Consider the following 51,259-nt stretch of genomic DNA (forward strand, 5'->3'; position numbering starts at 1 on the left):
GGTGGCGATGCGCCTGTTGACCAAGTACATGAATAACGAGAATGTCGAAGAGCATGTCGTGCTGCTGCCACATCGAATTGAGTATCGGGAGAGCACAAAACCTGAGCAAGCTTGAGCGAAAAGGGACGTAGGCCATTGACAGCAAGAGGGGGATGGGAAATGCGTTACGGAATTATCGGCGCGATGGATGAAGAAATCGCGCTTTACTTGGAAGCGATGCAAGATACGTCTACTGTGACCAAAGCAGGCATTACCTATTACATAGGGAAAATGGAAGGCAAGGATGTCGTTCTGTGCAAATCAGGTGTCGGCAAGGTGAATGCTGCCGTGACGACGCAAATCCTAATCGATTCATTCCAAGTAGAACGTGTCATTTTCACAGGTGTGGCAGGAGCCGTTCAACCTGAATTAAATATTGGTGATATTGTGGTTTCGACGGATTGCATCCAACATGATATCGATGTGACACCGCTTGGCTTTGAGCCAGGACAAATTCCGTTTACAGAGCAATGGACTTGGCAAGCGGATGCTGGGCTGATGCAGCAAGCGATCGATGCGGGCAAGGAGCTAGAAGCGGGAGTTCAAGTAGTGAGCGGGCGTATCTTGTCCGGCGACCAGTTCGTTGCCAGTCGGGAAAAGGTTCAATGGCTATATGAGCAATTTGGAGCACACTGCACCGAAATGGAAGGGGCATCTGTCGGACAAGTATGTGCGATGAATGGCGTGCCGTTTGTCGTGGTTCGCTCGATGTCTGATAAAGCAGACGGCTCCGCGCATGTAAACTTCGTGGAATTTACCAAGCTGGCTTCCCAACGCTCTTACGCAATTGTCCGTAACATGCTGATAGCTTCTCAAGCATCGACAGCTGCGGGAGTAATCGTCTACTCGACGAAAAACTGTGTGGATTGCGACATGGTTAAAAATTGGCTGACAGCAAAAGGGGTTTCCTTTGAAGTACGCGATGTCATGACGAGTCGTGCCTATCAAGAGGAAGTGGAGCGCTTTGGCTTCATGGGTGTGCCTGTAACAGTCGTAGGCGATAAAGCGGTAAAAGGCTTTGCACCTTCTGAGCTGGAAGAGCTAGTGAAATAGAGTTTGGCATAGAAAAAGCGTGCTGACCAGTATCCAAGGGTACGAGGGCAGCACGCTTTTTTTATTTCTCTGATCCAATAGGTGCGTACAGCATCGCACGTTCTAACGTAAGCCGATTTTTTTCCGTAATCTCTGTTCGTCGTGGGATTGTTGGGAATGGTTCGTCAAAAAGCCGAGGTGGCAAGGGCAAATCTGTCTCAGGCTGCCAGCGCTTGAGCCAGGCTTCGGGAAGTTCACCGTCTGAAAGAGGCTGATCGCTCATCTCACTCCATACCAGCGTCCACGCCCGTGGTACCACCCGCCAAATATCGTAGCCCCCGCCGCCTACCGCAATCCAACGACCGTCACAATATTCATGAGCGAGACGGTGAGCAAGACGAGGAATCGCTTGATAAATCTTCATCGAGCAGGACAAATGGGTGAGGGGATCGTACGCATGAGCGTCACAACCATTTTGGGTCAGGATGACATCGGGCTTGAAGCCAGCTGCTAGCTTTGACACCAGCTCTTCATACACTTCCAGGAAAGAATCGTCTTCCGTGAAGGCATCGAGCGGAACGTTGACAGAATAACCGTAACCACTTCCATCTCCCCGTTCAGACAAATTGCCTGTTCCCGGGAAGAGATACTTTCCCGTTTCGTGAATGGATACAGTCAGTACATGAGGGTCATCATAAAACGCCCACTGGACCCCATCTCCATGATGGGCGTCTGTGTCGATGTACAGCACACGCGCATTCCAGTTTTTTCGCAAATAAGCGATCGCGACGGAGCAATCGTTGTAGATACAAAATCCAGAGGCGCGTCCACGAAAGGCATGATGCAGTCCACCAGCGGGATTGAAGGCGTGTTCTGCCTGTCCACTCATAACCGCGTCTACTGCGTTTAACGTACCTCCGACGATCAGCGAGGACGCTTCATGCATGTTCGAAAAACAGGGAACATCCTCTGTTCCCAAGCCATAACTGGCTGCCTGAGGAAGCTCGTGTTCACTATGGCCCTGATCGCGAACAAATTGGATATAACGTGGGTCATGCACCAGGGCGAGCTCTTCATCTGTCGCCGGACGGGGAGTCAGGATGTCTGAGTCTTTGAGTAATCCGTAACTGCTCATCAGATCGTGTGTGAGGAGCAGACGACGCTGGTTGAACGGATGATCATCATGAAAATAATATTGCGTGTAGTCTGGAGAGTAGATCAGACGAGCATTTCGGCTCACTGGGGTATCCCTCCTTCCGTAGGTCCGATTACGGAAAAGCCTTTTTCAAGGAGCAATTGCGTCACGATACGCGGATCAATGGTCTGTACCCGAAAAACAAGGTTCTTTTTCGCGGGCTTTTTCCCAGGAAAGACTACGATGCTCGTGACATTTACTTGTGCATCGCGAAAGACTTGACTGACTTCTGCCAGCATGCCGACGCGGTCATCTACTTCGACTTCGATATGGGAGCTAGGTTTGTTAACGCCGAATAATTCAATCAGGCTAGAGAAAAGATCCGATTCCGTGATCAATCCCACGAGCCGATTCCCTTCGACGATGGGTAGAGAGCCGATTTTGTGCTCGTATAGTTGGAGGGCTGCGTCTTCGATGAAATCCAGTGGGTGGGCAGTGATGACTTGTTGATTCATGATATCGGCTACAGGCTTGTGCAGGACGGTGTCGTCATCGTCATGTGTGAGCAGCCGAGAGGGGAGAGCGTCTCGCAGGTCACGGTCCGAGACAATGCCGACGAGTGAGTCGTTTTCAATGACAGGTAAATGCCTGATTCTGTTTGCACGGAGGAGAAGAAGCGCTTCTCCGATTGTAGTGGATGGCTGGATCGTGACTATTTTTTTCCGCATAATCTCTTCAATACGCATAAGAGTGACCTCCTGGAATCAAAAGGCGTCCAAACTAGTAAAGAAAACGATTTTGAAACCGCATAGCATCAAAAGCAACGACTGTTTCTGGGGGTACACGCTTGCCGATTTTGGCCATGAGACAGTTGGCGGGATGTGAGCATATTTCCGGGTCGTCTGTCGCCATCCAGCTTAGGCCTGCGCTGCCCATGACCTTTTCCATGACCTTTCTGTATTGCCACACATCGAGTCCTGTCCCTTTCAGATCCCAATGCCAGTAATACTCCGTTGTAAGAATGACGTAGTCTTCCATGGCGTCGTCCAGGAAGGCGACTTCCAGCAGCTTTTTGCCTACGCCACCCGCTCTCACTTTATGACTGATTTCAATCGCGCCCAGCTCCAACAAATCGGGCAGTTGCGCTTGTGACCATCGCTCCAATGGATCGGGGTGCAGAAAGGTCACGTAGCCGAGGACGAGGTCTCCTTCGCGTGCAATGATAATGCGCCCTTCAGGCAAATCAGCGATTTCAATGAGAGCTTCATGCTGCTGTTCAGGGATACGAAAAGCTTTCAGTCCCTCATCAAAGCGTAATGAGGCTAGATAACTTCCTGTAATCGGTCCTTCGACGAGCAGCTCCTTGTTGTTCACCATTAGGCTCAATGAATGATAGCGTTTGACGTGCTCCATCAGTTCCCCCCCTTACGATTGTAGAAAAACAGAGATGGCGTCTAACCATCTCTGTCAGTTGTCATTCCAGTTTATTCTGTGGTGTTGGCAGTTACGATGTTAGAATGTGGCGATTCTCCGTAACTGTTGACTGCGGTAATGTAATAGTTACTGCCATTCGGTACTTCTGCTGCGTGTGTAAAGCTTGTGCTAGAGACAGTACCGAGTAGCAAATAGCCGCTTGCTAAGTCTGGGCTAAAATATACGTTGTACATCTGCTCAGACGAGCTGCTTCCTTTCCACTTTAGCTGCCAACCGTTAGGCGTATTTTTGATAGACAAGGATTTCGGAGCAGCAGGTGGTAAAGCGGAATCTGTGCTTGTATTCGTGCCTCCTGATCCATCTGGAGGGTTAGTCCCAATTCCATCTGGATCTGTCTGACCATTCCCGTTATTGTCCATCGGATTCGGGATGCCTGTTCCCGTACCTTGATTTGGATCAGGCAACTGCCATGTCTGTGTAGAACCGACAGAAGAGATTGCGGACGGCTGCGATTCATGGCCAGCGATATCCACAGAAGTGACATAATAGCCTAAATCTCCGTGGGTTGCAGTCGTATCGGCAAAAGTCAATTCGGATGGATCTTTCACAGTCGCTACTTTGACAAAGCCGTTCTGCACATCAGCGCGGTAGATACGATAACCGACCAAGTCAGCTTCTTTGGCTGATTGCCAGGTAAGCGTAACTTGCTTGCCTGAGCCTGTGGCTGTTACACCGCTTGGCGAAGATGGCACTCCACCCTCCTCAGTACGAGGGTCTTCCTTGTCAGGTAGGCGCTGCTCCCAATCTGGTGGTTGGCTGGCGACCCGACTGTTTTTCGCTTGAATTTGCTCCTTGGTAGGTAGCGGATCAGGTGAGCGGTAGAAGACGCCTTCGGTAACAAAATCTTCAGGTGTTCCTTCCTTCGCCAAATACCGTTCGCCATTATACGTAATGACGCGTGCTTTTTGGTGGGTATCGTCCACCTTCGTCGGAACGAACTTGCTGTTGAACAAATCAGTGATCAAATGGCCAGCTTCTTTCGAGAGCTCACTTGGCAAAAGACCTGATTTCGAGTCAACAGTCGCGCTGACAATTCCCGCTGGCTTTTTAAAGGTGGAGTCAGAAGGTGAAAGGTTCGGATGCTTTGCAATGACATCCTTCATGACCTTACCCCATATGACCATCGGAACATATTTGTCTGCGTCTGGCATTGGATATGGCTCGTCAAAGCCAACCCATACCCCCATGGACAGCTCTGGCGTGTAACCGACGAACCAAAGGTCGTTGCTGTTGTTCGTTGTTCCGGTTTTACCAGCCACATCGACTTTGCGCGGCACGTATTTGCGGATGTGTGTACCTGTACCGTTATTGACAACGGTACGCATCATATCAGTGATCAAGTATGCTGTTTGCTCGCTGTATACTTGCACAGGTTTGTTTTCATGGTGGTAAATTACTTTTCCGGTGTTATCTTCAATTCGGTCAATCAGATAGGCATCCACGAAAGAACCGTGATTCGCGAATGTCGCATAGGCGTTTGTAATTTCCTCGGCAGTTGTTCCGTAGGTAAGACCGCCAATTACACCAGTGGCTGCATAGTTGTCAGCATCGACCAATGTTGTGATTCCCATTTTCTTCACATATTCGAGAGCCGTTCGAATGTCAACTTTTAAATACGTCTTGATCGCCGGGATGTTCCAGGACATCCGCAGTGCTTCGCGGGCACTCATAATCCCTTGCCATTTGTTGTTCCAGTTCTTAGGTAAATGGGAACCGTTCTGGCCGTCAGCGAGTAGCACCGGGGCGTCATCGATTGGGGATGCTGGCTGGAGCAATCCCAGTTCAAAAGCAGGAGCATAAGCTGCAAGTGGCTTCATGGCCGAACCAGGCTGGCGTGGTACGGTGGCGTGGTTCGTCTGTTCCACCTTGAAGTCACGTCCCCCGATCATGCCGAGGATGGCTCCTGTTTTGTTGTGAATCAGCATTGCGCCGACTTCTTCCAGAGCATTTTCGATTTTCTCTGTTTTGCCGTTCGAGCGACGAATCGTATAGGTGCGATTCTTACCGAAGTTTTTCGGATCGGCTGCAATAGCTTGCATGATGTCATATACGTTCTTGTCGATTGTGGTATGTATCTTGTACCCTTTTCGCAGTATGTCACGACGTTTCTCTTCAACCAGCTGTCGGTATTCGTTGCGGCCGATGGTTGACTTATCTCGCCCTTTTTCCAAGAGGTCTGCATCCACAAGTTGACGTGCGGCACGATCTTCAATTTCCATCATCAAGAAAGGTACTTCTCGATAGGCCTGCTGCGTCGGTTTTGCTAGCTGTGCCTTCAAATCACCTGTGAGAGCTCCATCGTATTGGGTTCGTGTGATGTAGCCATTTTCCAGCATGCGATCCAGCACCATTTTTTGGCGTTCCTTCCCGCGCTGATAGCTTTCTGCACGGAATGGAGAGTAGGCACCTGGGTTTTGAATCATTCCCGCAAGATAGGAGCCCTCAGCGAGCCCGAGCTCTTTTACATCTTTGCCAAAAATCCCTTTTGCAGCAGCCTGTACGCCGTATACGTTTGATCCGTTGGCGTTTTTTCCGAAGTAAATTTCGTTCATGTAGGCTTCTAGAATCTGATCTTTGGAAAACATGCGCTCAATCCGAATCGCGGTAAAGATTTCACGGGCCTTACGGGTGTGGCTAACTTCAGCAGAGAGGATTGTATTTTTTACAAGCTGCTGTGTAATCGTACTACCACCTGTTACGACAGGTTGGTTGGTAATTTCCTGAATCGCTCCGCGCATGGTAGATTGAAGCGAAACTCCGGAGTGGTGGTAGTAGGTTTTGTCTTCAGTTGCGATGATGGCATTAATTAAATAGGGAGAAACGTCTGCTTTCTTCACCAAACGTCGATCGCCTTCTTCGGCCCGCAATTGACCGATCAGAGAGCCGTCGTTGTAGTAGGCGAATCCAGTCAGATAGTTGGTGAAGATTTTATTCTCCAGTTCCTCCTTGCTGCGCACAGGCTCGTCCTTCACGAGTGCGGCAACATAACCTGTCACGATTCCTCCCGCGACTGCAGCTCCCATTAGCCCAAGTACGAAAACGATTTGGAAGATGATCCAGAACGTTCTACTACGGCTTCTGCGTCGCTTTTTCTTCGTCGGTTCAGAGGAAGATGTGTGGTTATTCGACATAGTCTACGACCCCCTAGCATACCACCTGATTATACCATACGAGGAACCTAGAGGATAGAATATGCGTAGGAGATAGCAAAATGTGTCAAAAACCGTTGAAAGTTGTCGGTGAATGAAAGCAATAAAAAAAAGAGCAGGCCGACAAGCGGCACTACTCTTTTTCTTTTTATCCTCAGACGATTAACGGCTGTAGAACTCAACGATCAGAACTTCGTTGATTTCAGCTGGCATTTCTTCACGGTCTGGCAGACGAGTGAAGGTACCTTCAGCAGCAGCATCGTTGAATGTAACGTAGTTCGGCAGGAAAGTGCGACCTTCCAGAGCGTCCTTGATCAGTTGCAGACCACGGGACTTTTCACGAATGGAGATTACATCACCCGGTTGTACGCGGTAGGATGGGATGTTTACTTTTTTGCCGTTTACCAGGAAGTGACCATGGTTTACCAACTGACGAGCAGCTGGGCGAGTTGGAGCAAAGCCCATGCGGTATACCACGTTATCCAGACGGGATTCCAGCAATTTCATGAAGTTTTCGCCCACTACGCCAGCCATTTTGCTAGCATTGTCGAAAGTGCGGCGGAATTGTTTTTCGTTAAGGCCAAACATGTGGCGCAGTTTTTGCTTTTCTTGCAACTGGATTCCGTACTCGCTCAGTTTACGACGGTTGTTGTGACCGTGTTGACCTGGAGGGAAGTTGCGTTTGATGTCTTTTCCTGTACCATCGAGGGAGATACCCAGACGACGAGCAAGTTTGTGACGAGGTCCTGTGTAACGTGACATGTATTCATTCTCCTTTAATATGGATTCGCAGGTGTTTACTTCCGGCAGGTTAGTTCCTACTTTATCTACACGAACTTCGGACGGTAGCGTTTCCGCATCGTGCTCCTCACAGATGATCAGCCGCCGTCTGTAAAGGGAGGGAACTAAGAGGGTACATCCTTCCGTTTTTACCTACAATCAATGCTACCCTGTACACATACATTCAATAATACTAGGCGATATATAGTAAAGTCAAGGGAAAAGAAGCACGCCATCCGCCACAAGAAGTGGGATGGATGGCGCTTTTTGGGTTTTATTTTTGCAACAAAGTGACCGAACCGTCTGAAGTGTCCCGTTTTTCGAGGAAACGGGTAAAGGTAATGGCTGCATCGGCGCGAGGGACGAGGCTTTGCGGCTGGAACTTCTGCTTATCGGTTGGTACGATACCGAGTGTAGTCGCGATAATGATCGAACCGCGGTACTTCGAATTGGCAATGTCTGAGAGCTGGGACTGGAACATGCCAGGGAAGTCCGTCAGTTTTTTGTAACCGAGTGCACGAACAATCATATCAGAGAGCTCTTCACGTGTAATCGTCTCATTTGGGTTCAGCTTGGAAGCATTTTTATCGAGAAGTCCGCGATCAACAGCACCTTCCACGGCTGAGAAGAAGCGCGTACCATTTGCCACATCGCTATAGGTGGCCTTTCGTTCCAGAGAGTACTGTGGATAGTGTCTGCCTTGGTTGAGACTGATCATGAGCATCTCAATCATTTCACCACGTGTGATCGGTTTTTGCGGCATAATATTACCGTTTTCAAGTGTTAGTGCGTCGTATTCATACATCAGCGAGAGTTCCTTCTCTGCTGGATGCCCCTTCAAATCGGCAGGAGCGGGACGATGCAGCACAAGCGTTTTGCCAGTAGAGCTGGAGCTCCACTCGCCTGTTACAGCGTCTAGATAATACGGCTGCTCAAATGGCGTAATGGTCGCCCGATAAACGATCTTGGCGGTTCGTTTCGGTGTGTAAGATGGCTGCTCTTTTACGCGTTTGGCATCCTCAGGAGTAAGAGGGACGAGGGCGTATACTGCCTCCGCTTTTGTCTCGGTCCACCACTTCTCGCTCGCTTCGGCAGCAGGCAGGTGCTTGGGAACTTGTATCGGGTATGTTTCGCTGCCCAATTCAGTACTGTAACTCATTAGCTCGCCCGTTTCTGTGTCAAACGTGAAGAAGGCAGAGCCGCTAGCTGCTGCTATTCCATTGATAAAACGCTCAAATCGGATCTGCGTCCGCTCGGAATCAACGGGTTGGTATTTGATTTCCTCTTCAAAACGCTCTGTCCAGTAAAGCTGGTGGGCCATGGTTGGCGCCAATTCGCGTATCGTTTCCATCGCTTTTGCCTTGAATTTTTCCATGTCTGGTTTTTTAGAAGCGGTTGTTTTTTCTTTATGGTTGCGAAAGTCCTTGTTCAACCGGTAGATGTCCCCGGATACAGCATCCACAGAAACATACGCAAACCCTTCTTCGCTGTTTCCTTTTTCGCCGAATTCGAGATCCCAGACAGGACGATTGCCACGGTAGTCTTTTTCATTGTAATTGGCAGAACGAAGCTCGTAGTTGGACAGCTTCAACGCTTTCAATGCCCATTGTACAGCTTCCTCTTGGGAGAGCGGTTGTCCGCTGCGGCGTGCAGGAAGGACTTTGCTGCTTACAGGCTCAGGGTCTTTCGCTGGTTGATACCGGGTCAACGATTGTGTCAATGCTTTGCCAGTCTCCGCATCAATGTAGAAAGGGAAGGGATTTATATACCCGAGAGATGGCTTGTTATTTTGTGTCTCCATCTGCTCCCACGGCAGCAGGTAAACTGGTTTTGGATTCGCTTGTTCTTTAAACAGTTTCTCGGCTTCTTCTTCTGAGATTTTCGTATCCGTATCCTCGAAAGTCACGTCGTTCCAGGACAGGGAATAGTTGGTCACTTTGCCGGAAGCATCTACAGTGATTTCCGCGCCGTTGTCGGGAAAGAGAATGCCGCCCACGTCACGAATAAAGCGGAAATTATAGTAGACTTCCGAGTCTAGCGGAGTTTTTGGCTCTGGCATGTCGCGCGTATACAGTCTTGTTTCCGCTGCTTTTCCTGCATTGTTTTTCTCCAAAAAGCGCTTCGCCTGCTCCTGTGCCTCCGAATAGGAAATTCGCTTTGCATAGGGAAGCGAGGATGCTTCCTGCTCATGACGCGAATAGGAAGTCAGCTCACCTGTATTGGCGTGGATACTGACGCTATAAGATAGAAGAACTTTGCCGTTTTCTGGATCTTTCTTCACCCAACTAAACGACCATTCTGGAAATGAGCGCCAGCTATCCGCTGAACGGAAGGATACATTTTGAACCGTCATCCCGGCGGTAGGCACTATTTTTGTAGCGAGTGTCAAGGCCGCTTCCTTGGAGAGTTTTGCTTTGGCTTGTGCCACGGAGTCAGCTTGTGAAACAGTAGTCGCCATTTTACTGGTACTCACATGAGGTGATTGTGCATGCGCTTGTGCGACAGGCAGCAACAGACTGGCAGATAGAACAAATGAGCTAGACCGAATGATCCACGGTTTCATAGGAACCCCTCCAACGATGTCATATTCTTCTTATCACCTCTGACGAGGGGAAGTGAAAGTTCGTTTCAGTTCAAACCCACGAAAAATAGTCCTGGGTATTTGCAGAAAGGAGTGAAATATAGGAATTTTGTACCAAATGTTTTTTTATCAATCTAGAATTGTGAACATGCATCTTATATAATAAGAAATACTATCCATAGAATACAGAACGGTAAGGGGATAAATCGTTTTGGAAACCATCATGTATCTCATTCGTCATGGAGAGACGGAGTGGAATCAGATTCGTCGTATACAAGGCCACAGTGACATCGCATTGAACGAGCTCGGGGTACGCCAGGCCGAGCAAGTAGCAGACAGGTTCCGAGGCGAGACAATTCGCGCTTTTTATTCGAGTGATCTTAGTCGCGCGCGTGATACCGCTGCCAAGATTGCTGGTAACTTTCAATCCACTGTTTCTACGCGGACAACATTGCGGGAGCGCTGCTATGGGGAGTGGGAGGGGCTCACCTATGAAGAAATACGTGAGCGATTTGAGAATCAGGATGAAGCCTCCTGTGGAATTGAGACATTCGAAGACATGCAGCGTCGAGCTGTAGCTGTCATGACAGAAATAGCAGAGAGCCATCCAGGTGAGGCGATTGTCGTTGTCTCGCATGGCGGTCTCATTAATAGCTTCTTACATTATGTGACGGTAGGAGAACAAGGAACGGGGATCACACGTATCGATAATACCGGTATTACGACATTTCGGTATGTAGATCGCAGGTGGGAAGTTCTATCCGTTAATGATACAGACCATTTGAAAGCTTGAGAAAATGCTGAGAGAGGGAGTTTCTCGTGTCAAGTAAAATGTTGGGGAAGTTAGAGACGGTCTTTTCCTACACGGCCCATTTTATCTTACAATCTTGGCCGGAAAAGCGCCCAGGCATCCTTTTCTTGACAGATTCCGGGGGCCGCGTAATCAACTTCATGGAAATGCAGGTTGGTCCATCTCAGAACTCTCAAGGGCTTACCCTGCAACACGATGTATCGATTGGCAAAGTCTTTGATTTTATTGTAGAGGCACTTTCTTCCAAAGAAATCGTAGTCCAAACGAGAAGTGAAACGAACAACGTGTGTGGAGCCTTTCCTTTGTGTGAAGAAGATGGAAGGGTTCGAGCTATCATTGGCATGATAGCGCCCAATGACCAAATCCATTTTGATTTGTCATCCTACATGCGCGGGTTAGAGCCGTTGATTCGCATGGGATATGATGCTTATATTCAACACGTAACAAGCCAGATTGTTATGGATTTGACGCTGCATGATACGACCAAAGAACTGCTGCAAAGCTTGACGGGTCAGATCAGCGACATTATCCAAAAAGGTTATTGTTCGGCCGTTAAGCTCACGGACAATGCCACGTTGATCCCGCAGGAGAGCGTAACAACGCAGGAGGCCGAGGGTGGACAAACCCACATTGCCCAACTGGTTTCGAGATTCGGTACGACGCAAATCATGCCTTCCATTTTGGATGACCACAGGCTTGTCGTCGTTCCGGTCTCCTTGAACCAAACTCCGCTCTACGCACTATTTTTGCATCTGCCAGCCGAAGAGACAGATTGCATGTACGATGAACGGGATGTAGCTTTTTTGCAGGAAGTAGGCGCGAAGGCAAGCTGCGCACTTTGGCGTTCGATCATGTCGGACGACCTGCGCCGTGAAGCGAGTAAAAAAGACTTGTTGTATCAGTTGATGTCAAAGATTCAAGCATCGATTGATGTGAATGATGTTTTGCATGAAATCGTGACGAGCATTCCCAGTCTTTATCCATACTTGTCGGCAGAGCTTTTCCTGACGGTTGAACCCAATGCAACCACCCCGGTCAAGCAGCTTTCTTTTCAAGAAGTAGAGCCGTCTACCAGTACCAAGGCCTATTTGGAAGGACGTCTCATTGCCGAAGAAGTGGGAGAAGGGGAGCAACAGGTGACAGTGATCGCAGCGCCACTCTTAGGCAAGCAGGGAATCTACGGAGTCTTGCAAGTGACGTCCGACCAGCGAATCACATTAAATCAGCATGAAAAGGACTACATCTCGATCTTGGCGGATACTGCTGGCACTGCGTTTGAAAATGCACAGCTTTATCAGCAGTCGCGCAATTTAATTCGAGAATTGCGTTTGATTAATGAGATGGCACGTCAGTTGAACAGAAGTCTTGATTTAAAGGAAATTCTCGATTTCGTTACGACGATGATGCGGGCTACCTTTGATGCGGAGTTTTGTGCCATTTTGCGAAAAACGCCAGGAGAGGATCGCTTCGATGTGATCTCTTCCTCCATTCCAGCGTTCAATGGCATGGCTATCGATTCTACAGAAAAGCCATTTCAGCAAATCTTGCAAAACAAACAGGCATTGTTGCTGGCTCAACCAGGGGCAGGACCGCTTCCTTTTTCGCTCTTTTCGTGCTGTTCCTTTATGGGGGTTCCGCTCGTTGTCGAGGGTGAGATTAGTGGAGTCCTTTTAGTCGCAGATTCCCGTTATCATTTTTTTAGTTTTGACGACTATAAACTCCTCGAAATATTTGGCCAGCACGCGAGCTTGGCAATGACCAACGCCGTCCTGCATAATGAAATGGAACGAATGGTCATTACGGATAATTTGACAGGTCTGTACACGAGAAGACACTTGAATGAACGAGTAAGAGGATCATTACAAAAAGACAGCTACGGCTCGTTGATCTTGATTGATATTGATTATTTTAAAACCGTGAATGATACATTTGGCCATCAGGTAGGGGACGAGGTATTGATTCAGGTCTCCAATCTGATTCGACATAGCATTCGAGATAGTGATATCGCAGCAAGATGGGGTGGAGAGGAACTCGCTGTTTATTTGCCGCGTGTGGACAAAGACACGGCGCAATCCGTGGCTGAGCGCATACGGGAATGTGTCGAGCAGGAGACGTCTCCACAGGTCACGATCTCATGCGGGCTAGCGAAATGGAGCAGGGAGATGGATGTAAACCTGAGTGTAGAAGCGCTGTTCCATCAAGCAGATATTGCTTTGTATGAAGCTAAAAATTCAGGTAGAAATCAAGTAGTTCTCGCCTAGAGCCAAAACAATGGCTCTTTTCTCTTTTCGGAAAAAAAGGCAAAAAACTTGAGAGGTAGATAAAAAATGACAGCGAACGATGGCAAGCAAGGGATCGCGACGCAAGTAGCACCTGATATTTTTTGTCTGGAAATACCTACGCCTTTTGATGTGGGGGCAGTAAACGTCTATTTGCTAAAAGGGGAGCGCTTAACCTTAGTTGATGTAGGGCCATTGACCGACGATGCGTGGACGGCCTTAACAGAAGGCTTAGAATCGATTGGAGTAAGCGTGCAAGATATCGACCAAGTCATACTGACGCATCATCATGTGGATCATTGCGGGCAGTTAGAAAAAGTACGGGAACGATCGGGAGCGAAGACGTTTGCCCATCCGCAGGCAACACCTTATGTACAGCAGGATGAGCAGTTTATGACTTTTCATGATGAGTTTTTCGAAGAGCTGTACATCCAGAGCGGTGTACCAGAAGAAATGATGGTCATTATCTCAAAATTTCACAAGCTGATGAAGAAGTTTTCTGCGCCAAGTCAGATTGACTTTCATCTGAAGCATGAGCAAAAGGTACCATACTTGGAGGACTGGCAGGTACTATATACGCCGGGACACAGCCAAAGCCATCTGTCGTTGTATCGGGCAAAGGATCACGTCATGATTGGTGGAGACCATATCATCAAGCGAATTTCATCCAATGCGTTCATCGAACCACCCCGGAATCGCACGAGTACAAGACCACTGACTTTGATTCAATACCGCACAGCGCTGCAAATGTGTGCGGACATGGAGATCGAACAAGTCCTGAGTGGACACGGTGAGCCGGTTTACAATCATCGAGAGCTCATACTCGCTCGTCTGCAAAAGAACTGGGAGAGAACAGACACGCTCCGCAGGCTTCTTGCAGATGGAGAAAAGACAGCTTTTGAACTGAATGCTCTTCTATTTCCAGACTTGTACCAAAAAGAATTGCCATTGACGCTATCGGAGACTTTGGGGCACATTGATTTGTTGGTGATTCTCCATCAGATTGAAGTGAGAGAGCAGGATCGAGTCTTGTATTACCACCTGTAAAACCTGATCGTACAAGAGAGGCTTGCAAGTAGAATAAGCCTATTCCTCCCCGGAAACGCTAAAAGGGACTATTACCCTGGGACCCCACATGAGGCTGACCCAGGGTAGCCTGGGAGGGTAGCATCTATGCAGAAGTATTGGCCCATTTGCGTGATGGCTCTTGTGTGTACAGTTGTTGTAGGTGGCTGTAATCAAATGAATGTGAAGCAGGATGCGAATACAACGTTTGAGCAGGTGCGTGACAAGTTCGATGCGCAGAAATCGTATGCGTTCTACGGGCAAACCAAGCTGTTGACGGCGAACAGTTCCAATGCGAACATGGTTAACTTTTCGGGCAGAAAAGACGGAGAGGCTGTTTACATGAACGTGAAGCTCTCTGTCCCAGAGGAAAACAGAGTGGACGACTTATCCTTGCTCAGCCAAGGGGACAAGCTGTATACCAAGGATGGACAAAACGAAGGCTGGAACCATGTCGCAGGAGATAGTCCGGCGCTGCATCAAGAAATGAACAACTGGAACCCTATTGCTTCCTTTCAGCAAATCGACAATATGAAACGAAACGTCCGGATGCTGCCTGATAAGAATCCAAAAGACGATTTTGAGGCGCTCGGAGTTGTATTGGATTCTGCCAAACTAAAAAGCTGGCTTGTTTCCCAAATGCAAGAACAAACAAAGTCGGGAGCAAAAGTCCAATCGATAGCAGGGCGAGAGAAACCCTACATACCGAAGCTAAAGCTAGCGATGTCACTCTCGGAAGGTAATTGGAGAGGGGCGCCTGCCCATCATTCTGGACCCACGATTCAATCCAAGAAAAAGGTGGACGTCAACGAACTCGTGAACCAGATGGAAGTGGAGGCAGAGTACACCATTCACTACAATAAAAAAACAATGCTCCCCACGAACATGACGATGTCCATTCGATCTTCGTACGATTTGAACGATCAGCGTGTAAAAGAGCATTCACAAGTAGAAACGTATTTGCAGCAATATGGAGCGGTAGCCCCCATCATAGCTCCAGCGGATACAAGCAAATAGGGAGTAAGAGTAATCAAGTGAGACGTTCCTCTTGCAAAACAGACAGGAGCGTCTTTTTTCTGTCAGGGAAAATTGAAAAGATGAGGTAACGTGCTCGCTACTTTTTACGTACTTCTTATGTGAAAGAAAATCTATGCGGTAGCGGTTTTTTTAGATGGAATCCGTATGATGAGAAGGATACCGGAAAACATTGTCGAACATACAACAAGACTATCTTTTTTCGTCGAATAATCTGTACAATGGGAAAGATGCCTGATGGATCAGACGAAAATGCGTATTTTATCCGCAGCAGCGAAGCTTTTTGATGTTCATGGCTACAAAGGAACCTCCGTAAGACAAATTGCCTCTGTTGCTCAAGTAAATTCCGCGCTGATTTCCTATCATTTTGAAGGGAAGCAAGGAGTCCTGGAGACGCTGATTGCTTCTTACTTTGAGACGTTGTTTCGCCTTTTGGAAGAACTGGAAAACGGGCAGGACGACATCCCTGCCTATCAACGATTGGAACAAGTTGTGCAGCTATATTTGCAATTTCAATGTGAGCATGCGCCTATCACGCGTTTGATTCACCGTGAGCTGAGCGTAGAATCCATGCTTGCTCGTGAAGTGATGACGCTATATATGAGCCGATGGAAGCACGGACTTTCACGTGTAATCGAGGGCGGTGTCGTCTCGGGGGAGTTTTTACCCGTCTCTATTGATCGTACAGTGCTGGCTATGACGAGCCAGATGATATATCCATTTTTGCAACCACAAATGGTTCGCCAGGTCTATGATCTGGAGCCATCTTCCGAGGAGTTCGTCCAATGGCTGCAAACCTCGATTATGTGTTATCTGCGAGGTTTTTTGCTGCCTGCTTAGGCGTGGCCTCTCCCAATGAATGATTCTAGTAAGGGGATGTATGATAAGTGAAACGAAAACTATTCATGCTCTGTTTGGCAGGCATGTTGTTATATACGAATCCGGCTTATGCGACGCCGTTTCCAGATAAAAAAGACGAGGTTGTTCAGGACGCTGACAACTATTTGAAAAAGGAAGACAGAACCGCCTTTGCAAAATCATTGAACGGCATACCGGGCAGCTACAAAGTCGTGGTAGTGGAAAGCACGGCACCGGAAGCTGAATCTCCAGATATTTACGCGCAAAAGCTGTTTGACAATTACAATTTGGCCGATGATGCACTGATGATCGTACTTGAAATAAACACCGAGCAGCTGGGGATTTATGCCGGTCCTTCTTTGCAGGCAAAAGGTGCCACGATGACATTGCTGCATGACAAAATCGCGTCTTTTTATGAAGCTTTCCGCACACAAAAGCAGTATTTGAACGGTATACAAACTGTAATCGCGGAAGTAAACAGGGAGCTAAGCCGCATTGAAAGCAAGCAAGTAGCAGCAAAGCCAGATGCGACTGACGCTAGTAAAGCGGGAGAGAGCGAAAGCAGCCTTGCACTCGGTGGCATTCCATGGTGGATTTATCTGGTTGGTGCGGTATTTGCTGGGCTATCGATCGGCTTGATTTACGCAATGATCAGACGCCGTGCTATTTTTGCCCAAGTAGACGATGTGGAGGATTGGAAGGAAGAGCTCGTTGAGAAGATCAATGTCATCGAGGTGGAAAAACCGCTTCGCCGTTCTAGCGGCATGACAGAAGTACGTTATCACCACTTGGCTGACAAAAAAGAAAATCTGTTGCGCATTCGTATCCCTGATGTGGAAATGATGATTCTCGATGCGGAAGAGGCTTGCGATCGCTTCCGTTTTACGTTGGCACTTGGCATGCTGAATGAGGCGAGAGAGGCCATTTCAAAAATTGAGGAAGAACTGAATGAGTTAAAAACAGACACTTCCAAAGTGGCAGTTACCAAGCAAGAAAACAAGGTTGTTGTTCCAGAGATCGGAAAGCAAGTGGAGCAGATAGAACGACGCCTGTCCGATTTGCGTCTGGAGTACGGATTGTCTTTCCATGAATTGAAAGCATCGCTGGATGAAGTAGACACGATGCGAAAACTCGTGAAAACTGCGCGGGCGGCAGGAGACGACATTGCGGTTTACGAAACCACACAAAAAGCGCAGCAAGTACTGGAGCAGGTAGGACAAGCGATGGAGCTCATTCCAAAGCTTGTGCAACGCGTGAAAAAGGAAATGCCGGAAGAATTCAAGCATCTGGAGGAAGGAATTGAGCAGGCCGCTCGTGACGGCTTTGATTTGAAGCAGGATTCCTTGGACAATGCTCTTTTGCAGGCAAAGCAATTGGTTATGTCTGCGAAGGGCGCTTTGGAAGAGGGCAGCCTGGAAAGGGTGTTGACCCATGTCAAAGCGTTCGAAGTGCTCATTGATGCGACGTATCAAGCGATAGAAGATGGCGTTCTTGCTCGTGATGAAGCCGCAGCGACAGCGAATGCAGAAGTTGAACCGCAAGCAGAAGGGAATCAAGGCAAAGATGAAACAGAATTTGCACAGGAAGAAAAGAGAGCAGAAGTAGGAGCGGGAGAACAGGATGATTCGCTACAGCAAGTAGCTGCGGCATCCGCACCTGTGGAGCCGGAGATTCGTACACCTGAGCCGACTCTAGCTAGCGAGACCGAGTATTCAACCAGCGAAGAAGATCTTGTAGCGCAGCAGACGAAAGTGGAAGAAGAGCGAGCAGCGCGAGGAAAATCCTCAGAGCTGAGTGAAGCTGAACGTTCGGTGTTGTTGCAAGCAATTCCTCAGCTTTTCAATAAAAAAGCACAAAAGCCTGCTCCAGCAGTCAAAGCTGAGGAGCCTGTGTACGAAGAAGAGTATGAACTGGTCATGCCGAAGAGTCAGCCTGAACAAGAAGAGATGATTCCGGAAGAAGAGCAAACGTATTTGGTCATCGAAACGGAAGACGATGCGCTGGATGAACTGGAGCGAATTTCCAACACGTTAGTCCGCGTCCGTCAGCAAATCAAGCGCAGCTACTTGCCGGGCATTCCGGATCAATTGAAATACATGTTTGAAGAAGTTGTGCAAACGTTGGGCCGCGTCCAAACGATCATGGAACAGTACCGCTATGATCTGGAAGAGGTAGCCATGCTGGTTCAGGACGCGAGTGATTTGGTCAGCGAAACAGAGCGGATGGCAGAACGTATTATCACAACTTGTCAGATGGCAGAGGGTGCCATTCAGTATACAAACCGTTATCGCCGCCAAAATCGCCAGGTCAATGATTTGTTGACGAAGGCAGAGATATCCTTTCGACAATTGGCTTTCGCGGAAGCCTATCAGCTTGCCGAGGAGGCTCGTCTAGTAATCGAAGGCGTACGAGTGGAAGAGGACAACGGTTGGCTTCTGCGTCGTAAGAAAAAGGGATGAGCCAGATGATGGTCTTTCCTCTCTTCTTACTGGTAGTGGGCATTCTCGTCATGGTACAGCCGCGGACAAAACGTTGGCAATCACGGATGAACGCTTATTTTCAGGGAGACGAAAGGCGCGTCAAGCAGCGTGCCAACACGTTTTTTCTGTTGGGCCTAGCTTTTTTGCTCGCTGGATTTGCGTATTTGTTCCGTCTTGTCGGATAAACGGATAATCAATGATAAAGCACCTGCTAGGAAAAGATGGACGTGCCGTCTTTAGTAGCAGGTGCTTTTTGTTGGGTGAAAAAAAGAAGCATCGCTCACGCAGGCGATGCCCCATCTAGGAAGATAAAGGGAGTAAGGTCTGTTAAACCAGCACATTACAACTAGGGGGGAGTAATGTGCTGGTTTCTCTTTTCATGAAAAGAGAACCTGATTCATAGTTTCCCCAATCCCTCATAATCTAAACGTCATTCTCGTGAAAAAATTCAAATGCTTCCTGCGCACTATGTGTACCCGCAGAATAGCCAGACGAAAAAGCGATGGTGATGTTGTAGCCACCGGTATGGGCGTGGACGTCCATGACCTCTCCAGCGAAATACAACCCATCCATGAGCTTGGATCTCATCGACCGTGGATCGATCTCTTTTACACTCACACCGCCACCTGTAATGAATGCTTCCTCAAGAGAGAGCGTCCCCGTAATGGTGAGTGGAAAAGCTTTGATCAAGCTCGTGAACTTACTCCACTCTTGTTTCTTCATATGACTGTAGGTCGTTTCATCCGAAATTCCTGCTATCGCAAGTAAGACTGGGATAATCCGTTCGGGGAGGAAGCCCTTGATTGCATTTTTTACGGCCTTTTTTGGCTGCTCCTCGATCAACTGCCAGCTTTCCGCCGTGATTTCCTCGGCCGTTTTGTCAGGCATGAGATCGATCGTCAGAGATAGAGGAACCGCTCCGTATTTTCGTTGCGACACAGAGACATAATGTCCCATGCGCAGGGAGGCGGGGCCTGATATTCCGAAATGAGTGAAGATCATATCGCCTTCTTGTGTATTGATCTTTTTCCCGTTCGGCGCATACAAGGTCATCGTAATATCACGCAGAGACAGACCCTGGATCGATTTATCGCGAATAAAAGAGTCATTGGCTGTAAGCGGTACTTCAGTAGGATACAGCTCTGTGATCGTATGCCCGGCTGCTTTCGCCCATGTATAGCCATCGCCTGTAGACCCTGTCTGTGGTACAGAACAGCCCCCGACGGCAATAATCACACAAGGCGCGGTGATTTTCTCACCGGACTGGAGCATGATGCCACCGACTCTGTCTTCCGAATAGAGAACCTCTTTTACAGAGGCATTTAAAAGGACGGTGGCACCTTGGCGCTTCAATAAATCAATCAACGCTTGGGCGACTGTTACCGCCTTATCTGTGACGGGAAACATCCGGCCCCGATCCTCTTCTTTTAACGCGACACCCAACTCCTCAAAAAACTGGATAATCTCTCGGTTGCCGAATTGAGTGAGCGCACTGTACATGAAGCGGCCATTTCCTGGCATTTGTTTGATTAATTCATCTTGTTCCTTAGCATTGGTTACATTGCAACGACCGCCGCCAGATATGATGAGCTTGCGTCCAAGCTTCGAGCCTTTTTCCACGAGACAAACTCTCGCTCCTTGGCCAGAAGCAGCAATAGCAGACATCAGCCCAGAGGGGCCGCCGCCTATGATGATAACGTCATACTTGTATTGTGATCGATTCATTTCATTCTCGTCCTTTGTCGTATAGGGTTGGGCAACCACCATTTTACCACAACCTGCGCACCCGGCGCGCCATTCTAGTTAGGATAGAGAGGACGAGGCACCTAAAATATCAGTCAACGGCTGCTTTTCTAAGACGTAGCGAACAGTGGATTGACCACGAATGATATTCGTGACAACATATCCTTTGGCAAAATAGGCCGTGAACAATTCGCGCGTCATCTCTCGCCACAAGGAAGCGACGGTCATATCAGCTCGTTTAACATCCTGGAAGAAGGCAGGGACAGGCAGCAGCACCACAGGCTCTTCGCGTGACAAATCGATTTCGATCGGATGTGGAATACCATCCTTGATTTCTAGACGCAACAGATCTGGCGCCTGTTCTAAAGAGGGAGTAGAGTTCTTCCCTACCTGACGTGATTCCACACGATCGCTTCCAATCAACCATTCCACGAGGAAACGGTCTGTAGGCAGTCCTCGATTGAAGTCGTCATCAAGGTGTCCGTAGCAGTTTGGTAAATAGGTTCGAACGATTCCACCGAGCTTGGCGATGTTTAGAACGCCGTTTACTGTCTCAAGCGGATCGTACGTCCATGTAATTTTGGAATAGCCTGCTGCTGCCGCTTCTTCTTTTTGCAGCCATTTCATTTGTACACCTAGCCCTTGCTTGCGATACTCTGGCAAAAAGCCGAGCATGTGCGAGCAAAGATGGGATTCTCCGTTGGTGAAGCCCGGGAAGCTGTACAAAAAGCCGATCAATTCCTCGCCATCGAATGCCCCTAAAAACAGGCCCCCAAACTTTTGCATGGTGAGGGTCATGTGATAGGGGATAGCAGTAGAAGGGCCCCAGATTTTCCCCTCTATTTCTTCTAATCGCTCAATCTCACTGGACTCGGCCAACTTTCGTAACGTGATTGCCATCTAGTTTTTCCTCCTCAAACGATTGGTGTTTTTTTCTTCATTCGGGACAAGCGCTTGCATTCCTGCTTGGGAGTAGTTGCGTCTGAATTCTCTCTCGCGGATAATAGAGAAGGACAACAGGCATGAAACTAGGGTCGAGGAGGATTATTGGCGATGGAAAATAAATTTCAAGTTGAACTGTGGAACCGTTTGACGCAGGCACCAGGAGCGCCTGGCTTCGAAGGTCCGGTACGCGAGATTATGCGGGAATACATAAGTAGCTATACAAGTGAACTGATGTACGACAATTTGGGCAGTATTTTTGGCGTTATGCGTGGTGACGAGAACGGTCCGAAAATTATGGTAGCGGGTCACATGGACGAGGTCGGCTTCATGGTCACCCGAATTTCTGATAAAGGATTTATTTCATTTCAGACGTTGGGAGGCTGGTGGGGGCAGGTCTTGCTCGCGCAACGTGTACAAATTATTACGGACAATGGACCAGTCGAGGGCGTAATCAGCTCGATCCCGCCGCATGTCTTGAGCGACGATCAGCGTAATCGCCCGATGGATGTACGCAACATGTACATTGATATCGGCGTGGATTCACGAGAGGAAGCCGAACAGGTAGGAATACGGGCTGGTCAGCAAATTGTACCAGTTTGCCCGTTGCAGGTCATGGCCAATCCGCGCCGCATCATGGCGAAAGCATGGGATAATCGCTATGGTTGCAGTTTGGCAGTGGAACTCGCAAAAGAGCTACACGAAAAACAAAATCATCCAAATGTCGTCTACGTCGGGGCTACTGTACAGGAAGAATTGTCCGGGCAGCGCGGCGCGAAAACGGCCGCTGCGTCCATTGATCCGGATTTGTTCATGGCATTGGATGCGAGTCCAGCCACAGATATACCAGGTGTAAAAGATGACGGCGGCAAACTCGGCGGTGGTCTGTTGATGCGCATCTACGACCCGCTGTACGTCATGCCGGTAGGATTGCGTGAGCTTCTTATCTCCACGTGCGAAGAAGAGAACATTCCGTACCAGATTTATGTGGCAAAAGGCGGGACGGATGCAGGTGTCGTTCAGTACCACGGCAAGGGAGTGCCATCTGCTGTTATTGGAATTCCTTCCCGTTACATTCACAGCCATGCTTCGATCATTGATCGCGAGGATTACGAGGCAGCCAAGCGTCTTTTGTTCAGTGTCATTCGCAAGCTGGACCGTGCGACGTGGGAATCGATTTTGCCTAGATAATGGTAGGGAGAATATCGTTGAGTGAGTAGAAAGCGGAGGAATGCTTTTGAACGCGATCATATTGTATACACGGCATCAGGGCGAAGCTACGTCCTTTGAATTTAATGTGTTTGACAATCAATTTGCTACGGAGAATCTGGCAGTGCGCAAGGTGTTGATGGCAATGCTTGCAGCCGTTTCCAACAAATTGACCGATTTGGAAGTGGAGTACAACGACAGTATACTGGCGGAAAAGGTCGGAGCGAAGCGGGCTGGTGAACTTCTTCGTTTTCTCGGGGCAACAAAAGAGAACATGCGGGAAAATCTGAGCAAGGGTGTAGTCGTCAGCCGGATCTTTCAAGCACCTTTTACACAGGAGCACTATGAATACTTCTATAACCTGACAGACATCGCACAACTGTCACACTATCGCTTAAAAGAAGGCAAAGAAGATCGCATCGTGTTTTATTTCACACGCTATCTCCAACTCATTGCGCCTGATGAAAAGTCTCGCCAAGCATTTTTGAACGGGTTGGAATCATTTTCCTTACCGTACAAGCTCGTACCGATTGCGTAAAGGAAACAAAAAAAGTCATTTTGCCCTTGCATGAAGGCGCAAAATGACTTTTTTTATGGTTGCCTAAGAGTTAGGTGGAAGGACGATTTGGTCCCTCCAGTTTTTTGTCACCATAGCCAGGCGCATCGTTTTGAACGTTTTTGGGTTGTCGATTGCGTTCGTCTGGTCGATTTTGCTGTAGTGAGGAATTCTTGTTTTGCTTAGTCATGTAACTACCCCTTTCTCAGAGTCATGGCTGCCAAGGCGTACTCGCCTAAGCACTTCCATCTGCTTTTCTTGTTGATGCTGTGCGTGTTCCTCTGCGTTCATGTGGCCCCTTCCTCTTTGCGAGTTTTTGTGGGGGAGTCAAGTACAGCATTTTTGTGGCGAGGGATGGCGTATAGGACAAACAGACCAAGAATCGCCGCCAAAAACAGTGTAATCACTCCGTAGCCAATCCACGGATAGATGCTACCGACTCCTCCTAGTTTTTCAACCATTGCTCCACCCAATCCCGTCCCAAGAGCCGTCCCAAGCCCAGAGACGAAATTGGAAAAGCCAAAGTACGCCCCCAACCATTCTTCCTTTGCGAAGTGAGTGACGAGACTATCCAGCATCGGCATAAACAGCATCTCACACAAAATGAAAAGAATCGCAGCCCCGCACAATGTGAGGAAGTGGTTTGCCCATCCCATGAGCGTAAGCCCTGCACCTAACAAGATCGTTCCCATTGTGACAGACAAGTACGGATTGATGCGTTGTAGGATAAAACGTGAGATCACCCCTTGCAAGACGACGACACTGAGCGAGTTGATCGTCCAAATGAGACCAATCATCGTAGCGGAATGTAGGACATGCTCTCCCCGTAGTGGCAGGATCATGGCGAATTGAGCATAAAGCGCCCAGATTAAGAGCGAGATCACAGAGAAAAGCAAAAAGCTGCGATGGGTCAAGATGTGACGATACTCCTTAATCGGTGTTTGCTTGCAATCTGTTCCCACACAGCGATCATCAGGAAGGATGAAGCGAGAAAAGATAGCAAGTGCTCCGTATACAACGGCAGCTACGAGAAACGGCTGTTTCCCACCCGCAGTCATCCACGTAATGATCAAGCCTGCGACAATGATCCCGCTGTGAGCGAGTATCCCTCTCCACGAAAAGGCAGCGGTTCTTTGGCTCTCATCCACTTCATCCGCGATCATGGCTTTAATGGTTGGAGCGAGCAGGCCAAGACCCAAGCCGTTGACAGCCGAGAATAACAAGAAGAAACCATAGGAATGGCTGAAGTGATAGCCTGCCATGGCACATCCTTGAAGGAATGCCCCAAAGGCTAGGATGGAGCGTTTGCCCCAGCGATCTGACATCAAGCCGCCTACCAAGCTTCCGATTTGGTATGTGATGCTTCCCGCTGCCAAAATGATGCCGACTTGGGAGAGAGAAAGAACCCGTACCTTTTGCAAAAAGACTGGGAAGACGGGAATGACCAGATAAGAGGCCATGTGCATGAAAAAGACGACTAGCAGTAACAGCAAGTAAGGCTTGTTGCGTAACAGAGATCCAGTAGAGGCTGTCATGGTTGTCTCCTCTTTGATTCATTCCTCTCTAGTATGAGTGGAAAAGGATTGTCCCTATGCGTCGTTTTTCACAAACACAAAGTAGGCCACCACACAAAATGGGTAGGAAGGCAGGCAAGCGTCCAATCCAACAAGCGTGGAACCACATATACCTATAGGGAAAGGTACCATGGGCGGTAGGGAATGGTGCGAGGAGCGCGGCAGGATGAAGGGGGGATCTAGCGTGAGAGGATTTGGTTTCTTCAACGAGGAAGGTTTCGAAGTGATCATCTGGATCATCGTGATCGTTTTTCTCCTCGTGATATTTTTTGACGAAGGGGTAGATTAAGATGAGTGGATATCGACCGGTTCGGCAATTGAACCACTATTACAAAACAAACGACGCTTTCAAGAAATGGATTCGTGCCAATGAGCAATGGTTCAAGCAAAATCCAGAGGTTTTTAACCAGATGCTGCGCAATCCGAAAATGGTCAACTTGTTTACGGATCTCATGATCATGAACTCGCCGCGCATAGAAAAGAAACTGAAGAAATGGAGAAGGAACCAACGCTGATCGACCCGGCATGCTGCCCAATAGAGCATGCCGTTTTTTATTTGGAACGGTAACGAGTTCTGTTATAAAACCGGGATGACGAGCGTAGGGATAAGCATATGCTGCTTGTTCGAAGAAAGGATGAAGCATAACATGGCACAAGTCATTTTGACGTTTTTCGTGGCTTATGGCATTGTGGTCGGCGGCGCTCTTTCAGGTGGGGTGGGCGCTTTTCTCACAGAAAAGCCTCCGTTGTTATCTATGGCCCAATTGGCTGACCAGCTCAAAATATGGGGATTGGTTGGCGCATTGGGCGGAACTTTCGATTCGTTTTTGCAGATCGAAAAAATACTGATGGGAAATTTGACACCTGTCTTTAAACAGCTTGTGATGATCGTCGTTGCATTTTTGGGTGCCCATATCGGAACAATTTGTGTGCATTGGCTGGTTCAGGTGCGCTCATGAAGGTGATTCTTTGGAAACGTTACCTCGCTCTTTTGCTCATGGGGTGCGTGTTGGGCGGAAGCGTGATTTTATTTACATACGGACGCGAAATGGAACAGATGATGCTGATCAAAAAAAGCTTGGAGCTGCAAAACAAAAAACTGTACGAGGAAAATTTGGAGCTAAAGCAAAATCAGCGGGTCTATCGCAAAAAGCAAGAGACCGTTATCGAAGACGTACGCGCCTCTGTGCTCACTGCGGATCAGAAGCAGCCGCTTCATGCCACAATTGTGGTACAAGTAGTCGATCGTGTGGAAAAGGATCTCGCTTCGTTAAAAGGGAAGAAGGTTGAGCAGGTTGCGGAGGTCCATCAGGTCTTGCATGAAATGCTGCGACGCCGCGAATATATTTTGTCAGATCGAACGACCGTGGAGGTACGAATCAAAACGGTGGTGATTAGTAGAACGCTGCATGTGTTTGTGACAGCGGACATTATACCCGATGATGTTTGGCAAAAGATTGCGCGAAACTTTCTATTTCTTCCACCGTATATTTCAATATAGAATATCTGATAGCCAGATCATGTAGGTCTGGGTCGGGATAAAGGAGAGGCGAACACATGTCCATGTTCAAAAAATTGTTGGCTAGTGTAGGTATTGGCTCCGCGCAAGTAGATGCACGTCTTGAGCAGGATTCACTCATTCCCGGAGATATGGTCAGAGGTGCGGTTCATATCAAGGGAGGAGATGTGGCCCAGGAAATCGACGAAATCTACATGTATGTCGTCACTCACTATGAAAGAGAAATCAACGACTCTAAGACGAAGGAAGAATGCACACTTGTAAAATATCGTCTGTCTGAGCGGGTACAATTGAAACCGAAAGAAGAAACCGTTCTGCCATTCGCTTTTCAATTGCCTTTTGAGACACCATTGACGATGGGGCGTCAACCTGTTTACTTGCGGACAGGTCTCGATATTAAAAATGCGATTGACCCGGGGGATTCCGATTTCATAGAGGTTCGCCCACATCCGTTAATGTCCAAAGTGTTGGATGCTGTTCAACAGGTCGGATTCCAGCTGTATAAGGTAGACTGCGAATATAATCGCCACCTTGGTCGCAATCATCCGTTTGTACAGGAATTTGAATTCCGTCCGACAGGGCCATACCGCAGCCAATTGGAGGAGCTCGAAGTAGTCTTCTTCCTTCGCGATGGCGAATTGGAAGTTTTATTGGAACTGGACAAACGTGCGCGCGGCTTTATGGGAGCGTTTGAAGAAGCGTTTAATCTCGATGAACGCTATATACGTTTCCGCTTAACGAATGCAGACGTGAACAAACATACCCATGTCATTGCCGAAGCGATTGAAGCGCTCATTAAGCAACAGCTTCGCTAGAGTGTGATACAAAAAAGGCCTGACGAGTGAAACGACCACTCTGTCAGCCTTTTTTCTTTATAGAGGTCTTAATAATCGCCCTCGAGGCTTCTACCTAAATTCCTGTACACAACTTTCTTTTTAATTTTTCGATTTGCATGTATAGGGCTGGATTTTTCTGACAATACTGTGAGCATGAAGAATCCAGAGGAGGATATTATTATGAATTTGTTAGAAAAAACGAGAAAAATTAATGTGATGCTTCAAAAAACAATGGGTGGCAGCGGAGTAGGCTTCCAAGATCTCGCAAGGCTTTTATCTGAAGTAATTTCTGCAAATGTTTATATCATTACCGCAGATGGCTCGATCCTGGGAAGTGGAATGAATCAGGAGATTTCCCTGCAAGAAGAAGGACGTTCATCCACGCAGTTGCAGGAAGGTGTACATCAGAAGCTGCTAGAAGTTTCACAAACCTTGGCGAACGAGCCGATTACCAGCCCGTACAGCCTGGTTCCAAAAGAGTTGAATTCGGTCTTCCCGCAAATGATGACGACGATTGTTCCTATCAATGCAGGGGGAAGCCGTCTTGGCACACTCGTCCTGCTGCGTGCTTACGGTCAGTTTGAAACAGAGGATCTGATTTTAGGCGAGATCGGTGCTACCGTGATCGGTATGAAAATTGTTCGTCAGCGCACAGAACAGATTGAAAATGAAGTGCGCGACAAAACGTTTGCCAAAATCGCTCTCTCTTCGTTGTCCTATAGTGAACAGATCGCGATTGAAAAGATTATGGAGCAATTGGATGCACGCGAAGGTTTGCTAGTAGCTAGTCAGCTGGCAGATCAAGCAGGTCTGACACGTTCTGTCATCGTGAACGCTCTTCGCAAGCTAGCAAGCGCGGGTGTGCTGGAATCCCGTTCGTTAGGGATGAAGGGTACCTATATTAAAGTGCTGAATGACAAATTCCCATCTGAATTGGCGAAATGGAAAACCTCATAATAGCATGAGCTATGAAAGAAGCTCTCCCTGTACTGGGAGGGCTTTTGTTTATGAATCAACGAGTATAGTAGAGTCGATAAAACGTTCATGATTTAGCGATTGAATAAATGATTTTCCTCCCTTTATAATGTCCACAAAGGTTGAAACTTCGAAAAAATCAAAATTTTAAAGTTCATACTTCAAAATCGAATGGAGGGTCTAAGAATGAAGGTGATTATTGGTGGGGTTGCGCATGAAACGAACACGTTTTCCAATGTGCCCACGACGCTCGAGATGTTTCAAAGCTACGAGTGGGATTATCATGAAACGATTGTGAATCGCAATCGGGGCGTTCGCAATTTTCCGGGAGGGATGGTGGATCGCGCGGAAGAGCTGGGCATTGAGCTTTTGCCGACCTTTATCACCTTTACGTATCCAGCGGGGACAATTTTGCGAGAAGCGTATGACCGGATTAAAAAGGAGCTTCTTGACACGATTGCTGCGACAGAAGGTGCAGATGCCATTTGTCTGGGGCTTCACGGAGCGGGGGTTGTAGAAGGAATAGATGATCTGGAGGGCGACATTCTGGCATCAGTGCGTCAGTTGGTCGGTTATGACATTCCTTTAATTGTTACGCTCGACCTCCATGCAAACATGACACAAAAAATGGTGGATGAGGCCGATGCTCTCCTGGGAGTTCACCTCTACCCGCATGTGGATTGCTATGAACGCGGAATGGAAGCGATCGACCTGGCGCATAAGATGGTTACGGAAGGTATGAAGCCGACCATGCATTTGACCCGACTGCCACTATTGATTCCGACATCAGCTACTCATCATTCCCCAGCACGCGAAATAAACGAAGCCTGCTGGGCGTGGGAAAAGGAAGATGGCGTCATCGACTGTGCATTTTTCCACGGATTTCCGTATACGGACATTCCTGAGCTAGGCGTCTCTGTTTTAAGCGTTACGAATAACGATCAGGAGCTCGCCAAAAAAGTGAGCGAGGATGTCGCCAGTCTGATTTGGGAAAAGCGGGATGAATTCGAGCTAAACATGCCCACCCCTGCCGAGGGAATTGCGATGGCACTGGAAACGGAAGGCATGCCCATCGTAATCAATGAGACCTCAGATAATCCAGGCGGAGGTACACCCGGAGACGGAACGCATTTGCTGCGGGCGATGCTGGAAGCCAAGTTGACAAATGCATGCTTTGGTTTTATTTACGATCCCGAAGTGGTCCAGATTGCCCATCAGGCTGGAGTGGGCGCTACCATAGAACTATCACTGGGTGGAAAGACAGACTACTTACATGGAGAACCACTTGAAGTAACAGCCTACGTCAAAGCTTTGACAGATGGAAAATTCATTGCGACGACGCCGATGGGTCAAGGAGGTCATGAGAATTTTGGAAAGTCCGTTCGCTTGCAAATTGACGGGGTTGATGTACTGGTTTGCTCCGTGAAATCGCAAGTGCTGGATGAGCAAATTTTTCTGTTGCACGGAATCGACGTGACCAAATACAAAATCGTGGCCTTGAAATCAAGCACACATTTCCGGGCAGCGTTCGAACCGATTAGTGCACGCGTCATTACCGTTGATTCGCCGGGATTGACGACGCTCAACTTCCGATTCTTCAAATACGAGCGCGCCATTCGTCCGATTTATCCGTTAGACCCAGCCACAGAGTGGAACCTACATCAATTGACAAGGAAGTAGATGATCATGGAATCCGTACAGGAGCGCATCCGTAAGCATTACCCGGAATTGACCAACCAACAAAAACTCGCAGCCAAATACATTCTCGCGGAGCCGAAGACCGTTGCACTTCAACCAGCCAAAGCTGTCGGGGCATTGAGCGGTACAAGCGAAACGACAATCATCCGACTATCCTACGCTCTCGCTTACTCCGGGTACAGCGAATTGCAAAACGAGATCCGCAGCTCCTTATTGGAAAAAGTCCCAAAAGCTGATGCCATCCACAGTTTTCGTACAGCGGCTGTGGAGATGAAGGGGAAACAAGACCTGATTTCTTATAACATGGAGCAGGATGTTGCGTATATTCGGCAAACGTTAGGGGAGCTACAAAAGGACCAACTTTTGCAAGCGATTTCACGTATTATGGCAGCCAAACACATTCTCGTCGTAGGGTTTCGCAGCTCCTTTGCTCCGGCCCATTGGCTCGCCTTTACACTGAATGTCGTCAGAGGAAACGCGCATCTGTACAATGGGCCAGTTGATGACGTCAACTATCTGTTGACCCAGATCAATCAGGAGTGGCTCGTGATCGCACTCTCCTTCCCCCGCTATACGACTGAAACGATCCTGTTTGCAAAAGCAGCCAAAGAGAGAGGCGCCAAAATCATCGGGATTACCGACGATGAGCTATCTCCGATTGGACCCGTAGCCGATCAAATTTTGAAAGTCAGCGCACCTGCTCCTACTGCCTTAAAAGGAATGACGGCGATCTTTTCCATGCTGAATATTTTGATCAGTGGTGTGGTTCAGGCTGATGGAGAACAGGTACAACAAAGACTGAAAGAATACGAAGAGACAAGTCGACAAATATACCCGTTTGTGGAAGGGACAGAAGTGTAACGGCAATTGATAAGGGGGACGGGACATGAAAATTCACAAATGGAAGCAAGGGGCCTTGAGTGTATTTGTGGCAACGGCGTTGATTGCAGGCTGTTCCTCACAGCCGACCAATCAAACGGGAAATGACACGTCGGCCAAAGGTAACACATTAGTCATCGCTTCCCTGACGGACCCAGACTCGCTTGATATGCACAAAACGAGCTGGCTGAGCATGGAAAACAGTTTAATATACGAGCCTCTATTGACCCGCGATGCAACAGGCAAACTCCATCCGCGTTTGGCAGAGAAGTACGAAATTTCGCAGGACGGTAAGGTTTGGACATTTACCCTCCGCAAAGATGTCCGCTATCACTCTGGCGATCCAATGACGGCAGCATCCGTAAAAGATTCCTTTGACCGTTTGCTCGCCATTTCGCCTGTGAAGGGGCTTGCAGGACCGATTGAAAAAGTGGAAGCAACAGACAAGCATACGCTCAAGGTGCATTTTAGCCAACCGTTTGCCCCGTTTGTTAACGTTATTGTCGGTGGATTAGTTTCGCCGCTTGACGCCAAAAAGGCAAAAGAATTAGGGGATGGCTTCTCAGATAACCCATCTGCAACGGGGCCGGTCATCTTTGACAAACGTGAACGGGGTGCTTCGCTCACCTACAAGAAAAATCCCGATTATATCTGGGGACCTGAGTACGCTGCCAACAAAGGTCCTCTGCAATTCGACAGCCTTGTGTTTCGGTTTATGAAAGACGACGATACACGCCTGATGGAATTCAAAAAGGGTACGGTCCATGTGTTGTATGATGCGCCACCGAACTCGGTTGCGGAGCTTGAGACACTGCCCGGAGTCAAGATTGAGAAAGCAATGGACGTTGGAAACAAATACATCGCTTTTAACAGTAAGCACCCACTGTTTTCAGATGTCCGTCTGCGCAAAGCAGTAGCTCTCTCCGTAGACCGCGATCCACTTGTTCAGGTAGCGTTGAACGGCTTCGGCAAGCCGGTGTATGGTCCTTTGGCACCCACGATTTATGGCTACAGTGAAGCGATTGAAAGCAAGGCGAAGCAGTTGTATACGAGAGATTTAGACAAAGCCAAGCAGTTGCTAGCGGAAGCAGGCTGGACGGACAGTGATGGGGATGGCATCGTAGATAAGGATGGAAAACCGTTGTCTGTAGAAATGCTCGTCTCTCAAGAGCCAGCCTTTCAGCGAGCGGTGCAGATTTTGCAGAGCCAGCTAAAAGAAGCAGGTATTGATATGAAAATTAGCGTGCAAGAGATGACAACCATCAAAGAGCGTATTTCGAAAAAGTCGTATGACATGGCTTTGATGTACTACGGCTGGTTTGATGCGGACATCTTGTACCTCATCTTCGAAAAGAGCAATTCAACAAGCCGGACTCATTACAACAGCCCTGAGCTAGATGTTTTACTGAACAAAGGACGTTTGGAAATGAATGAGCAGGCGCGTCTCAAGATTTACGAAGATGCACAGGAGATTTTGCTGAATGATTTGCCTTGGGTCCCTTTATGGGTAAGTGAGACGGTGATAGCCACTCGCGGCGTTAAAGGCTTTACGGTCAATCCGTACACGCAAGGTATTACGTTGCATGATGTCATGCTCGAAAAATAGACAACTGAGGTGAGGGCATGCGCCGATATGTAATAAAAAGATTATTTTCCCTGGTAGGTACACTGTTTGGCGTTTCCGTCCTGATCTTCCTGATGGTGCACCTCATACCGGGCGATCCCGCAACACAAATACTCGGACAGTTTGCAACACCAGAGGCCATCAGTCAAATGAGAGCGAAGCTTGGTCTTGATCAACCACTGTGGCAACAATACATTCGATTTGCTGGAAACCTGTTCGCTGGCGATTTGGGAACATCGTTATTCACTGGCGAAAAGGTATGGGATCAGATTATGAACCGTTTCCCGATCACCATGCAGCTTGCCATCCTTAGTGTGATTATTGCTGCAATATTCGGTATTTTGTTGGGTACGATAGCTGCCGTCAAGCAAAACACCATCATCGATCGGCTTGTGGTGCTTACCTCGTTACTTGGTATTTCGGCACCCGGCTTCTGGATTGCCTTGTTTCTCATCTGGATTTTTGCTTACAAACTGGCCTTGTTTCCGATTTCCGGCTATGAGGGGATTCACTCCCTGTTACTGCCAGCGATTACCTTGGGTTTGGCGGAAGCGGGGATGATCGCCCGAATGACCCGTTCCAGTATGCTGGAAGTCATCAAGCAGGACTACATGCGGACAGCAGAGGCCAAGGGGGCGGCACTTTTCCGAGTTATTTTGAGCCACGGTCTGCCGAATGCCATTATTCCTGTTGTCACAATGTTAGGCTTGCAGTTCGGTGCGCTCATGGCTGGAGCTGTGGTGGTGGAAACCGTGTTTTCGCTGCAAGGGCTCGGCAGCCTGGCGATTGAGGCGATCAGTAAACGGGATATGCCGACCATACAGGGCATGGTGTTTTTCATGGCGTTGATTTTTGCCTTAACCAATTTGATCGTGGATCTCATTTACAGCCGGATTGATCCGCGAATCCATTTCGACTAAGGAAGGAGCAGATGGATGGTGAATAGTAATCGTCCGGAGTCGTATTGGGGAGGAATGGGCAAACGGCTGAGACGCAATAAGACAGCAATGGCGGGTGTGGTCATCCTGATCGTCTTTACACTGGGATCGCTTCTTGCTCCAGTCATTGCCCCTCATCCTGTCGAACAAATGAATTTTAACAGCCGATTAAGCGCTCCGAGTGTGACTCATCTTCTCGGAACGGATGATTTCGGCAGAGATATTTTTTCCCGTTTGTTGCACGGGGGACGAATTTCCTTGCTGATGGGTTTGATAACGGTTGTGCTTTCTACCTTGGTCGGTGTAACGCTCGGTATTATTGCTGGCTATTATCGGCGTGTGGATCTGTTTATCATGCAGGGCATGGATATTCTCATGTCACTTCCTGCCCTGCTTCTGGCGATCGCTGTCATTGCGGTCTTGGGTCCTGGGTTAACGAATGCCATGATCGCGGTAGTGATTGCCGTTATTCCGTCCTATGTGCGGGTCGTTCGCTCTGCGGTCTTATCCATAAGGGAAAAAGAGTACATTGAGGCTGTTCGCGCTCTGGGGATCAGGGACTGGCAAATTTTGCTGAAGCATATTTTACCCAATATTCTCTCCCCAATCATCGTGCTTTCCACGATTCAATTCGGTGTGAGTATTTTAGCGGCAGCGGCCTTGAGCTTTCTTGGACTGGGTGCGCAACCGCCGATGCCAGAGTGGGGAGCCATGGTTTTTGTCGGCAAGGCATTCTTGAGTCAGGCCTGGTGGATGTCCATTTTTCCTGGATTGGCCATCATGCTGGTTGTCCTTGGCTTCAATCTGTTAGGTGACGGATTACGGGATGCATTCGACCCGAAAACGAGGTAATGGATGAAGGGGGGCACGAGCCGATGAAAGAGGTACTTTTAGAAGTAAAGGATTTACGCTTGCAGTTTAAGACGGATAAGGGTGAGTTGCCAGCGCTGCAAGGCATTTCTTTTCAACTGAAAAAAGGGGAGACGGTAGCGCTGGTAGGCGAGTCTGGCTGTGGAAAAAGCGTGACGTCCTTGGCGATTATGGGACTCTTGTCCCGGGCGAATGCGCAGATGGAGGGAAGCATTCGATTTCGGGACATCTTATTGAACCAGTTGAGTATCGGTGAACTTCGCAACATTCGCGGAAAAGATATCGCGATGATTTTTCAGGAACCGATGACGTCACTCAATCCGGTCCATACGATTGGTCGACAGCTAGAGGAAGTGTATCAGCTGCATACCGATTTATCGAAAAAGGAACGCCAAGCAAAAGCGATTGAGATGCTCAAAAAAGTGGGCGTACCGAGGGCAGAAGACATCATGCGGGAGTATCCCCATCAGCTATCAGGTGGAATGAAGCAGCGTGTCATGATTGCTATGGCGATGGCTTGCAACCCGGATTTATTGATCGCAGATGAGCCGACGACTGCACTGGATGTGACCATTCAAGCGCAAATTTTGGAACTGATGAACGATCTGAAGGAGAACGATCATACCTCCCTGCTACTTATTACGCATGACTTGGGTGTCGTGGCTGAAATGGCTGATCGTGTACTTGTGATGTACTACGGGGAGATCGTAGAGGAAGCTGACATTGCCAGTCTGTTTTCTCATCCGAAGCATCCGTATACGATTGGGCTTTTGCGTTGCATCCCCGATTTGGATGAGGAGGAGAAGCTTCGCCTCGATCCGATTGAAGGCAGTGTCCCGCTACTGGGTGAAGTGACACAAGGGTGTGCATTCCGCTTCCGCTGCTCGCAGGCCGAGGAGCGATGTTACCAAGAAAAACCGCCGCTGATGGCAACGGGCACAGGCACAGGCACACAGGCCGTTCGATGCTGGCTGTACGAGAACAAGGAGATGGCGGTATGAGTGATATCTTGTTATCGGTAAACGATTTAAAGACGTATTTCCCCATTAGTAAAGGACTCTTTCGCAATCGCGACGAAATGATTAAGGCAGTCGATGGGGTTTCTTTCCAGCTGCGAAAAGGCGAAACGCTTGGGTTGGTAGGAGAGAGCGGTTGTGGCAAGTCAACGACTGGCCGCAGCATCATGCGACTCATTGAACCGACGGGTGGAACGATTGAATTTGAAGGGCAAAACATTTCGGAGATGTCGGCTGCACGTTTTCGTCCACTCCGAAAACGAATGCAAATCGTGTTTCAGGACCCGTATGCATCGTTAAATCCACGGATGACCGTGCAAGGGGCTTTGGAGGAAGCGTTAGGCGTCAAAGATCCACAGATGTCGGCGAATGAAAGGCGCGATCAAGTAAGGGAACTGCTTCAGATGGTCGGTCTGAATGCTCAATACGCGACTCGCTTTCCCCATGAGTTTAGCGGGGGGCAGCGGCAGCGGATCGGGATCGCTCGCGCACTGGCGGTGGAGCCCTCATTAATCGTAGCAGATGAGCCAGTTTCAGCGCTTGACGTCTCCATTCAGGCGCAGATCGTGAATCTTTTGCAGGATTTGCAGCACCGTCTAGGCCTGAGCTATTTGTTTATTTCACATGATCTAGGTGTCGTTCGCCACATCAGCGACAGAATTGCGGTGATGTATCTCGGACGAATCGTCGAAATTGCCAGCAAAAAAGATTTGTTTACGCGCCCGTTACATCCGTACACAGAAGCGCTCATGTCAGCAGTTCCCAAAGCCAATCCGTTTCGGAAGAAGGAGCGAATCGTTCTTTCAGGGGATGTTCCCTCTCCGGCGAATGTTCCCGTTGGGTGCGCGTTTCATACCAGGTGCTCGTATGCTACAGATATTTGCCGCACAGTGCGTCCTGTCGCTACATTAGCTTCGTCGCAACATTATGTCGCATGTCATTTATATGGAACAGAAGGGATGAAGTACATTGAAAATCGAACGAATTGAATTGCAGCAACTCCACATGCCACTTCGTTTCCGTTTTGAAACGAGCTTTGGATATACGACCATCAAGGAGCTCATTTTGGTCAGTGTGTATGGAGAGGGAGAGGTAGGGCACGCGGAAAGTGTGGCGATGTCAGCCCCTTACTATAGTGAAGAAACGACAGAGACAGCATGGCACATGATGGAAAAGTTTATGATTCCGAAGCTGTTTTCGAGTGAGATCGAGACCCCGGAGGATGTGGATCGGCTGTTTGCCCCGATTCGCCGCAACAACATGGCGAAGGCGGCTTTAGAAGGCGCAATCTGGGATCTCTACAGTAAGCAGAAAGGTATCTCTCTCGCCAAAGCACTAGGAGGCGAGAAAGCTGTCATCGACGTTGGGATCAGTATCGGGATTGAACCGACTGTCGATCAAGTTTTGGCAAAAGTAGAGCGCCATCTCAGTGAGGGCTACAAGAAGATCAAGGTAAAGATCAAGCCAGGCTTTGACGTAGACGTAATTCGAGCAATCCGCGAACGCTTTGGCGAGGGTGTCCCGCTGATGGCGGATGCGAACTCCGCTTACACGATGGAGCATTTAAGTGTGATGAAGGAGCTGGATCAATATGGGCTGATGATGATCGAACAGCCACTCGCCCATGACGACATTATTGATCATGCCAAGCTGCAAAGGGAGCTATCCACACCAATCTGCCTCGATGAAAGTATTCACAATGTGGATGATGCCAGAAAAGCGATAGAGCTAGGTAGCTGCGGCATTATTAATATCAAGGTAGGGAGGGTAGGTGGACTAACAGAGTCCAAGCGCATTCACGACTTGTGTCAGGCACACGACATTCCGGTTTGGTGCGGAGGCATGATTGAGTCGGGTGTTGGCCGCGCACACAACATTGCCATAACTTCTTTGCCGAATTTTACGATCCCAGGTGATACAGCCGCCTCCAGCCGTTACTGGGAGGAAGACATTGTGGAGAATGGTGTAGAGCTAATGGCTCCCGGTCAATTGGCAGTTCCAGATAGCCCGGGCATCGGTTATACCCTGAACCAAAAGGCGATCGGCAATTATGTGATTCGTACGGCAAACTTCCGGCCTTAACCAAAAATGAAAAGGGGAGAAGGAGCATGGCGGATTGGGTTCAATCATTTGAGGAATACGTGCAAAAGCTGCTTGCAGAGGTAAAAGTAACAGGAACGGCAGTCGGATTGGCGGAGCAGGGAGAGCTGAAGTATTTCCATGGCTTCGGTTTGGCAGACATCACTGAGGATGCAAAAGCATTAACCCCTGATACGGTGTTTGGCATTGGTTCTGTTACCAAGTCCTTTACGTGTGTGGCCATTATGCAGCTTCAGGACGCAGGTAAGCTATCGGTTCATGATCCGGTCATCAAATATCTCCCAGAGCTACGGACACCTAATGAAGCTTACACTCGCGAGATGACCATCCATCATCTGATGACACATACCGCCGGCTTTCCCCCTTTAGATACATTAGTGGGTGCAATGAAAAGAAGTATTGTGGAGGGAGAGGATGTTAAGTCCTTTAGCTCCGGTCTTGAGTTTGATCTCGATAAAGCGGAGGAGATCAATACAAAAGAAGAATTCATGACCTACATCGGCAAGCTGGATTACGAGTTTCTAGGTGCACCTGGAACGGAGTTTAGCTACTCCAACGACAGTTATGCCATGCTCGGTCTGATTATTGAACGAGTGAGCGGGATTTCTTACGAGCAGTTTGTGCAGGACCATATTTTGGTGCCTGCCGGGATGAAGAACAGTGCTTTTCTTATCGAAGATTTGCCAGAGGATGCAGAGGTGGCTACGCTATTCACTCGAAAAAGTCCAAAGGATGGCGGTGAGGTATACCGTTCCCCTTCCTGGTGGGATTCACCATCGATGCGCTCTGCTGGTTTTCTGAAATCGACGATTCACGATCTATTGCGTTATACTGAAATATTCAGAACGGGTGGACTCTCGGGTGAGAATCGCTTGCTCTCACCCGAGAGTGTGCAGGCCATGATGGAGCCTTATTTCTCGATTTCACCGTTTCAAGCATACGCCTATGGCATGTTTGTAGCCAATTGCCATGATGGAACACTCTTTGAGCACGGAGGAGCGATCAAGGGAGTTGCGGCCCAAATTTTTATTTTACCAGAGCGGGGCCTGACGGGAGCCATACTGATGAACACAGATGGCGGGCCAATGGCTGATTTGATGCATGGCATTTTAAACGCAACCAATGGACGCTCTCCGAATACAGTACCGTTCCAATACCCGGATTATGAAATTTCTGTAGATGCACTCGCTGCATTTACAGGGGAGTACCGCTCGTCCGAAGGGGCTACTGTATCAGTAGAAATTGAAGAGAACGAGCTAGTAGTGAAGAATAATGGAACGAATATGCCACTTCGTTCAGTGGGAGAAGACAGCTTCGTCATGAAGCGGGGAGAAACGGATGCGTTTATCCGCTTCGTTCGCGATGAGGCAGGAGTAGTAACACGGATGGGCTTTGGTGCTCGTCAACTGGTAAAGGTCCTTGCCGAAAAAGAACAAACTGTATAATATAGCAAAACGCGTACCTGCAAGAGCTCAAGCTCGCGAGGTGCGCGTTCTTTCTATTATATAGAAGAGATTTAAGACGAAAGGGTGGCGGGAAGCTGCTGTTCCTCCATAGCTGTTCGTTTCCAGTTCGGGTGCTGCTCCATTTGCCGGAACGAGCGGAAAAAGAATAGGCTAAGGCTGATACTTACAAACATGATACCGCCAAAGAATAATAGAAGCCTCGGTGTTGTGATGTTTTTGGCGAGAAGAAAGGAGCACAGTGCATAGCTGACTGGCCCGAAGCCGATGGACATCAAGGAAAGCAATGACATGACACGACCGAGCATGTTGGCAGGGACGATACTTTGAATGTAGGTGATAAACGGAATATTCGTCATACTGAGTGCCATTCCGATGAGAAAATGAGAGACAAGTCCAAAGGAAAGCTCCTCAATGAAATAATACGAGCTGATTCCAACTCCCATACATCCTAGAATGACAGGGAGTAACATAAAATTTCCGCGGAATCCTTTACACAATGCAGTCAAAATACCGCCGATAATCATGCCCACTCCAAGTGAGGTACTGAGTGAACTAAAAGCACTCCCGTCCCATCCGAGGTCATTTACATGAATGGGAATGATCATGTTAACTGGGCCGGAGAACATCATGTTGGTGAACAGTGATGTTGTTAAAATAAGTGCGAGGATCGGGATTGAATACGTAAAACGAATTCCTCCCACGATATCTTTGAAATAGGAGCTTGCCCTTGATTCTGTTGTAGACTCTGAAGTCGTGTCTTTGGTGTATGAGTGTGAATGGAGAGAGAGTACAAAGAGTGTTCCTACGAAGAAGGTGCATGCCAAGATCATAAACATGGTCGGATAAGGAACGGTTCCAATTAATAAGGCAGTAACTACCGGTCCGGCAACCATGCTAATCTGATGGCATAGTTCCATTAAGCTGTTAGCTGGTGCAAGTTGTTCTCGAGAGACAAGGGAGGGCAGAATCGAGCTGCGTGCTGGCCAAAAAAATGCATCGACTGTTCCGAATAAAGCTGCCATGACGTACAGGCTCACTGGGAACCAGTCGCTATTTCCTTGAAGCATAAGCAAACTGAAGCAGGCTAAAATAATTCCCCTAACCAAAAGAGAGGAAAACATAATCCATTTTCGATTCAAACGATCAGCAGCTACCCCGCCAGCCAGCATAAAGAGGAGACGGGGGATGGACAAACAAATCAAAGTCGTGCCCAGGATTGCTCCTGAGCCCATGGCATTCACGATATACCAGTTGAGCAGGATGAAGAAAGCGCCGTCAGCCATTGCCGAAAATAAAGTGCCGCACCATAATCGGACAAACGATCGATTTTTCCACAGGGAATTATTTGTCGCCAGAGTGCTCATCTCCATTTTCCTCCTTCTTTTTCTTCACGACAATCTTGCTGGTGTAATGCTTGAATTCAGACTGTTGGTGCTCATAGTTATCTGGCAAGGAATCGTCTTCTGCGACGTAGTAACGTTCATTTGTCATGAACCCGACCGTTACCATGTAAAAGTTTTCAGCCGTATCCTCCGCTTCTCCAGCAGCAATCCTCTCTAAGTAGCGATCTTCCATTTCCGATAGCTCCTCAAGTAAAGCCTTATATTTAGTGAGCCAAGCAAATATTCCTTTTCGAGGTGCTCTCACTTCGGAGCTAACTGCAATTGCAGGAGGACGATCCTCTTGATCCGAAAAGAGCATGAATGACTCGTCTGGTGCGTTATACAGGCGATTAATACTGGAGCGCATGTGATTTATCATCGTTTCCTGCAACAGGATACTGTCTTCGCGCAGGGAGGGCAGCAAATCATCACTAACCTTGAAGTCGTAAGCAACTGCCCGATAAAACTTTTGCACGATCCCGTTCTTTTCTTCCGTACGCACGACCTCAACGAAGCCATGGCTTTCCAATTCCTTTAGGTGATAATGCACTTTAGAGGGAGAGAGGGAGAGAAGGGTCGCGAGCTGCTTGCCTGTGTATTCCTCCTTGACCAGCATCGTGATGATCTGTAGGCGCAAGGAATCGCTGACAGCTTTTAATTGATCCAAAGTTTCCACAACTACGTATCGTTTCAAGTTGATCAACCTCATTTCGCTGAACGTGAATGTTTTTATATTTTTAGACGTTCAGTTTTATTTGAACGTATTGTAACAACAAAACGATCCGTTTCGCAAGATGGATTTGCGTTTATTTTTCGACAAATGCTACAATACTGAAAACGGTGAGAGGATGCATTCCTGTGGCGATCTTACAACATCCCGTCTTTCGTCGTTTGTATACGGCCCATATTGTACACATCATCGGAAATGAATTTACATTTATTGCGGTCGTTGGACTTTTACATGATTTAAGTGGATCGGGTCTTTCCTTTGCGGCAGGGACTGTGTTTCGCATGCTCCCTTATGTGTTTGCCAGCTTTTTCGCAGGGACGCTTGTGGAGAATTGGGATAAACGGCGGGTCATGATTGTCGTCAATCTGCTTCGCGGCATTCTCGTCAGTTTGTTTTTCTTCATCACATCTGCGACCTACTTATGGGTGGCTTTTTTGTTATTGATCCTGGCCAATATTTGCAGTGCTTTTTTCCAACCAGCCATGCAAGTAGCGATCGTACAATCCGTGGAGGAAAAGGACAGGTTAGCTGCCAATTCTCTTTTGCAGGGGACGACCTCGTTTCTCATTATTGTTTGTCAGGGTGTGGCAGCAGTACTGGTTTACTTGTTCTCCTATCGTTACAACTTTTTGTTCGATGCCGCCTGTTATTTGTTTTCGCTGTTCATCTTGCTGCCGCTCCCGCATATCGCCAACTCTGCTGATTCGAAAGTGGCTGTACCTTTTATGGAAAGGCTAAAAGAGGGCTTCCGTTATATCGGCAAGCATCGGGAAATTGCCAGTGTGATCGGCTATCAGATGGCAGAACGGGTATGCGGCGCGTATTACATTATGTTGATGTACTATGTTCTTACGGAGCGGGGAGAGGGGTTGTATGTATTCGGACTCTTGGATATTCCGTTGGGACTCGGAGGTGTGATCGCTGGGATTGCCGTGAATAAGCTGTCTGACAGCCTGAGCGAGAAAGCAACGTGGCGTGTCCAAGGATGGGCACTCGTAGCGATGGGATGCTCGATTATAGCCGTGTTTCATGCAAAACCACTACTTGGACTGGCAATAGCGATTCTCTTTGCATCAACGGCTCAGTTTAGTTCATCGATATTGTCTGTGACGAAGCTGCAACGACTGTCTGATCCTGCTTATCTGGCTCGCGTTTTTTCCATTCGGGAAATGGCAACCATGGGAAGCTTTTCTGCGAGCTGCTTGATTCTCGGATTCAGTGCAGAGCAGGTCGGTAGTGCCGCTGTCTCCGTGTGGCTTGGCTTCTTTGGGGTTGTAGCCGGACTCTTGTGGCTTTGGATCCGTCGTAAGCTACAAAAAGATCACAGACGTACAGTAATGACGTAGGAGAGATTCCTCTGCTTATTTAGAGCAGAGGCTCTTTTTTGTATAAAATGAAACAATTATATTTAATAAATATAATTGTTGAAAAAGTATGAATATAATTATACAATGAATGGAAATATAGAGAAAAAGGAAGATGCAGCATGAAGGAATTATGGTGGCAGCGATCATTTCGCTGGTATTGGCTGGGGATGTTCTTATCTAGTCTGGGGGATCAGTTTGGCTGGATGGGCTTGACGTGGTTTGTCATGAATAAAACAGGCTCACCTGCTGCGATGGGTGGGGTCGTTCTTGCGTATATGCTCCCTGCTGTTTTTGCTGGTTTAGTAGCGGGAGTTTTGCTAGATCGGTTTGATCGACGCAAACTCATCATGATGGACAATGTGGCGCGAGGACTTATTTTTATAGCGTTGGTCGCATTATTGCAAGTCGATCAAGTTCCGTTATTTGTGATATACGTACTGATTGTGATTGCAGGAATCCTTTCTCCGTTAAGCACAGCTGGGGCCCAGACTTTATTGCCGAGAATCGTCTCGGACAAAAATCGATTGGTCAAGGCGAATGGCGTGATGGAAACGCAATGGCAAATTGTTTATATGTTTGGACCGGCACTCGCAGGTGTTTTAATCGGTTTGATTGGGGAAGCTTATGTTCTGTTGATTGATGCGGCAAGCTTTTTTGTATGTGCATTCTGTTTCTCTCGGTTGCCGCGTGAGCTTACGAAAAGTGCGAATCCTACAACGATTGAAAAAGGTCAAATGGGAGTGTTCTTTCGTTCCCTCTTGAGTGACATGCGGACAGGATATCGCTATATATTTGGACGCAAGCAATTGATTATTCTTGTCTTTTTTACATTTTTATTTAACATGTCGTACGGTCCCATTGAAATTGCACTGCCCCTGTATGCGAATCAGGATTTGGCAGGAGGATCTATTGCATTAGGGATGCTGTGGTCTTCTTTGGCAGTCGGGGCATTACTAGGCTCTCTCTTTTTCTCGACGGTTACGTGGAAACTTCCGTTGGGGTCGACACTAGCAGGGATTATTGTCGCGTGGGGATTGACCACGTTGCCGATTGCTTTATTCTCGCGGTTAGAGATCGCGATGGCTTCGATGGTTGTGGCAGGCTTTTGCTTTGCTCCTTATAACATCATGTACAGAAGCTATCTGCAAAAGCAGGTGCCCGATGCTCTCTTGGGGCGGGTATTAACCAGCGTTCGCACGATTACGGGGACAGGAATGCCAGCGGGAGCGGCTGTCTCTGGCTTCCTCATACCCTTCTTGGGCGTTCAAGGGATCATTGGAGCCGGAGCAGCCGTATGCATCATTTTTGGTCTGCTTGCATTCGGGGCATTGAAAAACTTGGAGGATTCCTCATCACTTCCGATTGAGGAGAGGTGAGACGAGGTGTTTTAGCCACTGAGGTAATAGGAAGTAAATGCGGGAGAGCGCATGCAATCGAAATGGCATGGCAATCTCCGGGCGCTTCGCTTCCGCTGCTCGATAAATGGTCTTTGCCGTTTGGTCCGGTGTCAATAAATAATGAGCCACTTTGCTGCGATAGCTACCTGTTTTGTCTGCCTTATCCAAGAAGGGTGTGTCGATCGGACCTGGCATCGCACATGTTACAGCAATTCCAGTGCCTTGCAACTCGTGGCGCAATCCCTCACTAAAGCGGATGACTGCTGCTTTGCTGGCAGCATATACCGCAGCTTTGGCAGTTGCGACATGACCGGCAAGTGAGGCAACAGTGATAATATGACCTTCTTTTTGATGAAGCATCATCGGCAAAAAGGCGCGGGTCGTGTAGAGAACACCGGAAATATTCGTTCGCAGTGTTTCTTCCAGCTCTTCTACGCGCATTTCGATCAACGGTTCAAAGACGGCCATCCCGGCATTGTTGTAAAGAAAATCGCAACGTTCGAAGCGAATATGCACCCATGCAGCGAACTGCCGAATGTCTTCGTTGTGGCTTACGTCTAACGGGTAATGATGGAGTCGATCAGGATAATCTTTTTGTAGGGATAGGAGATCCTGAGTGATCGCTTTGCGACTTGTGGCAATGACACAGTCTCCTTTTTCCAAATGAAGTCGAGTCAAAGCTAGACCAAGGCCACCAGAAGCCCCGGTGATGACGACAATACGGGGAATCGACATGTCATCCTCTTCTTTCCTTGTAGAGTTTGTTTCCATTGTAAATGGCAAAGTATAAGCCCCTAAGTTGATGTGAAGGCTAGCCACTAGGGGGTGAATGCACATGCCAGCAGTAAAATGTTCTGTAGCAAACTGTGAGTATTGGGCGAAGGGCAATCTTTGCAACGCCGAAGAAATCATGGTGGAGATTGACGCTCACGCTACCGTAAACCTGAAAGAAGAATTCGCAGGGGAGTACGGTCAAAACACGCAGCATCAGGATCAGGCAAAGACGTCGTCTGAGACCTGTTGTCTGACGTTCAAGCCGAAGACATCAGCGAAGAAATAACGCTGTCTTGGCGCAAAAAGGACGTATCCCTTTAAGGTGATACGTCTTTTTGCTATTCAACCTATACGCTTGTCTTCGCTGGAAAAAGCTCGTTGACTTTTTGGGCAACTTCTTCCCAACAAGTGACTCGATGGACGAGTGGAGGCAGGGAAGCTTGATTATAAGGAGTGTCAAACAAGAACACGGGAATTTGCAGCGCTTCTGACAATTGCAAAGCGTTCTCCAGTCGATCCTCCAAAAAAAGGTCCACGCCCCACTTGCGGGCAGCTGACAGCTTATCGTGACTCCCAATTAAATCCACTTCATGGTGAGGGATATTGTAGCGAGCAAACCACTGTAAGGTCACATCGAGGTGACGATCCTCACGAGCACTTATATACACCAGCTTGTGGGAGGAAAACCAATCGCGCAAAACCTGATCGGCAATTCCATGAACAGGCGCACCAGCATATAGGCGCTCCCCATTTTGATCCAGCCACATTTCAAACTCTGCGTCCGTGATTTGATACACGTTGGCTAAATTGTACTCCAAACAATCTTCATATCGTAAATCTCTTCCAAAGCTCTCATTCATCAACGGAACAATACTGCTAGGTGATGTGACTGTACCGTCAATATCAATGCCAATGGTTAGGATTTTGTCTGGTTTCATGCTCTCGCCTCCCGTTTAAATTGTACAACGTAGGCAGACAATAAGGCTACTTCCTTCACTTAATTAATCCTTTACCAAAAAAGGGGCTGAGCATGATATGTTGGATCGACACGAACGTAATGATGCGAAGCGGAAGGAAGATACCGGTTTTTCCGAGACGGTTGATCAGCACGACAGGGAGTTTGCAGCGAATACTTGGACACAGGCCGTCTTTGACGAAGAGAATGAGCGGTCGAGACGCAGGGTTCACTATGATCCCCACTCCTTAACAGAGCGCTATACAGGTGAGCTGGATGAGGAGCGTAACGACTTTTCGGAGCGTTTGGATGGCGTTGTCCTGACAAAAGAGGACCGTTCACCGGTCACCAAGGTCAGAGATGACGACATCGAGGCGGCGGCGGAGATAGCCGAGCCGTTTCCGACCAGTCGTGCTGCCAGTGAGATCGACACAGACGAGGAAAATCGGGAAAATGGGGCCAGCGGTATTGGGATAACTGGCTTGGGCTTATCGATCCTGTCCCTGTTTCTCATGCCGTACCTGATGGCTCCAATTGGTATGGTGCTTGGCTATCTGGCGTATCGACGCAACTCGAAGACGCTGGGAGTCTGGGCGATGATCATAGGTGCTATTGCTATTTTGGGCGCATTAGTCATCTACCCGTACTATAGGGCTCGCTAAAGCATCAAACCAAAAACCCTCTCCGGATTGTTCAGCCGGAGAGGGTTTATTATGTTGCGCCACTGCTATTTGTACAAAGAGGAAACAAAAGGCGTAATGGCTGCGATCACGGCATCACAAAACACATCGGAACGACGTACGCGATTATCGGTTAAGAGGGAATAAGCGCCGCCGCGATGATTACTGCCGACCGTTTTCCCCCATTCATCTATAATGGTACTGAGCTCAATTTGCTCCTGCTGGATTCGGTGGACCGCTTGATTCGGGATAGGAAAAGCCAAGCCCTTTCCAATAAATAGCTCACTTCCATTCCAGGCTGCGCAGATGGAAATCAAATACCACTGCTTTGTAAACAGCTCATCGTACATAAGTCCGCCTTCCAAACCTAACCCAATGTCTACTCCTAGGGCTTGACTACGTGCAGCTTTTGCACGATTGATCGCTCCTGTAACCGTTTCTTCTTCACTCATCGGCTGAGCCGCTACGCCAGAGGGGACGGATATGCAGAAAGGTTCCGTTCCAGTTGCTTTTTGTACAGCGAGACGTTTTGCTTCATTTTGCGTTCCGAGTGCATAGCGGAAAATATGATAATCCAACGACTTGTTCCACCTCTTTCCATCATCGATGCTAGTAGTAGTATACCACCTTTTGATTCGACCGAGATTCTCTGCGGTGTGATAAGATAATAGCCATAGAAAAGAGTCAGACCTAGCATACGAAGAGAAAGAGGAGTGGACGATGAAATTTACAAAGCTGCATGGCTTGGGTAATGATTACGTTTACGTCAACTGTTTTGATGAAGACTTATCGCGTGTAGATTTACCCGAATTGGCTAGAAGGGTGAGCGATCGGAATTTTGGCATTGGGGGCGATGGATTGATCCTCATTATGCCATCTGAGCGAGCAGATTTTCGCATGCGGGTCTTTAACAATGATGGCAGCGAAGCAAAAAATTGCGGAAACGGCTTGCGCTGTGTGAGCAAGTACGTATTCGATCACGGTTTGACGGAGCAAACAACGTTTACCGTGGAGACGTTGGGAGGTACCGTCACTCCTGTCGTATCGCTAGGAGCAGATGGTAAGGTCGATCATGTAACAATTGATATGGGAGAGCCTCGTTTTGAGCGAGCAGCAATCCCGATGACAGGCATTCCTGAAGAGCAAGTGCGAGAAGAGGCAATCGAAGTCGGTGGAACTGCATTTACGATGACGGCTGTTTCGATGGGCAATCCTCATGCCATCCTTTTCGTGGATGAAGTGAAGGAAGAAGATGTTCGCCACTACGGGCCAATGATCGAGTATCACCAATGGTTTCCTGAGCGAACCAACGTCGAATTTATCCAAGTATTGAATCAGGAGGAAATTCTTTTCCGTGTATGGGAGAGGGGATCAGGTGTAACGCTTGCCTGTGGGACAGGAGCTTGCGCTGCTGCAGTAGCTGCCCACTTGAGTGGAAAGACAGATAGAAAAGTCACTGTCCACCTGGCTGGAGGAGATCTCTTTATTGAATGGAAGGAAGCGGATAACCGCGTCTATATGACGGGACCGGCTACGGAAGTTTTTTCTGGTAAGTATTTGGGGGAGATCCCATTTAAATAACAACAAGCCAAAACCGTTCCGTCGAAATCACGGGAGCGGTTTTTTTACAAAAAATAGCGTGGTCACGGCCAATCCTTCCTGCCGTCACCACGCTATCGAATTCGAAGGTGCGTCACGCGTTGTACACCTCATTTAGGTATGCGACATCCGTACGGTCGTACTGCGGGGTATTTTTGTTCATCTTCGCCAGTTCCGCTTGCAGTCTTTTCAATTCGGCTTCCATCTTCTTAATTTCTTCTTGCATAGCTTGTGCTGTCATGGTAGTTCTCTCCTTGGCTGATGTTTTTTATCTAAATTTATTGACTATTCTAACGAAAGGTCAAACCAATGTAAATAGCCTTTATCTGGATGTAAGCGCTTTATACGTGAATAGTCTGTGAACGGTTGTTCAGATTGTCTGATTTGGTCTTTTGGGAGCATCGCACTCGGGGAAAAATAAGGTCGAGAAGTGTAATACTTTGTATGTGCTTTACGAAAAGTCATGTTATGATGAAGCGTAGTATTCGGGCATCTTGCCCTTAGGAAGGTGTGTACTGGTGATTTACTTAGACAACAGTGCGACTACCCGGCCTCATCCTCAAGTGATTGAAACCGTTAGACGCGCGATGGAAAGCTACTATGGAAACCCGTCTTCCTTGCATCAAAAAGGAGTAGAGGCGGAAAATGTACTAAAGCAGGCGCGAAAGGTTGCCGCTCAGTACTTGGGCTGTAAAGAAAGTGAAGTTATTTTTACTTCAGGTGGTACGGAGAGCAATAATACGGCGATCAAAGGTGTAGCCTTTCAATATCAAAACAGAGGGAAACATATTATTACGACGCAGGTAGAGCATCCGGCTGTTTACGATGTTTGCAAACAGTTGGAAGACCTAGGGTTTACTGTCACGTATCTGCCGGTAGATCGTGAAGGTCGCGTGTCGGTAGAAGCTGTTCAGAAAGCAGTGCGTCCGGATACGATTCTCGTTTCGGTGATGCATGTGAACAACGAGTTGGGAACCATCCAGCCGATCCTGGAAATCGGACAATGGTTGAAGCAATTCCCGAAAGTCTTGTTTCACGTCGATGCTGTCCAAGGAATTGGGAAAGTTCCTTTGCGCATCAAGGATTCAGGGATTGATTTGTTAAGCGTCTCTGCCCACAAGTTTTACGGCCCCAGAGGAGTTGGCATTTTGTATAAGCGAGAAGGCTTGATTATTCACCCGTTGATGAAGGGTGGCGGTCAAGAAGGCGGTATTCGCTCAGGAACGGAAAACCTCCCAGCCATCGCCGGTATGGCAAAAGCAATTCGGATTCTAGAAGAACTAGGCAGCGTCGAGATGATCAGGCTGCAAAAATTGAATCAACAGCTTCGTGAAGGGATTGCTACGATTGAAGGCTGCATCGTGAATACCCCGGAAGTGAATACGGCTCCCCATATTATGAACTTGTCAGTACCAGGAGTAAAAGCGGAAGTCCTGTTGCATGCTTTGGAGGAAAAAGGTTTTCTGATATCCACCAAGTCGGCGTGCTCATCCAAAGTCAATGAGCCGAGCAGAGTACTAACTGCGATTGGCATCGAGCGGGATTGCGCGTTGTCGTCTCTGCGGGTCAGTCTGGGCCGGGAAAATACAGCGGAGGACATTCAGCAGTTTTTGAAAGCGTTAGAGGAGTGCGTCAGTGTGCTTCGTACTTTTGTCAAACAACAACCTGCCCCCGCCCATAGAAAATAGTGTGGACAACTAAAAGGAGATAAACATGAACTACGATGTTATTTTAATTCGTTATGGTGAGTTGGCGCTAAAAGGAAAAAACCGCGATCAATTCGAAGAGGCACTTGTAAAAAGTGTGAGAAATGTACTGCGTTCGTTTTTTAAAGTAAAAGTTCGACGCAATTACGGTCGGATGTATGTGGAGCTGCACGGCGAGGATGCTTATGCGGTTATGGAGCGTTTGAAGCGCGTTTTTGGCATTTCTTCCTTTAGTCCGACGATCCAGGTAGATCCTGATATTGAAACGATCAAGGAAAAAGCGCTGGAGTTGGTTCGTCAAATGGACCCACAGCCGCGTACGTTCCGCGTGGTTTCTCGTCGCGCTGATAAACGCTATCCAATTCAATCGATGGAAGTGAACCGCATGGTGGCAACACACATCTTGCGTGCCCTTCCAGCTATCAGTGTAGATTTGCATGAGCCAGATATGATTGTTAATGTAGAAATTCGCACGGAGGGTACTTACATTAGTTGTGAAACCATCCCGGGACTAGGTGGCTTGCCAGTTGGGGTAAGCGGAAAAGTCTTGTTGCTATTATCTGGGGGTATCGACAGTCCTGTAGCGGGTTGGATGATGCTGAAGCGTGGTGTGACGCTTGAAGCGATCCACTTCCACAGCTATCCGTTTACGAGTGAGCGCGCTTTGCAAAAAGTGCGTGACTTGGCTCATAAGCTAACGAAATGGGGAGGTACTGTCCGTCTCCACGTCGTACCATTTACAGAGATTCAAACTGCCATTCGTGAAAAATGCCCAGAAGATTATTTGATCACAATCATGCGTCGCTTCATGATGCGCATTTCGGAGCGTGTAGCGGAAAATACCAATGCCAAGGCACTTGCAACAGGGGAAAGCCTCGGTCAAGTCGCGTCGCAAACATTGGAAAGCATGGACACGATCAACAAGGTGATTTCGATTCCAATCCTGCGACCACTCGTCGCAATGGACAAGGTAGACATTGTGGACCTTTCTCGCCAAATCGATACGTACGAGCTTTCTATTTTGCCATATGAGGACTGCTGCACAGTGTTTACACCGAAAAATCCTGTAACGCGACCGAAGCCTCGCCTCGCTGCAAAATTTGAGGAAGCGTTGGATGTAGAAGCGCTAGTGGAGGATGCGGTAGCGAGAACTGAAATCGAAGAGATTACAACGAAGCCAAAAGAAACGGCAACTGACCTGTTCTAAATATAAGTATAGAGAAACTCGCGACACGGGGGAGAAGGAACCATGATAATCCGTTATGAGCGCAATGGTAAGGTGAAGCATGGCTGGATGGTGGAAGAGGATCACAAAGTACGCGTGATTGAAGGGGACATTTACAAAATCCATACGGCAAAACCGATCATGACGGGCCTTGAGCTACCTTTGGATGAGGTCACGTTGAAGGCGCCAAGTGATCCAAGCAAGGTCGTATGCATCGGATTGAATTACCGCGATCATGCGGCTGAGATGGGGATTGACCTGCCAAAAGAACCGCTGATGTTTTTGAAGCCCTCAACCACCGTCATTGGACCTGGTGAGTCCATCGTCTATCCAAAGCTGACGCAAAACCTTCATTATGAAGGCGAACTCGCCGTGGTGATTAAGAAAGAGGCCAAGAAGATCAAGGCTTCGGATGCGGACGATTATATTTTGGGATTCACTTGTTCGATTGATGTGACCGCGCGCGATTTGCAGATGAGCGATGGGCAATGGACACGGGCAAAAGGCTTTGATACATTTTGTCCGCTTGGACCTGCTATTGCAGCCAAACTGGATTATCATAACTTGCGTATCGTGACACGAGTAAACGGGGAAGTGCGTCAGGATGCTTGCACAGACCAATTGATTTTTTCAATTCCGCAATTGATCGAGGCAGTATCTGCGGTCATGACGCTTCGTCCTGGTGATGTTATTTTAACCGGGACGCCATCTGGTGTAGGTGAACTTGTTCCAGGTGATGAAATTTCGGTAACCATTGAAGG

Annotated in this window: 49 protein-coding genes (2 of these 49 running past the window's edge); 33 read left to right on the forward strand and 16 right to left on the reverse strand. The window is 48.2% G+C overall.

Annotated features, from left to right (window positions below):
- Both ccpA and E8L90_RS02390 read left to right on the forward strand, forming a co-directional pair.
- Positions 1–115: the end of a catabolite control protein A gene (gene ccpA / locus E8L90_RS02385; RefSeq protein ID WP_017250448.1), read on the forward strand. Its footprint begins 896 nt before the window's first position; only the last 115 of its 1,011 coding nucleotides appear in the window; its start codon lies off the left edge, out of view; the stop codon is at positions 113–115.
- 44 nt (positions 116–159) lie between these two features.
- Positions 160–1,092: a 5'-methylthioadenosine/adenosylhomocysteine nucleosidase gene (locus E8L90_RS02390; RefSeq protein ID WP_137027839.1), complete on the forward strand. Its 933-nt coding sequence runs from the start codon at positions 160–162 to the stop codon at positions 1,090–1,092.
- A 61-nt stretch (positions 1,093–1,153) separates the two neighbouring features.
- Here the strand turns inward: E8L90_RS02390 and E8L90_RS02395 are convergent, their stop codons facing one another.
- The 6 genes from E8L90_RS02395 to E8L90_RS02420 form a co-directional block, all read right to left on the reverse strand.
- On the reverse strand, positions 1,154–2,311 hold the full coding sequence (locus tag E8L90_RS02395) for an acetoin utilization protein AcuC (RefSeq protein WP_137027840.1): 1,158 nt from the start codon (positions 2,309–2,311) through the stop codon (positions 1,154–1,156).
- On the reverse strand, positions 2,308–2,952 hold the full coding sequence (locus tag E8L90_RS02400; protein WP_137027841.1) for a CBS and ACT domain-containing protein: 645 nt from the start codon (positions 2,950–2,952) through the stop codon (positions 2,308–2,310). Before E8L90_RS02400 ends, E8L90_RS02395 begins: the two co-directional genes overlap by 4 nt.
- A 34-nt stretch (positions 2,953–2,986) precedes the next feature.
- Positions 2,987–3,619: an N-acetyltransferase gene (locus tag E8L90_RS02405; protein ID WP_137027842.1), complete on the reverse strand. Its 633-nt coding sequence runs from the start codon at positions 3,617–3,619 to the stop codon at positions 2,987–2,989.
- A gap of 71 nt (positions 3,620–3,690) precedes the next feature.
- Entirely contained in the window at positions 3,691–6,831 is a 3,141-nt protein-coding gene (locus E8L90_RS02410; protein WP_137027843.1) for a penicillin-binding protein 1A, read from the reverse strand.
- Between the two features lie 180 nt (positions 6,832–7,011).
- A complete protein-coding gene (gene rpsD / locus E8L90_RS02415; protein ID WP_137027844.1) occupies positions 7,012–7,611 on the reverse strand; it encodes a 30S ribosomal protein S4 in 600 nt (199 codons plus the stop codon).
- Between the two features lie 292 nt (positions 7,612–7,903).
- Positions 7,904–10,192, reverse strand: coding sequence for a YcdB/YcdC domain-containing protein (locus E8L90_RS02420; protein WP_137027845.1), 2,289 nt, complete (start codon positions 10,190–10,192; stop codon positions 7,904–7,906).
- A gap of 229 nt (positions 10,193–10,421) precedes the next feature.
- On the opposite strand from E8L90_RS02420, the gene E8L90_RS02425 reads away from it, so the two are divergent.
- The 7 genes from E8L90_RS02425 to E8L90_RS02460 all read left to right on the forward strand — a co-directional run bounded on the left by E8L90_RS02425 (position 10,422) and on the right by E8L90_RS02460 (position 18,923).
- Positions 10,422–11,003, forward strand: coding sequence for a histidine phosphatase family protein (locus tag E8L90_RS02425; protein ID WP_137027846.1), 582 nt, complete (start codon positions 10,422–10,424; stop codon positions 11,001–11,003).
- 38 nt (positions 11,004–11,041) lie between these two features.
- Entirely contained in the window at positions 11,042–13,282 is a 2,241-nt protein-coding gene (locus E8L90_RS02430; protein WP_137033238.1) for a sensor domain-containing diguanylate cyclase, read from the forward strand.
- A 66-nt stretch (positions 13,283–13,348) separates the two neighbouring features.
- Entirely contained in the window at positions 13,349–14,347 is a 999-nt protein-coding gene (locus E8L90_RS02435) for an MBL fold metallo-hydrolase (RefSeq protein WP_137027847.1), read from the forward strand.
- A 126-nt stretch (positions 14,348–14,473) separates the two neighbouring features.
- Positions 14,474–15,382, forward strand: coding sequence for a hypothetical protein (locus E8L90_RS02440; protein WP_137027848.1), 909 nt, complete (start codon positions 14,474–14,476; stop codon positions 15,380–15,382).
- 255 nt (positions 15,383–15,637) lie between these two features.
- A complete protein-coding gene (gene refZ / locus E8L90_RS02450) occupies positions 15,638–16,240 on the forward strand; it encodes a forespore capture DNA-binding protein RefZ (RefSeq protein ID WP_137027849.1) in 603 nt (200 codons plus the stop codon).
- 47 nt (positions 16,241–16,287) lie between these two features.
- A complete protein-coding gene (locus tag E8L90_RS02455; RefSeq protein WP_137027850.1) occupies positions 16,288–18,717 on the forward strand; it encodes a septation ring formation regulator EzrA in 2,430 nt (809 codons plus the stop codon).
- A complete protein-coding gene (locus E8L90_RS02460) occupies positions 18,714–18,923 on the forward strand; it encodes a hypothetical protein (protein WP_137027851.1) in 210 nt (69 codons plus the stop codon). Before E8L90_RS02455 ends, E8L90_RS02460 begins: the two co-directional genes overlap by 4 nt.
- Before the next feature lie 238 nt (positions 18,924–19,161).
- On the opposite strand, the gene E8L90_RS02465 is transcribed toward E8L90_RS02460, so the two are convergent.
- Positions 19,162–20,463, reverse strand: a complete 1,302-nt coding sequence (locus E8L90_RS02465) for a BaiN/RdsA family NAD(P)/FAD-dependent oxidoreductase (protein ID WP_167497573.1) — start codon at positions 20,461–20,463, stop codon at positions 19,162–19,164.
- 78 nt (positions 20,464–20,541) lie between these two features.
- Positions 20,542–21,381 carry a GNAT family N-acetyltransferase gene (locus E8L90_RS02470; RefSeq protein WP_137027853.1) on the reverse strand — a complete coding sequence of 280 codons (840 nt, stop codon included), beginning with the start codon at positions 21,379–21,381 and terminating at the stop codon, positions 20,542–20,544.
- A gap of 153 nt (positions 21,382–21,534) precedes the next feature.
- On the opposite strand from E8L90_RS02470, the gene E8L90_RS02475 reads away from it, so the two are divergent.
- Both E8L90_RS02475 and E8L90_RS02480 read left to right on the forward strand, forming a co-directional pair.
- Complete coding sequence (locus E8L90_RS02475; RefSeq protein WP_137027854.1) at positions 21,535–22,614, forward strand: M42 family metallopeptidase; 1,080 nt, start codon at positions 21,535–21,537, stop codon at positions 22,612–22,614.
- Positions 22,615–22,654: 40 nt separating this feature from the next.
- Positions 22,655–23,170 carry a hypothetical protein gene (locus E8L90_RS02480; RefSeq protein ID WP_137027855.1) on the forward strand — a complete coding sequence of 172 codons (516 nt, stop codon included), beginning with the start codon at positions 22,655–22,657 and terminating at the stop codon, positions 23,168–23,170.
- Between the two features lie 70 nt (positions 23,171–23,240).
- Here the strand turns inward: E8L90_RS02480 and E8L90_RS30060 are convergent, their stop codons facing one another.
- Together E8L90_RS30060 and E8L90_RS02485 are read right to left on the reverse strand one after the other, a co-directional pair.
- Positions 23,241–23,378 carry a hypothetical protein gene (locus E8L90_RS30060; protein ID WP_167497574.1) on the reverse strand — a complete coding sequence of 46 codons (138 nt, stop codon included), beginning with the start codon at positions 23,376–23,378 and terminating at the stop codon, positions 23,241–23,243.
- 97 nt (positions 23,379–23,475) lie between these two features.
- Entirely contained in the window at positions 23,476–24,723 is a 1,248-nt protein-coding gene (locus E8L90_RS02485) for an MFS transporter (RefSeq protein WP_137027856.1), read from the reverse strand.
- 329 nt (positions 24,724–25,052) lie between these two features.
- Here E8L90_RS02485 and E8L90_RS02495 point away from each other — a divergent pair, with 329 nt between their 5' ends.
- The 14 genes from E8L90_RS02495 to E8L90_RS02560 all read left to right on the forward strand — a co-directional run bounded on the left by E8L90_RS02495 (position 25,053) and on the right by E8L90_RS02560 (position 38,662).
- On the forward strand, positions 25,053–25,277 hold the full coding sequence (locus E8L90_RS02495; protein ID WP_015892387.1) for a hypothetical protein: 225 nt from the start codon (positions 25,053–25,055) through the stop codon (positions 25,275–25,277).
- A 132-nt stretch (positions 25,278–25,409) separates the two neighbouring features.
- Entirely contained in the window at positions 25,410–25,721 is a 312-nt protein-coding gene (locus tag E8L90_RS02500; protein ID WP_007720892.1) for a YtrH family sporulation protein, read from the forward strand.
- Entirely contained in the window at positions 25,718–26,263 is a 546-nt protein-coding gene (locus E8L90_RS02505; protein ID WP_137027858.1) for a sporulation membrane protein YtrI, read from the forward strand. Before E8L90_RS02500 ends, E8L90_RS02505 begins: the two co-directional genes overlap by 4 nt.
- A gap of 56 nt (positions 26,264–26,319) precedes the next feature.
- Positions 26,320–27,096, forward strand: coding sequence for a sporulation protein (locus tag E8L90_RS02510; protein WP_137027859.1), 777 nt, complete (start codon positions 26,320–26,322; stop codon positions 27,094–27,096).
- 201 nt (positions 27,097–27,297) lie between these two features.
- Positions 27,298–28,074: a GTP-sensing pleiotropic transcriptional regulator CodY gene (gene codY / locus E8L90_RS02515; RefSeq protein ID WP_137027860.1), complete on the forward strand. Its 777-nt coding sequence runs from the start codon at positions 27,298–27,300 to the stop codon at positions 28,072–28,074.
- Positions 28,075–28,278: 204 nt separating this feature from the next.
- Positions 28,279–29,772 carry a M81 family metallopeptidase gene (locus E8L90_RS02520; RefSeq protein ID WP_137027861.1) on the forward strand — a complete coding sequence of 498 codons (1,494 nt, stop codon included), beginning with the start codon at positions 28,279–28,281 and terminating at the stop codon, positions 29,770–29,772.
- Positions 29,773–30,651, forward strand: a complete 879-nt coding sequence (locus tag E8L90_RS02525) for a MurR/RpiR family transcriptional regulator (protein ID WP_137027862.1) — start codon at positions 29,773–29,775, stop codon at positions 30,649–30,651. It abuts the gene before it with no gap.
- A 25-nt stretch (positions 30,652–30,676) separates the two neighbouring features.
- The gene (locus E8L90_RS02530) at positions 30,677–32,275 is read left to right on the forward strand and encodes an ABC transporter substrate-binding protein (protein ID WP_137027863.1); all 1,599 of its coding nucleotides are present in this window, start codon (positions 30,677–30,679) and stop codon (positions 32,273–32,275) included.
- Between the two features lie 17 nt (positions 32,276–32,292).
- Positions 32,293–33,213: an ABC transporter permease gene (locus E8L90_RS02535; protein WP_137027864.1), complete on the forward strand. Its 921-nt coding sequence runs from the start codon at positions 32,293–32,295 to the stop codon at positions 33,211–33,213.
- A gap of 15 nt (positions 33,214–33,228) precedes the next feature.
- Positions 33,229–34,083 carry an ABC transporter permease gene (locus tag E8L90_RS02540; RefSeq protein WP_137027865.1) on the forward strand — a complete coding sequence of 285 codons (855 nt, stop codon included), beginning with the start codon at positions 33,229–33,231 and terminating at the stop codon, positions 34,081–34,083.
- 23 nt (positions 34,084–34,106) lie between these two features.
- Positions 34,107–35,102, forward strand: coding sequence for an ABC transporter ATP-binding protein (locus E8L90_RS02545; RefSeq protein ID WP_137027866.1), 996 nt, complete (start codon positions 34,107–34,109; stop codon positions 35,100–35,102).
- Positions 35,099–36,106, forward strand: coding sequence for an ABC transporter ATP-binding protein (locus E8L90_RS02550; protein ID WP_137027867.1), 1,008 nt, complete (start codon positions 35,099–35,101; stop codon positions 36,104–36,106). Before E8L90_RS02545 ends, E8L90_RS02550 begins: the two co-directional genes overlap by 4 nt.
- Positions 36,087–37,199, forward strand: coding sequence for an o-succinylbenzoate synthase (gene menC / locus E8L90_RS02555; protein WP_137027868.1), 1,113 nt, complete (start codon positions 36,087–36,089; stop codon positions 37,197–37,199). Before E8L90_RS02550 ends, menC begins: the two co-directional genes overlap by 20 nt.
- A 26-nt stretch (positions 37,200–37,225) precedes the next feature.
- Positions 37,226–38,662 carry a serine hydrolase gene (locus E8L90_RS02560; RefSeq protein WP_137027869.1) on the forward strand — a complete coding sequence of 479 codons (1,437 nt, stop codon included), beginning with the start codon at positions 37,226–37,228 and terminating at the stop codon, positions 38,660–38,662.
- A 71-nt stretch (positions 38,663–38,733) separates the two neighbouring features.
- Here E8L90_RS02560 and E8L90_RS02565 read toward each other — a convergent pair whose 3' ends face one another.
- Both E8L90_RS02565 and E8L90_RS02570 read right to left on the reverse strand, forming a co-directional pair.
- Positions 38,734–40,053, reverse strand: coding sequence for an MFS transporter (locus tag E8L90_RS02565; protein ID WP_137027870.1), 1,320 nt, complete (start codon positions 40,051–40,053; stop codon positions 38,734–38,736).
- On the reverse strand, positions 40,025–40,759 hold the full coding sequence (locus tag E8L90_RS02570) for an ArsR/SmtB family transcription factor (RefSeq protein ID WP_137027871.1): 735 nt from the start codon (positions 40,757–40,759) through the stop codon (positions 40,025–40,027). Before E8L90_RS02570 ends, E8L90_RS02565 begins: the two co-directional genes overlap by 29 nt.
- A gap of 164 nt (positions 40,760–40,923) precedes the next feature.
- Between E8L90_RS02570 and E8L90_RS02575 the strand changes: the two genes are divergently transcribed.
- A complete protein-coding gene (locus E8L90_RS02575; RefSeq protein ID WP_137027872.1) occupies positions 40,924–42,141 on the forward strand; it encodes an MFS transporter in 1,218 nt (405 codons plus the stop codon).
- 140 nt (positions 42,142–42,281) lie between these two features.
- The gene (locus E8L90_RS02580) at positions 42,282–43,538 is read left to right on the forward strand and encodes an MFS transporter (RefSeq protein WP_137027873.1); all 1,257 of its coding nucleotides are present in this window, start codon (positions 42,282–42,284) and stop codon (positions 43,536–43,538) included.
- On the opposite strand, the gene E8L90_RS02585 is transcribed toward E8L90_RS02580, so the two are convergent.
- On the reverse strand, positions 43,515–44,294 hold the full coding sequence (locus E8L90_RS02585) for an SDR family NAD(P)-dependent oxidoreductase (RefSeq protein ID WP_208759412.1): 780 nt from the start codon (positions 44,292–44,294) through the stop codon (positions 43,515–43,517). The genes E8L90_RS02580 and E8L90_RS02585 overlap by 24 nt on opposite strands.
- 100 nt (positions 44,295–44,394) lie before the next feature.
- Here E8L90_RS02585 and E8L90_RS02590 point away from each other — a divergent pair, with 100 nt between their 5' ends.
- A complete protein-coding gene (locus E8L90_RS02590; RefSeq protein WP_137027875.1) occupies positions 44,395–44,619 on the forward strand; it encodes a DUF1540 domain-containing protein in 225 nt (74 codons plus the stop codon).
- A 61-nt stretch (positions 44,620–44,680) separates the two neighbouring features.
- On the opposite strand, the gene E8L90_RS02595 is transcribed toward E8L90_RS02590, so the two are convergent.
- The gene (locus E8L90_RS02595) at positions 44,681–45,271 is read right to left on the reverse strand and encodes a hypothetical protein (RefSeq protein ID WP_137027876.1); all 591 of its coding nucleotides are present in this window, start codon (positions 45,269–45,271) and stop codon (positions 44,681–44,683) included.
- A 97-nt stretch (positions 45,272–45,368) separates the two neighbouring features.
- Between E8L90_RS02595 and E8L90_RS02600 the strand changes: the two genes are divergently transcribed.
- The gene (locus tag E8L90_RS02600; RefSeq protein WP_137027877.1) at positions 45,369–45,950 is read left to right on the forward strand and encodes a DUF456 domain-containing protein; all 582 of its coding nucleotides are present in this window, start codon (positions 45,369–45,371) and stop codon (positions 45,948–45,950) included.
- A gap of 65 nt (positions 45,951–46,015) precedes the next feature.
- On the opposite strand, the gene E8L90_RS02605 is transcribed toward E8L90_RS02600, so the two are convergent.
- Positions 46,016–46,546 carry a DUF84 family protein gene (locus E8L90_RS02605; protein ID WP_137027878.1) on the reverse strand — a complete coding sequence of 177 codons (531 nt, stop codon included), beginning with the start codon at positions 46,544–46,546 and terminating at the stop codon, positions 46,016–46,018.
- 142 nt (positions 46,547–46,688) lie between these two features.
- On the opposite strand from E8L90_RS02605, the gene dapF reads away from it, so the two are divergent.
- Entirely contained in the window at positions 46,689–47,549 is an 861-nt protein-coding gene (gene dapF / locus E8L90_RS02610; RefSeq protein ID WP_137027879.1) for a diaminopimelate epimerase, read from the forward strand.
- Positions 47,550–47,661: 112 nt separating this feature from the next.
- Here the strand turns inward: dapF and E8L90_RS30065 are convergent, their stop codons facing one another.
- The gene (locus E8L90_RS30065) at positions 47,662–47,808 is read right to left on the reverse strand and encodes a hypothetical protein (protein WP_017250402.1); all 147 of its coding nucleotides are present in this window, start codon (positions 47,806–47,808) and stop codon (positions 47,662–47,664) included.
- A gap of 277 nt (positions 47,809–48,085) precedes the next feature.
- Here E8L90_RS30065 and E8L90_RS02615 point away from each other — a divergent pair, with 277 nt between their 5' ends.
- The 3 genes in view from E8L90_RS02615 to E8L90_RS02625 are tightly spaced (at most 42 nt apart) and all read left to right on the forward strand, a layout consistent with a single transcriptional unit that may run on beyond the window.
- Positions 48,086–49,255: a cysteine desulfurase family protein gene (locus tag E8L90_RS02615; RefSeq protein ID WP_137027880.1), complete on the forward strand. Its 1,170-nt coding sequence runs from the start codon at positions 48,086–48,088 to the stop codon at positions 49,253–49,255.
- Between the two features lie 25 nt (positions 49,256–49,280).
- Entirely contained in the window at positions 49,281–50,480 is a 1,200-nt protein-coding gene (gene thiI / locus E8L90_RS02620; RefSeq protein WP_137027881.1) for a tRNA uracil 4-sulfurtransferase ThiI, read from the forward strand.
- Between the two features lie 42 nt (positions 50,481–50,522).
- Positions 50,523–51,259, forward strand: the 5' portion of a protein-coding gene (locus tag E8L90_RS02625) for a fumarylacetoacetate hydrolase family protein (protein ID WP_137027882.1). 40 nt of this gene lie beyond the right edge of the window; only the first 737 of its 777 coding nucleotides appear in the window; it begins with the start codon at positions 50,523–50,525; the stop codon falls past the right edge of the window.

Source organism: Brevibacillus antibioticus (assembly GCF_005217615.1).
In the GTDB taxonomy this organism is placed as follows: Bacteria; Bacillota; Bacilli; order Brevibacillales; family Brevibacillaceae; genus Brevibacillus; species Brevibacillus antibioticus.

Bases quoted from the DNA above. Each gene is read 5' to 3' on its own strand.
- codY (WP_137027860.1), top strand. From the start codon at position 27,298: ATGAATTTGTTAGAAAAAACGAGAAAAATTAATGTGATGCTTCAAAAA.
- E8L90_RS02410 (WP_137027843.1), bottom strand. From the start codon at position 6,831: ATGTCGAATAACCACACATCTTCCTCTGAACCGACGAAGAAAAAGCGA.
- E8L90_RS02505 (WP_137027858.1), top strand. From the start codon at position 25,718: ATGAAGGTGATTCTTTGGAAACGTTACCTCGCTCTTTTGCTCATGGGG.
- refZ (WP_137027849.1), top strand. From the start codon at position 15,638: ATGGATCAGACGAAAATGCGTATTTTATCCGCAGCAGCGAAGCTTTTT.
- E8L90_RS02485 (WP_137027856.1), bottom strand. From the start codon at position 24,723: ATGACAGCCTCTACTGGATCTCTGTTACGCAACAAGCCTTACTTGCTG.
- E8L90_RS02600 (WP_137027877.1), top strand. From the start codon at position 45,369: ATGTTGGATCGACACGAACGTAATGATGCGAAGCGGAAGGAAGATACC.
- E8L90_RS02540 (WP_137027865.1), top strand. From the start codon at position 33,229: ATGGTGAATAGTAATCGTCCGGAGTCGTATTGGGGAGGAATGGGCAAA.
- E8L90_RS02475 (WP_137027854.1), top strand. From the start codon at position 21,535: ATGGAAAATAAATTTCAAGTTGAACTGTGGAACCGTTTGACGCAGGCA.
- E8L90_RS02430 (WP_137033238.1), top strand. From the start codon at position 11,042: ATGTTGGGGAAGTTAGAGACGGTCTTTTCCTACACGGCCCATTTTATC.
- E8L90_RS02400 (WP_137027841.1), bottom strand. From the start codon at position 2,952: ATGCGTATTGAAGAGATTATGCGGAAAAAAATAGTCACGATCCAGCCA.
- E8L90_RS30065 (WP_017250402.1), bottom strand. From the start codon at position 47,808: ATGACAGCACAAGCTATGCAAGAAGAAATTAAGAAGATGGAAGCCGAA.
- E8L90_RS02565 (WP_137027870.1), bottom strand. From the start codon at position 40,053: ATGGAGATGAGCACTCTGGCGACAAATAATTCCCTGTGGAAAAATCGA.
- E8L90_RS30060 (WP_167497574.1), bottom strand. From the start codon at position 23,378: ATGACTAAGCAAAACAAGAATTCCTCACTACAGCAAAATCGACCAGAC.
- E8L90_RS02580 (WP_137027873.1), top strand. From the start codon at position 42,282: ATGAAGGAATTATGGTGGCAGCGATCATTTCGCTGGTATTGGCTGGGG.
- E8L90_RS02480 (WP_137027855.1), top strand. From the start codon at position 22,655: ATGCTTTTGAACGCGATCATATTGTATACACGGCATCAGGGCGAAGCT.
- E8L90_RS02405 (WP_137027842.1), bottom strand. From the start codon at position 3,619: ATGGAGCACGTCAAACGCTATCATTCATTGAGCCTAATGGTGAACAAC.
- E8L90_RS02535 (WP_137027864.1), top strand. From the start codon at position 32,293: ATGCGCCGATATGTAATAAAAAGATTATTTTCCCTGGTAGGTACACTG.
- E8L90_RS02590 (WP_137027875.1), top strand. From the start codon at position 44,395: ATGCCAGCAGTAAAATGTTCTGTAGCAAACTGTGAGTATTGGGCGAAG.
- E8L90_RS02510 (WP_137027859.1), top strand. From the start codon at position 26,320: ATGTCCATGTTCAAAAAATTGTTGGCTAGTGTAGGTATTGGCTCCGCG.
- E8L90_RS02440 (WP_137027848.1), top strand. From the start codon at position 14,474: ATGCAGAAGTATTGGCCCATTTGCGTGATGGCTCTTGTGTGTACAGTT.
- E8L90_RS02460 (WP_137027851.1), top strand. From the start codon at position 18,714: ATGAGCCAGATGATGGTCTTTCCTCTCTTCTTACTGGTAGTGGGCATT.
- E8L90_RS02550 (WP_137027867.1), top strand. From the start codon at position 35,099: ATGAGTGATATCTTGTTATCGGTAAACGATTTAAAGACGTATTTCCCC.
- E8L90_RS02545 (WP_137027866.1), top strand. From the start codon at position 34,107: ATGAAAGAGGTACTTTTAGAAGTAAAGGATTTACGCTTGCAGTTTAAG.
- E8L90_RS02500 (WP_007720892.1), top strand. From the start codon at position 25,410: ATGGCACAAGTCATTTTGACGTTTTTCGTGGCTTATGGCATTGTGGTC.
- E8L90_RS02595 (WP_137027876.1), bottom strand. From the start codon at position 45,271: ATGAAACCAGACAAAATCCTAACCATTGGCATTGATATTGACGGTACA.
- E8L90_RS02420 (WP_137027845.1), bottom strand. From the start codon at position 10,192: ATGAAACCGTGGATCATTCGGTCTAGCTCATTTGTTCTATCTGCCAGT.
- rpsD (WP_137027844.1), bottom strand. From the start codon at position 7,611: ATGTCACGTTACACAGGACCTCGTCACAAACTTGCTCGTCGTCTGGGT.
- E8L90_RS02495 (WP_015892387.1), top strand. From the start codon at position 25,053: ATGAGTGGATATCGACCGGTTCGGCAATTGAACCACTATTACAAAACA.
- dapF (WP_137027879.1), top strand. From the start codon at position 46,689: ATGAAATTTACAAAGCTGCATGGCTTGGGTAATGATTACGTTTACGTC.
- E8L90_RS02470 (WP_137027853.1), bottom strand. From the start codon at position 21,381: ATGGCAATCACGTTACGAAAGTTGGCCGAGTCCAGTGAGATTGAGCGA.
- E8L90_RS02530 (WP_137027863.1), top strand. From the start codon at position 30,677: ATGAAAATTCACAAATGGAAGCAAGGGGCCTTGAGTGTATTTGTGGCA.
- E8L90_RS02390 (WP_137027839.1), top strand. From the start codon at position 160: ATGCGTTACGGAATTATCGGCGCGATGGATGAAGAAATCGCGCTTTAC.
- thiI (WP_137027881.1), top strand. From the start codon at position 49,281: ATGAACTACGATGTTATTTTAATTCGTTATGGTGAGTTGGCGCTAAAA.
- E8L90_RS02560 (WP_137027869.1), top strand. From the start codon at position 37,226: ATGGCGGATTGGGTTCAATCATTTGAGGAATACGTGCAAAAGCTGCTT.
- E8L90_RS02435 (WP_137027847.1), top strand. From the start codon at position 13,349: ATGACAGCGAACGATGGCAAGCAAGGGATCGCGACGCAAGTAGCACCT.
- E8L90_RS02520 (WP_137027861.1), top strand. From the start codon at position 28,279: ATGAAGGTGATTATTGGTGGGGTTGCGCATGAAACGAACACGTTTTCC.
- E8L90_RS02465 (WP_167497573.1), bottom strand. From the start codon at position 20,463: ATGAATCGATCACAATACAAGTATGACGTTATCATCATAGGCGGCGGC.
- E8L90_RS02585 (WP_208759412.1), bottom strand. From the start codon at position 44,294: ATGTCGATTCCCCGTATTGTCGTCATCACCGGGGCTTCTGGTGGCCTT.
- E8L90_RS02525 (WP_137027862.1), top strand. From the start codon at position 29,773: ATGATCATGGAATCCGTACAGGAGCGCATCCGTAAGCATTACCCGGAA.